This window comes from Ruegeria sp. YTSC199, from assembly GCF_059609725.1.
Genome location: NZ_JBXWMF010000031.1, coordinates 1 through 57,242, shown reverse-complemented (window position 1 = coordinate 57,242; position 57,242 = coordinate 1). Strand labels below are relative to the sequence as shown.

At 54.3% G+C, this 57,242-nt stretch carries 55 protein-coding genes and 1 pseudogene; 31 read left to right on the top strand and 25 right to left on the bottom strand.

Features of this window, described 5'->3' with window-relative positions; genetic code table 11:
• Positions 1-58: 58 nt before the first annotated feature.
• Complete coding sequence (locus AC2FEE_RS21860) at positions 59-1,510, bottom strand: FAD-binding oxidoreductase (RefSeq protein WP_496867481.1); 1,452 nt, start codon at positions 1,508-1,510, stop codon at positions 59-61.
• 564 nt (positions 1,511-2,074) lie between these two features.
• On the opposite strand from AC2FEE_RS21860, the gene dctP reads away from it, so the two are divergent.
• The 15 genes from dctP to AC2FEE_RS21785 all read left to right on the top strand — a co-directional run bounded on the left by dctP (position 2,075) and on the right by AC2FEE_RS21785 (position 17,140).
• Entirely contained in the window at positions 2,075-3,073 is a 999-nt protein-coding gene (gene dctP, locus AC2FEE_RS21855) for a TRAP transporter substrate-binding protein DctP (RefSeq protein ID WP_496867479.1), read from the top strand.
• A 71-nt stretch (positions 3,074-3,144) separates the two neighbouring features.
• The gene (locus AC2FEE_RS21850) at positions 3,145-3,723 is read left to right on the top strand and encodes a TRAP transporter small permease (RefSeq protein WP_496867478.1); all 579 of its coding nucleotides are present in this window, start codon (positions 3,145-3,147) and stop codon (positions 3,721-3,723) included.
• The gene (locus tag AC2FEE_RS21845; RefSeq protein WP_496867477.1) at positions 3,720-5,009 is read left to right on the top strand and encodes a TRAP transporter large permease; all 1,290 of its coding nucleotides are present in this window, start codon (positions 3,720-3,722) and stop codon (positions 5,007-5,009) included. The genes AC2FEE_RS21850 and AC2FEE_RS21845 overlap by 4 nt, the downstream gene beginning before the upstream one ends.
• 872 nt (positions 5,010-5,881) lie before the next feature.
• Complete coding sequence (locus tag AC2FEE_RS21840) at positions 5,882-7,003, top strand: M24 family metallopeptidase (RefSeq protein ID WP_480596676.1); 1,122 nt, start codon at positions 5,882-5,884, stop codon at positions 7,001-7,003.
• A 37-nt stretch (positions 7,004-7,040) separates the two neighbouring features.
• The gene (locus tag AC2FEE_RS21835) at positions 7,041-8,039 is read left to right on the top strand and encodes a TRAP transporter substrate-binding protein (protein ID WP_496867475.1); all 999 of its coding nucleotides are present in this window, start codon (positions 7,041-7,043) and stop codon (positions 8,037-8,039) included.
• 54 nt (positions 8,040-8,093) lie between these two features.
• Positions 8,094-8,588, top strand: a complete 495-nt coding sequence (locus AC2FEE_RS21830) for a TRAP transporter small permease (RefSeq protein WP_496867474.1) — start codon at positions 8,094-8,096, stop codon at positions 8,586-8,588.
• Positions 8,589-8,590: 2 nt separating this feature from the next.
• On the top strand, positions 8,591-9,901 hold the full coding sequence (locus AC2FEE_RS21825; protein ID WP_496867472.1) for a TRAP transporter large permease: 1,311 nt from the start codon (positions 8,591-8,593) through the stop codon (positions 9,899-9,901).
• A gap of 6 nt (positions 9,902-9,907) precedes the next feature.
• Complete coding sequence (locus AC2FEE_RS21820; protein ID WP_480596684.1) at positions 9,908-10,534, top strand: TetR/AcrR family transcriptional regulator; 627 nt, start codon at positions 9,908-9,910, stop codon at positions 10,532-10,534.
• A gap of 17 nt (positions 10,535-10,551) precedes the next feature.
• Positions 10,552-12,015 carry an aminotransferase class III-fold pyridoxal phosphate-dependent enzyme gene (locus AC2FEE_RS21815; RefSeq protein WP_496867470.1) on the top strand — a complete coding sequence of 488 codons (1,464 nt, stop codon included), beginning with the start codon at positions 10,552-10,554 and terminating at the stop codon, positions 12,013-12,015.
• A gap of 4 nt (positions 12,016-12,019) precedes the next feature.
• Positions 12,020-12,742, top strand: coding sequence for a haloacid dehalogenase type II (locus tag AC2FEE_RS21810; protein ID WP_496867468.1), 723 nt, complete (start codon positions 12,020-12,022; stop codon positions 12,740-12,742).
• Positions 12,743-12,760: 18 nt separating this feature from the next.
• The gene (locus AC2FEE_RS21805; RefSeq protein ID WP_496867467.1) at positions 12,761-13,252 is read left to right on the top strand and encodes an Lrp/AsnC family transcriptional regulator; all 492 of its coding nucleotides are present in this window, start codon (positions 12,761-12,763) and stop codon (positions 13,250-13,252) included.
• A 122-nt stretch (positions 13,253-13,374) separates the two neighbouring features.
• Positions 13,375-14,829: an NAD-dependent succinate-semialdehyde dehydrogenase gene (locus AC2FEE_RS21800; protein WP_480596692.1), complete on the top strand. Its 1,455-nt coding sequence runs from the start codon at positions 13,375-13,377 to the stop codon at positions 14,827-14,829.
• Positions 14,830-14,841: 12 nt separating this feature from the next.
• A complete protein-coding gene (locus tag AC2FEE_RS21795) occupies positions 14,842-15,906 on the top strand; it encodes a tartrate dehydrogenase (protein ID WP_496867465.1) in 1,065 nt (354 codons plus the stop codon).
• An 11-nt stretch (positions 15,907-15,917) separates the two neighbouring features.
• Positions 15,918-16,256: a tRNA-binding protein gene (locus tag AC2FEE_RS21790; RefSeq protein ID WP_480495990.1), complete on the top strand. Its 339-nt coding sequence runs from the start codon at positions 15,918-15,920 to the stop codon at positions 16,254-16,256.
• Complete coding sequence (locus tag AC2FEE_RS21785) at positions 16,256-17,140, top strand: DMT family transporter (RefSeq protein WP_496867463.1); 885 nt, start codon at positions 16,256-16,258, stop codon at positions 17,138-17,140. Before AC2FEE_RS21790 ends, AC2FEE_RS21785 begins: the two co-directional genes overlap by 1 nt.
• Before the next feature lie 355 nt (positions 17,141-17,495).
• Here AC2FEE_RS21785 and AC2FEE_RS21780 read toward each other — a convergent pair whose 3' ends face one another.
• Positions 17,496-18,410: a LysR family transcriptional regulator gene (locus AC2FEE_RS21780; protein WP_170689465.1), complete on the bottom strand. Its 915-nt coding sequence runs from the start codon at positions 18,408-18,410 to the stop codon at positions 17,496-17,498.
• A gap of 189 nt (positions 18,411-18,599) precedes the next feature.
• Here AC2FEE_RS21780 and AC2FEE_RS21775 point away from each other — a divergent pair, with 189 nt between their 5' ends.
• From AC2FEE_RS21775 to AC2FEE_RS21750, 6 genes are all read left to right on the top strand, one after another.
• Positions 18,600-19,220 (top strand): class I SAM-dependent DNA methyltransferase, encoded by a 621-nt coding sequence (locus AC2FEE_RS21775; RefSeq protein WP_496867462.1) that lies wholly within the window; start codon positions 18,600-18,602, stop codon positions 19,218-19,220.
• A 34-nt stretch (positions 19,221-19,254) separates the two neighbouring features.
• Positions 19,255-19,911: a DUF2306 domain-containing protein gene (locus tag AC2FEE_RS21770; protein WP_496867461.1), complete on the top strand. Its 657-nt coding sequence runs from the start codon at positions 19,255-19,257 to the stop codon at positions 19,909-19,911.
• Positions 19,912-19,973: 62 nt separating this feature from the next.
• The gene (locus AC2FEE_RS21765; RefSeq protein ID WP_496867460.1) at positions 19,974-20,393 is read left to right on the top strand and encodes a DUF6326 family protein; all 420 of its coding nucleotides are present in this window, start codon (positions 19,974-19,976) and stop codon (positions 20,391-20,393) included.
• A 50-nt stretch (positions 20,394-20,443) separates the two neighbouring features.
• The gene (locus tag AC2FEE_RS21760) at positions 20,444-21,100 is read left to right on the top strand and encodes a methyltransferase domain-containing protein (protein ID WP_496867458.1); all 657 of its coding nucleotides are present in this window, start codon (positions 20,444-20,446) and stop codon (positions 21,098-21,100) included.
• A 48-nt stretch (positions 21,101-21,148) separates the two neighbouring features.
• The gene (locus AC2FEE_RS21755; protein WP_496867457.1) at positions 21,149-21,520 is read left to right on the top strand and encodes a VOC family protein; all 372 of its coding nucleotides are present in this window, start codon (positions 21,149-21,151) and stop codon (positions 21,518-21,520) included.
• Positions 21,521-21,596: 76 nt separating this feature from the next.
• Positions 21,597-22,070 carry a GNAT family N-acetyltransferase gene (locus tag AC2FEE_RS21750; RefSeq protein WP_480887726.1) on the top strand — a complete coding sequence of 158 codons (474 nt, stop codon included), beginning with the start codon at positions 21,597-21,599 and terminating at the stop codon, positions 22,068-22,070.
• 195 nt (positions 22,071-22,265) lie between these two features.
• On the opposite strand, the gene AC2FEE_RS21745 is transcribed toward AC2FEE_RS21750, so the two are convergent.
• On the bottom strand, positions 22,266-23,159 hold the full coding sequence (locus AC2FEE_RS21745; RefSeq protein WP_480758468.1) for a LysR family transcriptional regulator: 894 nt from the start codon (positions 23,157-23,159) through the stop codon (positions 22,266-22,268).
• Between the two features lie 75 nt (positions 23,160-23,234).
• On the opposite strand from AC2FEE_RS21745, the gene AC2FEE_RS21740 reads away from it, so the two are divergent.
• Together AC2FEE_RS21740 and AC2FEE_RS21735 are read left to right on the top strand one after the other, a co-directional pair.
• Positions 23,235-24,149, top strand: a complete 915-nt coding sequence (locus tag AC2FEE_RS21740) for an NAD(P)-dependent oxidoreductase (RefSeq protein WP_480758470.1) — start codon at positions 23,235-23,237, stop codon at positions 24,147-24,149.
• Positions 24,150-24,261: 112 nt separating this feature from the next.
• Positions 24,262-24,891, top strand: a pseudogene (locus tag AC2FEE_RS21735) (tyrosine-type recombinase/integrase); the annotation flags it as partial.
• Between the two features lie 155 nt (positions 24,892-25,046).
• Here the strand turns inward: AC2FEE_RS21735 and AC2FEE_RS21730 are convergent.
• From AC2FEE_RS21730 to AC2FEE_RS21705, 6 genes are all read right to left on the bottom strand, one after another.
• A complete protein-coding gene (locus AC2FEE_RS21730; RefSeq protein WP_496867455.1) occupies positions 25,047-25,544 on the bottom strand; it encodes a GNAT family N-acetyltransferase in 498 nt (165 codons plus the stop codon).
• A gap of 429 nt (positions 25,545-25,973) precedes the next feature.
• Positions 25,974-26,318 (bottom strand): AAA family ATPase, encoded by a 345-nt coding sequence (locus tag AC2FEE_RS21725; RefSeq protein WP_496867487.1) that lies wholly within the window; start codon positions 26,316-26,318, stop codon positions 25,974-25,976.
• A gap of 283 nt (positions 26,319-26,601) precedes the next feature.
• Complete coding sequence (locus AC2FEE_RS21720) at positions 26,602-26,982, bottom strand: GFA family protein (protein WP_496867454.1); 381 nt, start codon at positions 26,980-26,982, stop codon at positions 26,602-26,604.
• Entirely contained in the window at positions 26,975-27,544 is a 570-nt protein-coding gene (locus AC2FEE_RS21715) for a DUF2087 domain-containing protein (protein WP_496867453.1), read from the bottom strand. Before AC2FEE_RS21715 ends, AC2FEE_RS21720 begins: the two co-directional genes overlap by 8 nt.
• A gap of 228 nt (positions 27,545-27,772) precedes the next feature.
• Positions 27,773-28,189, bottom strand: coding sequence for a VOC family protein (locus AC2FEE_RS21710; RefSeq protein ID WP_496867452.1), 417 nt, complete (start codon positions 28,187-28,189; stop codon positions 27,773-27,775).
• 71 nt (positions 28,190-28,260) lie between these two features.
• A complete protein-coding gene (locus AC2FEE_RS21705) occupies positions 28,261-29,511 on the bottom strand; it encodes an MFS transporter (RefSeq protein WP_496867450.1) in 1,251 nt (416 codons plus the stop codon).
• Positions 29,512-29,630: 119 nt separating this feature from the next.
• Here AC2FEE_RS21705 and AC2FEE_RS21700 point away from each other — a divergent pair, with 119 nt between their 5' ends.
• Entirely contained in the window at positions 29,631-30,395 is a 765-nt protein-coding gene (locus tag AC2FEE_RS21700) for an AraC family transcriptional regulator (protein ID WP_496867449.1), read from the top strand.
• Between the two features lie 186 nt (positions 30,396-30,581).
• Here AC2FEE_RS21700 and AC2FEE_RS21695 read toward each other — a convergent pair whose 3' ends face one another.
• The 13 genes from AC2FEE_RS21695 to AC2FEE_RS21635 form a co-directional block, all read right to left on the bottom strand.
• A complete protein-coding gene (locus tag AC2FEE_RS21695) occupies positions 30,582-32,642 on the bottom strand; it encodes an adenylate/guanylate cyclase domain-containing protein (protein WP_496867448.1) in 2,061 nt (686 codons plus the stop codon).
• 493 nt (positions 32,643-33,135) lie between these two features.
• A complete protein-coding gene (locus AC2FEE_RS21690) occupies positions 33,136-33,417 on the bottom strand; it encodes a hypothetical protein (protein WP_176865828.1) in 282 nt (93 codons plus the stop codon).
• Positions 33,418-33,536: 119 nt separating this feature from the next.
• Positions 33,537-33,749 (bottom strand): hypothetical protein, encoded by a 213-nt coding sequence (locus AC2FEE_RS21685; protein ID WP_298855321.1) that lies wholly within the window; start codon positions 33,747-33,749, stop codon positions 33,537-33,539.
• A gap of 49 nt (positions 33,750-33,798) precedes the next feature.
• Positions 33,799-34,920 carry an alanine/ornithine racemase family PLP-dependent enzyme gene (locus AC2FEE_RS21680; protein ID WP_496867446.1) on the bottom strand — a complete coding sequence of 374 codons (1,122 nt, stop codon included), beginning with the start codon at positions 34,918-34,920 and terminating at the stop codon, positions 33,799-33,801.
• Entirely contained in the window at positions 34,917-36,116 is a 1,200-nt protein-coding gene (locus tag AC2FEE_RS21675) for an N-acetyltransferase DgcN family protein (protein ID WP_496867444.1), read from the bottom strand. The genes AC2FEE_RS21680 and AC2FEE_RS21675 overlap by 4 nt, the downstream gene beginning before the upstream one ends.
• 83 nt (positions 36,117-36,199) lie before the next feature.
• Complete coding sequence (locus tag AC2FEE_RS21670; protein WP_496867443.1) at positions 36,200-37,039, bottom strand: hypothetical protein; 840 nt, start codon at positions 37,037-37,039, stop codon at positions 36,200-36,202.
• Positions 37,029-37,382, bottom strand: coding sequence for a hypothetical protein (locus AC2FEE_RS21665; RefSeq protein WP_496867442.1), 354 nt, complete (start codon positions 37,380-37,382; stop codon positions 37,029-37,031). Before AC2FEE_RS21665 ends, AC2FEE_RS21670 begins: the two co-directional genes overlap by 11 nt.
• 650 nt (positions 37,383-38,032) lie before the next feature.
• Complete coding sequence (locus tag AC2FEE_RS21660; protein WP_496777361.1) at positions 38,033-38,962, bottom strand: fatty acid desaturase; 930 nt, start codon at positions 38,960-38,962, stop codon at positions 38,033-38,035.
• A gap of 144 nt (positions 38,963-39,106) precedes the next feature.
• Complete coding sequence (locus AC2FEE_RS21655) at positions 39,107-39,313, bottom strand: cold-shock protein (protein WP_496770095.1); 207 nt, start codon at positions 39,311-39,313, stop codon at positions 39,107-39,109.
• 737 nt (positions 39,314-40,050) lie between these two features.
• Entirely contained in the window at positions 40,051-40,461 is a 411-nt protein-coding gene (locus AC2FEE_RS21650; RefSeq protein ID WP_496867441.1) for a hypothetical protein, read from the bottom strand.
• A gap of 76 nt (positions 40,462-40,537) precedes the next feature.
• Positions 40,538-40,675: a hypothetical protein gene (locus AC2FEE_RS21645; RefSeq protein ID WP_298855306.1), complete on the bottom strand. Its 138-nt coding sequence runs from the start codon at positions 40,673-40,675 to the stop codon at positions 40,538-40,540.
• 338 nt (positions 40,676-41,013) lie between these two features.
• Entirely contained in the window at positions 41,014-44,361 is a 3,348-nt protein-coding gene (locus tag AC2FEE_RS21640) for an ATP-binding protein (RefSeq protein ID WP_496867439.1), read from the bottom strand.
• Between the two features lie 376 nt (positions 44,362-44,737).
• Complete coding sequence (locus AC2FEE_RS21635) at positions 44,738-45,145, bottom strand: RidA family protein (RefSeq protein WP_170797363.1); 408 nt, start codon at positions 45,143-45,145, stop codon at positions 44,738-44,740.
• 56 nt (positions 45,146-45,201) lie between these two features.
• Here AC2FEE_RS21635 and AC2FEE_RS21630 point away from each other — a divergent pair, with 56 nt between their 5' ends.
• Entirely contained in the window at positions 45,202-46,161 is a 960-nt protein-coding gene (locus tag AC2FEE_RS21630) for a LysR family transcriptional regulator (RefSeq protein ID WP_496867438.1), read from the top strand.
• 234 nt (positions 46,162-46,395) lie between these two features.
• Here the strand turns inward: AC2FEE_RS21630 and AC2FEE_RS21625 are convergent, their stop codons facing one another.
• Entirely contained in the window at positions 46,396-47,307 is a 912-nt protein-coding gene (locus AC2FEE_RS21625) for a glutaminase (RefSeq protein ID WP_170797364.1), read from the bottom strand.
• Positions 47,308-47,366: 59 nt separating this feature from the next.
• Positions 47,367-48,305 carry a LysR family transcriptional regulator gene (locus tag AC2FEE_RS21620; RefSeq protein ID WP_170797366.1) on the bottom strand — a complete coding sequence of 313 codons (939 nt, stop codon included), beginning with the start codon at positions 48,303-48,305 and terminating at the stop codon, positions 47,367-47,369.
• A 419-nt stretch (positions 48,306-48,724) separates the two neighbouring features.
• Here AC2FEE_RS21620 and AC2FEE_RS21615 point away from each other — a divergent pair, with 419 nt between their 5' ends.
• From AC2FEE_RS21615 to AC2FEE_RS21595, 5 genes are all read left to right on the top strand, one after another.
• The gene (locus tag AC2FEE_RS21615) at positions 48,725-50,347 is read left to right on the top strand and encodes a peptide ABC transporter substrate-binding protein (protein WP_170797368.1); all 1,623 of its coding nucleotides are present in this window, start codon (positions 48,725-48,727) and stop codon (positions 50,345-50,347) included.
• Between the two features lie 88 nt (positions 50,348-50,435).
• Positions 50,436-51,359: an oligopeptide ABC transporter permease OppB gene (gene oppB, locus AC2FEE_RS21610; RefSeq protein ID WP_496867436.1), complete on the top strand. Its 924-nt coding sequence runs from the start codon at positions 50,436-50,438 to the stop codon at positions 51,357-51,359.
• Positions 51,360-51,371: 12 nt separating this feature from the next.
• Positions 51,372-52,289, top strand: coding sequence for an ABC transporter permease subunit (locus tag AC2FEE_RS21605; RefSeq protein ID WP_496867435.1), 918 nt, complete (start codon positions 51,372-51,374; stop codon positions 52,287-52,289).
• Positions 52,290-52,298: 9 nt separating this feature from the next.
• Complete coding sequence (locus AC2FEE_RS21600; protein WP_496867434.1) at positions 52,299-53,267, top strand: oligopeptide/dipeptide ABC transporter ATP-binding protein; 969 nt, start codon at positions 52,299-52,301, stop codon at positions 53,265-53,267.
• Positions 53,264-54,271 (top strand): ABC transporter ATP-binding protein, encoded by a 1,008-nt coding sequence (locus tag AC2FEE_RS21595; RefSeq protein WP_496867432.1) that lies wholly within the window; start codon positions 53,264-53,266, stop codon positions 54,269-54,271. Before AC2FEE_RS21600 ends, AC2FEE_RS21595 begins: the two co-directional genes overlap by 4 nt.
• A 440-nt stretch (positions 54,272-54,711) precedes the next feature.
• On the opposite strand, the gene AC2FEE_RS21590 is transcribed toward AC2FEE_RS21595, so the two are convergent.
• Complete coding sequence (locus AC2FEE_RS21590; protein ID WP_496867431.1) at positions 54,712-55,602, bottom strand: ankyrin repeat domain-containing protein; 891 nt, start codon at positions 55,600-55,602, stop codon at positions 54,712-54,714.
• Between the two features lie 536 nt (positions 55,603-56,138).
• On the opposite strand from AC2FEE_RS21590, the gene AC2FEE_RS21585 reads away from it, so the two are divergent.
• Entirely contained in the window at positions 56,139-57,086 is a 948-nt protein-coding gene (locus AC2FEE_RS21585) for a DMT family transporter (protein ID WP_496867430.1), read from the top strand.
• Positions 57,087-57,242 lie beyond the last annotated feature (156 nt).

The following is a 57,242-nucleotide window of genomic DNA, read 5'->3' as shown; positions in this document are numbered from 1 at the left end:
ACGCTTTCAGGTGTCAGCCCCACTCGGCATTCATGATTCTTGATTTATTTTGGAACGCCTATGAGCATTTTGCTACCCTCTCTCTTTGGTTTCCAGTGCGTGCAGAGATCACCTTTCCAGGATTCATGATTTCCCTCGGATCAATGGTGGCTTTGAGCGTTTTCATGAGATCGCGCTTGACTGGGTCCCCGTACACTTGATCGAGTGCCAACTTGTCTTGCCCCAGACCGTACTCCGCACTGAACGATCCATCGAGCTTTGCAACCAAATCGTAGATGCATGGAGAAATTTCGGTATGGATCTCTTCGAGAAAGGCAGAAGGATTGACTCCTTCTGGCGCAAGAACATTGAAATGTACGTTTCCGTCCCCGACGTGCCCATAAACGGAGAGGCGAGCACCTTGTCCAAAACGTTCAACGAGCGCCGCGCCAAGTTCTATGAACCTGGCCATATCCGAAATTCGAACTGAAATGTCGTGCTTGACTGAACCGCCGTTCAACACTTCGCCTTCTGGGATGTGTTCACGCAGATTCCAAAAGTCTTGCCTTTGTTGTTCGCTTGTCGCGATGACCCCGTCGACAATCAATTCGTCAGACATTCCATCTTCAAAAAACGCCTCGATGGCATGATCAAGGGAAAGCACCGGCGAAGAAGTCGAGGCTTCGATCAACACATAGTGTTTCGAGCTGCCAGACATAGGGCGGCGGAGTTCCGGTTTCATCGAAAGCAACAATTCGAGAGACTCTCCCGAGATGTATTCGAATGATGTAACGGCTTCGCCAGTGAATTGCTGAGCTTTTGCCAACAGAGGCATCAGGTCAACGATCCCGCTTATTGCCAAAAACCCAGTTACTCGGCTGATTGGGGGCAAAAACAGCCGCAAGGAAGCGGCGGTTATTATCCCAAGGGAGCCTTCGGCACCAATGAGAAGCTGATGCAATGCAAAGCCTCGATTGTCTTTTCGCAGCGGTGAAAGATTGCCTAGAATCTGACCGTCTGGCAGCACTGCCTCAAGCCCTAAGACTAAGTCACGAGCAATTCCATATCGAACAGCGGAAACGCCGCCTGCGTTTGTGGAGATGTTTCCGCCAATTTGGCACGACTGTTGTGAGCCGAGTGACAACGGAAACATTAGGTTCTCATGTTCTGCGGCGTCATGAATTTCAGAAAGGATGCAGCCTGCATCGACCGTGATTGAGAGGTTGTCGGCGTCAATCTCGCGCACTTTGTTCATGCGCTGAAGACTAATCAGAAGTTGTTGACCGCTGTCGTCAGGGGTACTGCCGCCGCAATAGCCTGTATTGCCGCCAACTGGGATCAGGGCAACACCGTGCATGTTGCAGAGCTTGACGACCTCGGCCACCTCTTCCGTTGAACGCGGGCGTAGCAAAGCTGGGCTGTTACCAGAGTACTTTTTTCTGAAGTCTGTCGTGTAACCGCCGATAATGTCCTGGTCTCGTACAACTATCTCCGCGGGTAATTCTGACAGTACAATTTCGTAGGATTTCATCGCGCGCCCCTTTTGAGTTTGGGGGCCATCCTAATGGGCACTTTTTACACGATATTTTGTTTTTGGGGCCAGAATGGGCATTCTGTGCGGTGTTGGCGGCTGCCAGGAAAATCAAACGGCGCGGCGGACAATGTACACCCTTCATCAGTTTCACGTAGCGCCTTCGAAGCACCGCGGACTTCTCTTGCACAGCGGCTACTTCTGTCGCTCGACTTCATTGAATCACCCAAACATCTTGCCACGACATATTGCGCCGCATGACCCATCTGATCCGACAGATTCTGCGGAAATCCTGCTGCCTTCGGCACAATCAACAGCAGCGATGCTTCTACCCTGTGAAAGGTCAAAGTGGATGGGAGGAACCTTTGGCACTGCATCGATTGTAACCACCAGCCAGACGTGCGTGAACGTCGAACTTTAGGTTGGCGTTCACGACGACGACCAGAAAACCAATCGACGTAGAACTTGTCATTGTCCGTTTGGGTTCGCCGCAGAGCTCGAATTTGGGCATGCGAGGGAGCTTTCCATCCACTCAAACCTTCAGAATGAGGAGATAAACTGAAGATGAAGAAGTTTCTGAGTTTCCTGGCAGCCGGTTCGGTCGCGATGCAGCTCGCTGTCCCCGCTTATGCAGCTGACATGCGCCTTAAGTTTGCTGGTGTATTTCCAGTGGATCATCAAGGTTCCAAGATGATGGAGCAAATCAAGACTGACATCGAGGCAGCTGATGTTGGCCTGAAAGTTTCGGTTTTTCCAGCCAACCAACTTGGTTCCGGCGAAGCGCTGTTCGAAGATGTTGCGCGCGGTAACATCGACTTTGCCACCGCGTTTCTCTACGCCGACACTGACCCTCGTCTCGAATTCTTGTCCATGCCATTTCTCGTGAGCAACTGGGACGAAATGGACGCGGTCATGAGGGACATGGACTCAGAGTTTAATACGTTGCTGCAGGAGATTCTGTCTGAGCACGGTGTTCGGTTGTTGGGGCAGAATCCAGAAGGTTTTGTAGGCATCGTCGCAACGGAAGAACCCGCCAACTGGAACAACTTCGGTGCGAAAGATATGAATATTCGTGTCTGGTCATCGAATGTTGTCAAGTCGATGGTTGAGACGCTGGGATATCAGGCAACCACAATGTCTTGGGGCGATATTTTCCCTGCAATCCAATCTGGTATCGTCGACGGCGCAATTTGCTGCACCAAAACAGCGACCTATTCGATATTCGCCCAAAGTGGTGTTGGAACGCATTTTGTTCAGTACAATTCGATCCCAGAAAACACCTCGTATTACGTGTCTGACAAGACCTGGGAAAAGCTGAATGACGATCAACGTGCTGTCGTGCAAGAAGCCTTTTCAAAGGCGTCCGACGACTTTTTCGCCTACAACCGCGAGAATGACGCGGTCTTCGAGCAAAAGCTGATCGACAGTGGCTACACGGTTCTGAAGCTGTCGCCCGAAGAGCAGCAAGAAATGGTCGAGAAAGTGCGCGCAGACATCTGGCCGATGCTGGAAGAAAGCGTCGGTAAAGAAAACATCGATCGTCTTCTTTCCAACCTGAACTAATCAATTCGCAACCATACGGGGCCGGCGCTTCAGCCGGCCCAAACATGTGGGTAAACAGCAAGGTAGGTCAGATGGCGCACATCACTGATATTTTGCCGCGAGGAATTCGAACTCCGCTTCAAGGCTCGTTGAGATTGATGCGCTGGGTCGTGGTCTTCTCAGGTCTTCTGATGTCGGTCACGTTCTTTGCAGTTGTAATCATTCGATATGGATTCAGCGGGGATTTGTTCGCGTACGAAGAGTGGCTTCTTACAATATGCTTCTGGGGTTTCTTTGCGGGCTCTGCATTAGCGTCAGAACGCGGGCACCACATCAACGCGGACATTCTTGGGATCATCATCAAGAGTCCAAAATTGCGCTGGTGGCGAAGGCTGATCGTTCTGACGATTGAGTTTCTCGTAACTGCGGCGATCCTTTATTGGGGTTACCTGATGCTCGCCGAAGAATTAGCTAAATTCCCAATCTGGAAGACCACACCAGCCCTGAAAATTCCATACTTCGCGTGGCGGCTCGCAATTTTCCTGGGCTTTCTCTTCATGACTATCTTCGCTGCTGCTTATCTCTACGCCCACATCAGGGGTGTGGAAATTGAAATTGACGATGACGGAGAGGCAGAGGAACTCAATAAAGAAGGGGAGGCGGGCAAATGATCATTGCAGGCAGCCTAATAATCATCTGCGGCATGTTGCTGCTTGGCGTAAGCGTGTATGTGGCATTCGGCGCCGTTCTTCTGTTTCTGGCGGCGATGGGTGGTCATGAAGTCGCTGGCTATCTTCCTTCCGGATCAACGAAACTGCGATCTCTTGTTCTACTTGCCATTCCGCTTTTCATGATTGCTGGTACGATCATGGAACGGGGGAGGATTGCCGCCCCGCTGGTCAGTCTGGCGGAGCTTTTCATCGGACACCTGAAGGGTGGTCTGAGCGCGGCAACAGTATTGGCCTGCGGAGTTTTTGGATCAATCTCTGGAGCGGCAAACGCCACGCTAACCTGCATCGGTAGTATCATGATGCCGCATCTGCGCCGGGCAAATTACCCCGAAGGGCAATCCGCTGCCCTTATTGTCTGCGCCAGCCCGTTGGGGCTTCTGATCCCACCAAGTGGAAATCACATTCTGTATGGCTGGGTAGCGCAGCAATCAGTTCTCAAGTGCTTTTTGTCAACAGTGATACCGGCGTTCATCCTGATCACCCTGCTCATCGTCGTGAATCAGTTCATGTTACGCAAACATGACGACATCGAGCTGCTCGAACGGCCACAAGACTTTGGTGTGGCATTTCGACAAAAAGCAACACTCGCTTTCCCGGCTCTGCTAATGCCTCTTATCATCCTTGGCGGTATATACGGTGGGATTATGACGCCAACCGAGGCCGCTGGCGTGGCGGTCGTTTATGCTATTCCAATCGCAATCTATGTCTACCGGGGCCTGAGCTGGCGGACGCTGGTTGACGCTCTTACAGACTCGGGCGTGATAATCGGAGTGGTCATGGTAATGATCTTCATGGTCCTGATAGTCGGCAAATTCCTGATCTTCGAAGACATCCCCAACATTGCAAAGGACCTGGTCTATTCCGTCTCCGAGAACCCAATCGTTATCTTGTTGATGGTCAACGTTGTCATGATCTTGATCGGAATGTTGATGGACGACATTAGTGGCCTTCTTTTGTCGACCCCAATCCTACTGCCCATTGTCCAGGGCGTAGGAATGGATCCGATCCACTTTGCGGCGGTGTTGGGTGTCAATTTGGGTATGGCGAACATCACGCCGCCGACTGCACCGCTGCTGTATCTTGGAGCCAAGATAACCAAGACGCCAGTTTCCAGCATGCTGCTGCCGACCTTGATCTTTATCATCTTTGCCTGGCTGCCGACCCTTGCACTGACAACGTTTGTTCCAGAGATCGCACTTTGGTTGCCGGAAATGCTTCTGGGATGATCCAGCAGTCGAACTCTTTAAATCCGAGTTTGAAATTCACAAAAAGCAGGGGGCGCACCAAATCTGGTGCGCCCCTTTTTTGGTTGCCATCTTTACATTCAAGACGCTTCTTCAACAGCGACACTAACCAATCGAACTTTGGGACGTATGGCTTCAAAGAACCATAACTCGCCGGGTGGATTCGCGAAAAAGGACCAAATGCCTAAATTTGCCGTCTTGAACGGCCTTAAGTGCCATTAGCAGAATTAACTGCCCGTGCGATCGGGTGCGACATAAAAATTTGTTTCGATCGGGCAGCGCAAAATATGCTGTTCCAAGGCATGTCCTACGGACATATCGGGAATGCCTGTTCGTAAGTTTATTAATTAAAAGCAATACTTTAAGTGATATTTGAGCTCAGAGACGAACGCTCGAGATTTCAATCTACAGGAGACTGCAAAATGACGAACGACCTCAAAAAAACTGCCGAACTTTTGGGCTTTATTGCAATTGGCCTTGCTTTCATTGGAGCCGTGGTAGTTGCATCGTTGGCATGATTTCTTCAAGCATGCTTGGATGCGTCACTCATCAGCAACATTTTGAATGAAAGCCGGCTTCGAACGCCGGCTTTCATTGTATTGGGGTTTTAGGCATCGGCATTTAGCGAGTGAGCGAGCACGCTGTGACGTGACTGCGGAAACGTGCTTCCGGCGAAGCACTACGGGGAGCAAAGACTCCTTGAGGAGCTACCGCTCAATGATCCAACACATAATGCCGAATGCCAGGAAAAAACGGAATTTGATGCGGATTTCAGGTCAATAAGAGCAGATAACGTCAAGCGAAACGGGTCTCAATAAAGAAACAGTCAGTCCTGATTGTAAATTGAGGAAGTCATGCCCGAACACCAAAATCGCTTTTCTGCCCTTGAAGAGAAAATCAAGGAAGCTGGCTTGGATGCATTTTTGCTTTCAACCAAAGACAGTATCTTCTACTTCACGGGCTTCCGTTATGAGCCTTTTGAACGCCCTTTTTTCATTGTAGTTCGCCCAGACGTCGAACCGGTTTTTCTAACGCCTCGAATCGAGGCGGAGAACATGGCGACGATTGCCGTGCCGCACCGGATCGTCGAGTATATTGATTACCCAGCCCCTGCAGGTGGCAGCTACATCGAAGCCTTACAGAGCGTTCTGCCTGTTGATGCAAACATCGGCGTCGAAATGTCGATCACGGGCGAGTTGCTGGTATCGCTCGCTGGTTGGTCACCGCAGGTTTTGCCACTCGTGGAACAGCTCCGAATGGTCAAGAGTCCCGCCGAGATCGCTGCGATCCGCTTGGCAGCAAAGTATTCAGACCGCGGTCTGATGCTTGCCATGGAAATTGCCCAACTTGGTAGCCGCATTTTTCAGACAGACCACGCGAACGCCCTGCTGCGAGATGAGATCATCCGACAAGAGGGGCATCTTGACCCCTATATCTCAAGCATTTGGCAGGGAATTTGGGCCGCGCCGTACAGTGCTCAACCCCACCGTTTTCCAGAGCCCCAGGACACGTTGATTGAAGGCCCAAATGTCGGTCTCTCCTTTTTACGTGTGAATGGGTATTCCGCAGAAACCGAACGGACATTCTTTGTTTCTTCTCCCAGCAAAGAAGATACCGAGGTTTTCAACACTATGGTCGAGGCCGGCCGCATCGGTTTTGCATCGCTGCGCCCAGGCACAAGTTGCCACGAAATCGACCACAAGGTGATGAGTTTTCTTCGCGCCGAAGGCTTTGGAAACAACCTGCTGCATCGTACTGGCCACGGGATCGGTATGGGGGGCCACGAGGGCCCCTGGGTGGCAGAAGGCAGCAACGACATCCTTCAAGAAAACATGGTGATCAGTATCGAGCCGGGCATCTATTGGCGCGGTCAGGGAGGGTTCCGTCATTCGGATACGGTTTTGATCACGGCTGATGGATACGAGCTGCTCACGGACATGCCACGAGACATCGCATCGATGACTCTGAGCGTCTGACCTTCGAATTCCAATCAAACCAACAAGGAGAATACCAATGAAACACATGCTTTTCGCAAGTGTAGCGGCACTTTCAATCAGCACTTCTGGCGCTACGGCAATTGCAGCTGATGTAACCCTGAATCTATCCAACGAGTATTCTGCCACTTCTATTCACGGTGTGGGAGACGCCCGATTTGCTGATCTGGTCGCCGAGAAGACCGGTGGGACGGTTGAAGTGGTTGTCCATTATGGTGGTGCCCTGGGTTACAAATCGGCCGATCATTTCGACGCGGTGGGTGAAGGTGCACTCGAGATTGCAGACACCTATGGTGGCGCCCTTGGTGGCATCGATCCGTTGTTTCTGATCTCATCGCTGCCATTCTTTGTGACCACGGTTGAAGAAGCCGAGTTGCTATACAAAGTGGCAGAGCCGGAGTTCAAAAAAGTATTCGAGGACAACAACCAAATCCTGCTCTATGCATCGCCTTGGCCACCTTCAGGCATCTGGGCCAGCGATGCTAAGGACTCCTCTGATGCATTGGCTGGTCTAAAAATCAGAACATATGACAAGAATGGAACGACCGCGCTGAACGAACTTGGGGCCGCTGCGGTGCGTCTTTCCTGGGCTGACGTAGTTCCCTCAATTTCCACCGGAGCTATCGATGCTGTCCTGACATCGGCCGAAGGCGGTGTGTCTGGCAGCTTCTGGGAACACTTCGATACATTCACCGAGATCTACAACTACGCGATCCCGCTGAACTTCGTTCATATATCGAAGGACACCTTTGATACTCTCAGCGAAGAGCAGCAAGTCGCCGTTCTTGAGGCTGCAGCCGAAACCCGGGAACTGAATTGGGCCGCAATCCCAGAGCGCCTGGCCACCACCTACGGTCAGCTGGCCGAAAACAACGTAGAAGTAGTTACTTCGAGCGATGATGCTTATCGCGCGGCCCTGCAGATTGCGGGGGAAGCGGCACTAACAGAATGGCTCGAAAGCACTGGTGACCGAGGCCAGGCCCTGATCGACGCCTTCAATGCGGCCAAAACCCAATAAAACAAAGCTGACTGCGGTTCTCCTTAGCACCGCAGTCGTTCCTTGGGAGGCACTATGCGATACTATATACGCACCATCGATGCCGCGTCCTACCTTGCTTTAATCTGCGCGGGCGCCATTCTTATCTACGCGGTTTCACACATTCTGCTCGAAACTGCTCTGCGGTCGATTTTCGACACCTCAACTCATGTGTTGGATGAATTTATTGGCTTCGCAGTCCTGTCGATCACATTTCTGTCCCTGTCCTGGACCTTGCGGGATGGAGGAATGATCCGCGTCAATATTCTCACTGACAGATTGCCCCGTCGCTCCCAGCAATGGTTGGAGTTTGTCGTTGCTCTGAGTGCCACCGGCATGGGTGCGTTCTTTTGCACGTTTCTCTGGCGCAATCTGGCAAAAAATTGGAAGCGCGGGGCAGTAAGTGAAAGCGTAGCTGAAGTGCCACTGTGGATTCCCGACCTGATCGTCTTTGTCGGCGCCTGTCTACTGGTTCTGCAACTGTCGACATTGGCCATTCGACCTTTCACTGAAAAATCTCAAGAGGGCTGACCATGGATCCCGTTACAACGGCAATTGCCGTATTCGCCTTGATGCTTGTTGTGCTGGCTTCCGGTATGTGGGTTTTTCTCGCTCTTGCCACTGCAGCTGCAATTTCTCTGTTTGCGTTTATGGGGTTCTCCCCAGACAAAATCGGTGCGATTGCCAGCCGGATCATAGTTCGTAGTGCTTCCTCGTGGGAGCTCGCCGCAGTACCGATGTTTATCTGGATGGGCGAAATAATGTTCCGCACGGATATCTCCGAGCGGCTCTACAAGGGCCTCTCACCTCTTGTTTCAAAAATACCCGGTGGGCTCCTGCACACCAATGTTCTCGGTTCTGCGCTTTTTGCCGCTGTATCCGGGTCCAGCGCTGCGACCACTGCGACTGTGGGTCGTATCACCACAAGTGAACTGAACCGTCGAGGCTATTCTCAAAGCCTTGCACTGGGTTCGCTTGCCGGAGCGGGCAGCCTTGGCCTCCTGATCCCGCCGTCAATCGTCTTGATCATCTATGGCGTGCTCGCAGAGGTCTCGATTGCGAAACTATTCATCGCAGGTGTGGTTCCAGGGATAATGATCGCAGCATTCTACGCAGCCTACCTTGCAGCAAGATGTGCTATTTCGCCTGGGCTGGCTCCCCATGACCCAATCGACCAAGAGGATGCGCGCTTCAGTGCGATCGCAAGTAACCTTGCTCCGGTTCTGGGTCTTATCCTTGTGGTTCTTGGATCGATCTACACCGGGTGGTCGACGCCATCCGAAGCAGCCGCGATCGGCGTCTTCGCGGCACTGTGCTTTGCGGCAATAAGTCGACAATTGTCTCGTTCGATGTTGGCTGAGTCACTTGTCAATGCACTGAAAACATCATGCATGGTCTGCGCCATTTTGATGTGCGCTGCATTCCTGTCGTCCGCGATCGGCTACATGCATATACCTCGCAATATTGCCGTTGCAATCGATGCACTGAGCCTCTCACCCTATGTGTTGATCGCATCGCTGGCGCTCTTCTACATTCTTCTCGGGTTCTTTCTTGATGGCATCTCGATCATCGTGATGAGCCTGCCGATCACATTGCCTGTGGTGATTGCGGCGGGGTTTGACCCAATATGGTACGGTATTTTTCTCGTGATCATGATAGAACTTGGCCAAATGACGCCACCGGTTGGGTTCAACCTATTCGTTATCCAAGGGTTCTCTGGAGTACCCATCCATAAGGTAGCCATTTATGCGATACCTTTCTTCCTGTTAATGTGTTTTGCGGTGCTGTTGATGGTTATTTTTCCACAAATTGCTCTTTGGCTTCCGGGATACTTGGCGGGATAAATTGAAATGGATCAGAGTGTTAAACCAAGAAGAACGCAGGCCGAAAGATCTGCAGCAACCCAAGCAAAAATCCTTGAAGCTGCGGAGTTCTTAATTGCGGAAAGAGGGCTGGCGCATATCTCCACGCAGGACATCGCCCATCATGCGAATGTCTCACGAGGAGCAATGTTACATCATTTCCCGTCGCGGGCGGTGCTCATTCAGGCGGTATATGCCACCATGCTAATGCGTGAAGCCGAAAAATTGCGTGCTTTCGCAAGAGCTCTGAAACCTGGCCAGAATAGACTAAAGGCACTGACTGAATACATTTGGCTAAGATATCAGAGTGGCATCTTTCAGGTGTCTTTAGACTATATTTCTGAGGCGCGGGTTGATGCTGTTGAACTTGCCTATGTTTCGACCGAGTCTCGAAAGTTCAACGAGGCGCTCAACGATGTATGGCATGTCGAACTTGAAGCGTTCGGTTGTGATGTGGACACGCGGCAGGCATTGATGAACGAGTTCATGTGCCTTGTGAGAGGTATGGCGTTCCAAAGTCAGTGGCGAGATGATCCGAACTACTTTCAGGAAATGCTGCAAAACTGGCTTGTCAGAGCACGATCTATTTTAATCCCACTAAACACAAAGGATTAACTGCAGCACAAAATGCTGTGATTTTGAAAATCTCAGCGGAAGATGCTAAACTTGGCTTCAAAACGCACTTTCCTTTGGGTGTCTTTCAGTACTCTGAATGCAAAGTTAAAACGGGAAAGAAGCCGATGCTCTCCAATTCACTCATCGAAAAAGATCGCGCCCATTACTTCCACCCTGTTGTTCCAATCCGGGAGCATGAGCACCGCGGAGTTACAGTCATGCAGTCGGGCAAGGGAGTGTTCCTGACCGACGCAGAAGGCAACGAACTGCTTGATGGCTTTGCCGGCCTCTGGTGCGTAAATGCAGGTTATGGTCATGAAAACGTGGTCCAGGCCGCGGCGGAACAAATGCTCCGTTTGCCTTATGCAACTGGGTACTTCCACTTTGGCAGCGAGCCTGCAATTGAACTGGCTGCCAAATTGGCGGAACTGTCGCCCGGCGATCTGGATCATGTTTTCTTCACTTTGGGTGGTTCGGACGCAGTCGACACCGTAATCCGCATGGTGCGCTACTACTTCAACGCGCGTGAGGAAGGCACGAAGAAACACTTTATCGCACTGGAAAAGGGATATCACGGCTCCTCTTCAAACGGCGCTGGCCTGACCGCTCTGCCCGTCTTCCAAGAAAAGTTCGACCTTCCAATGCAGTGGCAACACCACATCGCGTCGCCGTTCCCATATCGCAACGAGGCAACCACCGACGAAGAGATCATCGCTCAGGGAGTTGCAAACCTGAAAGCCAAAGTGGCTCAACTTGGCGCTGAAAATGTGGCCGCCTTCATCATGGAATTGGTGCAGGGTTCTGGTGGAGTGATCGTGCTGCCCGAAGGTTACGCTAAAGCGATGCAGGACACCTGCCGCAAACTGGGAATCCTGTTCATAGTAGATGAGGTTATCACAGGTTTCGGCCGGACCGGCCCCATGTTCGGGTGTGAACACGAAGGGCTGACGCCCGACTTCCTGACGACAGCCAAGGGCTTGACGTCCGGCTACGCTCCGATGGGTGCGGTATTCGTCTCGGATGCCGTCTATCAAACCATCGCTGATGCTGCTCCCGAAGGCGTGCCGTTCGGCCATGGCTTTACCTATTCCGGCCACCCTGTAAGTGCCGCTGTGGCACTTGAGGTCATCAAGCTTTATGAAGGCGGGCTGATTGAGAACTCGAAAAGGGTTGGGGCCTATTTTGAACAGCAGCTCAAGACCCTACTCGATCATCCCGTCGTAGGCGAAGTGCGCGCAAAAGGGCTCCTTGCAGGGATCGAAATCGTTTCAAACAAGGACTCCAAGGCCAAACCCGCCAAGGAAAAAAATGTCGCGCGACGCTTGGCTAAAGCTGGCTATGAAAACGGGGTGATTTTCCGTGCCTTTGCCGATGACGTCATCGGCCTTGCCCCGCCCATTTGTATCACCGAAGCCGAGGTAGACCTGTTAATCAGCCGCCTCCGCGCAACTCTGGACACCATTTTGGACGTAGAAGGATAAACTCATGAAACTGTCTGACTTCAAAGCTCTTACATTCGATGTCTATGGTACTTTGCTCGACTGGGAAACAGGCATGGTCACCGGGCTGAAACCCCTGACCGACCGGGTTAGCCGCAGCCTAACGCGCGATGATGTTCTTGAGGCGCATGCGTTTTATGAAAGTACAACGCAACGCTATACGCCGTCGAAGAAGTACTACGAGTTGTTGCCCGTGGTGTATCGCCGTCTGGCAGAGGAATGGGGCGTCGAAGTGACCTGGGAAGAATGCGAGGCCTACGGAAGGGCTGCACGCCATTGGCCAGCCTTTGACGATACCATCGAGGCCCTGACCTACCTGAAGAAGCACTTCAAGCTGGTGGTGCTGACTAACACTGACAACCTCACCTTCTCGGGTGCCAATACTCGCCTTGGTGTACATTTTGACGGCGTTTATACCGCAGAGGATGTAGGCAGCTACAAACCGTTCGACCGCAATTTCGATTACATGCTCGAAATGCTGAAACGGCAAGGGATCGAGAAGAACGAAATCCTGCATACAGCCGAAAGCATGTTTCACGACCATGCACCTGCCAACAATTACGAGCTGGCCAATTGCTGGATTTACCGCCGACACGATCAAGAAGGTTTCGGCGCCACCATGAACCCCGGTGAAATGCCGAAGTACGATTTCCGATTCAACAGCATGATGGACATGGCGAAGGCACATCAGGCAGAGTTGGCTGGCTAAGCAAAAGGAGGAAAGAATATGGTGGGGAACCCGAAGCTTGACCGGATCGACATCAATATTCTTTCCACTCTGCAGACGCAGGGCAACATCACCAATGTGAATTTGGCTGAGGCTGTGGGCTTGTCTCCCAGCCCCTGCCTCCAACGGGTGAAGCGGCTTGAAAAAGCGGGCTACATCCAAAATTACCGGGCCGTCATCAACCTCAAGAAACTTGGTGAACATGTAACGGTTTTCACTGAAGTCACGCTTGCAGACCATCGCCGAAAGGACTTCGTGAGGTTTGAGAACGAAATCCGCAAGCATGACAACGTAGTGGATTGCTACTTGCTGAGTGGCGGATACGATTACCTGTTGAAGTTTGTGGCACGCGGTGTGTCCCAGTACCAGGAGATCATGGAGGATCTGCTGGAACGGAACCTCGGCATCGACAAGTATTTCTCCTACATTGTGATCAAGCCGGTTGTCGAGAAGCACAGCGTGCCGATTCAGGATCTGGTCGACCGGGACTAAGGCCCGACAGAAAATGCCGAAGTTCTGACAAACAAAGCACAGAATGCTGGCCGACTGGCAAAATCAAGATTTCCGCCCGCATAAACTCGATAGGATTCTTCCAACTGCTGGAGTTGGAAATTATGAACCTTCAAGACATCTCTCTGTTTCGTCAGCAAAATCTGGTCGCGGGCGAATGGATCAACGCCGACAACGGTGCGACGATCGAAGTGGATAACCCCTCAACACTTTCTGTTGTTGGCACTGTACCAAATTGCGGTTTTGACGAAACGAACCGTGCTATCACAGCCGCTGAAGCCTGCTTCGCCACCTTTCGCAAGACCACTGCAGCACATCGTGGGGCGCTGTTGGAAAAGTGGTACGTCCTGATCATGGAAGCTCAAGACGACCTGGCCACGCTCATGACGCTCGAACAAGGAAAGCCATTTGCGGAATCCAAAGGTGAGATCGCTTATGCCGCGTCCTTCGTGAAGTGGTTCGCCGAAGAAGGCAAACGCGTCTACGGCGAGACAATTCCAAGCCCGGTCCAAGACCGTCGCATCATTGTGCAGAAGCAGGCCGTTGGCGTCTGTGCAATCATCACGCCCTGGAACTTTCCGGCCGCGATGATTACCCGAAAAATTGCACCGGCATTGGCGGCGGGTTGCCCGGTGGTCATTAAGCCTTCGGAGTTCACTCCTTTCACGGCTCTCGCATTGGGTGTGCTGGCTGAGCGGGCTGGCTTTCCCGCTGGCGCGGTCAACATCGTCACGGGTGACCCGGCAGGCGTCGGTGGCGCGCTGACCAGCAACCCTGCAGTGCGTAAGTTGTCCTTCACCGGATCCACGCGCGTGGGCAAACTGCTGATGGAACAATGTGCAGGCACCATGAAACGCCTCAGCCTTGAGTTGGGCGGCAACGCACCGTTCATCATTTTCGAAGATGCCGACTTGGATCTTGCCGTCGAAGGCGTCATGGCGTCGAAGTTCCGCAATGGAGGGCAGACCTGCGTTTGCGCCAATCGGATCTTTGTCCAGGCCGGCGTCTACGATGCCTTCGCTAATAAGCTGGCAGCCGTTGTAGGTAACATGAAGTTGGGCGATGGATTCCAGGACGGTGTCGAAATTGGTCCCATGATCAATGAAGCCGCGATTACCAAGATTAAGTCGCACCTGGATGATGCCGTGGCAAAGGGTGGCACCGTCATTGTCGGAGGTAAGCAGGAAGACGCGAGCACACGTTTCATCAGCCCGGCTGTTGTGACCGGTGTGACGACCAAGATGCTCATGGCTGACGAAGAGACGTTTGGTCCTGTCGCCCCGCTCTTCAAATTCGATACCGAAAGTGAAGTACTTGCTGCGGCCAATGCCACTCCTTACGGGCTGGCGGCCTATTTCTATACCAACGATTTAACCCGTACATTCCGTGTCAGCGAGGAGCTGGAAACCGGCATGATTGGTATCAATGTCGGCGGGTTTGCCACTGAAGTCGCGCCCTTCGGCGGCATCAAGGAAAGTGGTCTGGGTCGCGAGGGTGCCCACCACGGCATCGACGAATACCTTGAGGTTAAAACGCTGCACATCGGCGGCATCGCATAAGGAGGCTATCGCATGACCAAGACCTACCGCATTGCCGCAATTCCCGGAGACGGCATCGGAAGAGAAGTTCTGCCAGTCGGGCAGCGTGTAGTTAACACTGTTGCAGGTAAACTTGGCTTCAACGTGGAGTGGGCAGAATTTGACTGGTCCTGCGAGCGTTACCATGAAACCGGACGCATGATGCCGGAAAATGGTATTGAACAGATCAAATCGTTCGACAGCATCTATCTGGGCGCAGTTGGTTATCCTGGAGTGCCCGATCACGTCTCACTTTGGGGTTTGCTGATCCCATTGCGGAGAGAGCTGGATCAATATGCCAATGTGCGTCCTGTGCGGCTTTTGAAGGGGATCACCTCTCCACTCGCAAGCCGCGGGCCCGAGGACATCGATTTCATCGTCGTGAGGGAAAACGTCGAAGGGGAATACTCCGAGATTGGCGGGCGCGTCTATCAAGGCACCGAACACGAAGCTGCAATCCAGGAAAGCATCCTAACGCGTCGCGGTACAGACCGGATCATGGATTATGCCTTTGAACTGGCCAAGACGCGCAAACGCAAGCACGTGGCTTCAGCTACCAAATCCAACGGCATTATTCATACGATGCCTTTCTGGGACGAGCGTTTCGCGGCTGCTGCGCAACGCCACCCGGGCGTCGAAACTGCACAGTTCCACATTGACATTATGACAGCCCATTTCGTCCTGCATCCCGATTGGTTCGACGTGGTGGTCGCCTCGAACCTCTTTGGTGACATCCTCTCGGATCTCGGGCCCGCTGTCGCCGGGTCGATCGGCATCGCACCCTCGGCAAATATCAATCCGGAGGGCAAGTTCCCTTCGATGTTTGAGCCTGTCCACGGGTCCGCTCCCGATATCGCAGGCAAGGGCGTAGCTAACCCTGTTGCGGCTGTGTGGACCGCCGCCATGATGCTGGATCACTTGGGCGAAACAGAAGCCGCCGCAGAAATCGAACATGCAATCGAAACTTCGCTGGAACACCCGGATACCAAGACCCGCGACTTGGGCGGCACTGCTGATACCTCCGGGTCCGAAGCCGCCATTCTGGCAGCTCTTTCATAAGGAGAACAGACATGCAGAAAGCTGAGATCGTCTATGACGACTTCGCCAAAGTGGAAATGCGCCTTGGCAAGATCGTGGAGGTCAAAGATTTCCCCCGCGCCCGCAACCCGTCCTACAAGGTTTGCGTCGATTTCGGAGAGTTGGGGCAACGATGGTCGAGTGCTCAGATCAAGAATTACTCCGAAAGCGAGCTGATCGGTCGCCACGTGGTGTGCGTCGTTAACATGCCGCCCAGAAATATCGCTGGGTTCAAGTCGGAAATCCTGATCATGGGTGTTCCCAACGACGCCGGAGAAACCATCCTCTTGCAACCGTCTGCAGACGCAGTGCTCGGAAGTGAAGTCTTTTGATGTCAGCGAAGCATACAGCACTCGGCGCTTTGGCTATTCTGTTATGGGGCACTTTGGGGGCCCTCGGTGCCCTTTCAGCATCGTTGCCTCCCTATCTGGTTCTGACCTTCTGCTTCGCAATAGCGGCAGGTCTGGGGCTAATTATATGCGTCGTCACAGGGCGCGAGCCTGCGCGCATTTGGGATCGTCGTACGAGCCTGTTTGCTGGCCTTTTGGCTGCCTACCATCTTGCATACCTTGAAGCCTTTCACCACGCAGCGCCCATTCCAGTATCACTCATAAACTACCTTTGGCCTGCCTGTTTGATCATTCTTGGAAACTTATTCTTTCATCTGCGTAGTGGAACGTCGGGATATGTCGGAACCGCGCTTGGCTTTATCGGCGTTCTGATATTGATCGGCAAAGATGGTTTTGCACTCCAAATATCGGAAGCATTTGGCTATGGTCTTGCATTCCTTGGAGCCATTTTGTGGGCGTTGTTTTCTAACCTGAGACGTCACGATCAGTCTGACGCCATATCCGCAATGACGACAATCTGCTTGGTATCCTCATTGTTTTGCCTGCTTTGGTGGATAGCAAAAGGGATGAATATACCAACATTCAGCGCTTTGGATGTTTGGGTTATCCTTGCGCTCGGCTTGGGGCCAGCGGGTGGTGCTTTTTTCCTTTGGGACTTAGGGATGCGCCACGGCAACGCGGCTTTGCTTGGTGTTTTAGGTTACTCCGCGCCAGTAGTTTCCACCATTCTCATGCTGGCTCTGGGTTTGGGTCAACCGGGATGGGAAGTATTTGCAGCGATAGGATTGATAACTTTGGGCGGTATAGTGGTTCAAAGGGGTTCCAAAGGTGCCGAACCATACGAACCGGCAAAAACCGCAGAGTGACGAGAAAATGGAGCAACGACCAAGGTTACCACAAGACCAAATCCCAATACCAAGGAAGAGACTCAAGGCGCTATGTTTGGTTTTCTGCGTCTTAGTTTTGGCGTCCGTGAGTTTTGCTGTTTTTGTTTAACTTTTTCGAAGCTGATCGCTTCTCTGTTGGTATTCTCCGGCCCAAACCAGCCGTTCATCGCGAGATAAGTTGCCGCATTGCAGCTTCCCCAAAGCGGAAGTTGATCGATTGCGCAGCATTTCCAACATTAACGTACACTCATCGGACAAAACGAACTCGTGCAAGCGCAGCTTCAACTATTGCCACGCGACCTTACTTGCTCCGGGTTCGGCGCTTTTGCACCTGTTAATCGCCACCACTTCGGCGCTTCGCAACGTCTGACAGACCCCGGGCCAGCAGGTCGAATACGATCCGGATACGGCGGCTGGTCTGTAACTCCCGATGGGTGACCAGCCAGATTGGAAACTCAAGCGAAGGGAAATCCGGCAAGACCTTCTCTATGCCAGGTTCAGCCTCGCCCAACGTTTCGGGCTGCATAGAGACGCCGTAGCCCGCTTTCACCAATTCCCATGCGACGACACCACTCTCGCTCGACATCACGAAGCTCTCTGCACGAACGGGCACGCCCATGTTGTGCAGTGGGGCCATTAGCCGCTCGGGGTCGGCATTGCCGACGAAATCGAGTGCGGCCACATCGCGCGGTGTCCGTGGGCGGCTTGCACGATCGAGATAGTCGGTCGCGGCATAGAGAGTGGCGCGAAAGTCGCCCAAGTGCCGTGCGATCAGGTCCGGCTGATCTGGGCGGACGTGGCGTATCGCGATGTCCGCCTCGCGCTGCGTCAAATTCTGCATTTCACTCGACGCAAGAATGCGGACGCGGATGCCCGGCGCCATCTGTCTCAACGGCTTGAGCACGCCCGGCAGGATCGCTGCTGACAAGAGGTCCGTTCCCGTGACCGTGACCTCTCCGGTGACATCCTGAGATTTACCGTCGGCCACCATCGAGATGAGTGTCGCAGCCTCGCCCATCGTGCGCATGTGATCAATCAGGTCGCGCCCTGCTTCCGTCAAGGTAAGACCACGGACGCTGCGTTCTACCAACGTGACGCCAAGTGCCTCCTCCAACGCACCGATCTGCCGTCCTATCGTCGGCTGTGTTGTCTTCAGCACGCGCGCAGCACCGCTGAACGAGCCCTCCTCAGCCGTCGCGAGGAAGGCGCGCACCTGGTTCCAATCGAAGGAAACGGCCTGCCAGTTCATTCATGAGCGTATAGCAGGTGGACGAATTTAAGCAATCGACCTTTCATGAGCGCATGGATGATACAGGCTGCGAAACGAGATCGGCCCGGTCTCTGCAATCGAAAGCGACACAATGCATTCCGCAGTTTCTTACGACTGGCGCATCCGCGCCGCTTCAAACCTGAAGTGCAACACGCAAAGGAAACCGACATGACTGCCCAAGCCTTCTGGGACCGGCATGCGCCCAAGTACGCCAAGAAGCCTATTGCCGATGTCACCGCCTACGAAGAAAAGCTGGAATGCGTCACTGCGCTTCTTCGATCGACCGATCGCGTTCTTGAAATCGGCTGCGGCACAGGCGGCACGGCCAGGAAGATCGCGCCTGTCGTCGCTCATGTGACCGCAACCGACCTCTCTGCCGAGATGATCCGGATCGCCCGGTCACGATCAGGTGGCGATGCCGCGGGAAAACCAGAATTTCTTCAGGCGGAGGCGGCGCAATACATTCCTGGCCAACCGTTCGAGGTCATTTGCGCGTTCAGCCTGCTTCATCTGGTGGATGACATACCGACCGTGCTGGATTCAGCATTCCACCAAATGAAGCCCGGCGGTCACTTCATATCAAAGACGGTTTGCCTGAAGGACGCGCCGCGCTGGATGCGAGCCATGGTTCGTTTGCTCATGGCCGTGCGGATCGCGCCTAATGTGATCATCTTGAGTCGCGCTGAATTGACCCGGCACCTGATCCGGGCCGGGTTCGAAATCGAGCAGACGCGGTACTTCGGAAAGAACCGACTGAGCCCCTTTATCGTTGCCCGCAAGCCCGCCTGAGGCAGACCGACACCTTATTCTGAGAGACTGAAGCATGTACTTTATCAGCCGTCGCGAATGGGCGTTCCTTGCCCTCGTGTTCCTCTACTCTTTCATTCCGGCAGTCGTCGGGCTGGTCCGGATTCCGGAACTTTTCGGCGCTCCGGCGATCATACCGCCGAACCCGCGTGCGGTGATCGAGCCCCTCCCGATCACATTGCATATCCTCGGCAGTTCAGTTTTCTGCCTTGTGGGGGCTGTGCAATTCCTGCCGAGCCTGAGGCGCTACCGCCCGGCCCTGCACAGGACCCTCGGGCGGATTGTGGCGGCAGCGGGATGCATCAGCGCACTAACCGGGCTCTGGATGACCGTGTCCTACGCATTTCCCGACGCCCTGCAGGGACCAGTACTTTACGGGGCAAGGGTCACGCTCGGCCTCGCGATGGTCACCCTCATCGCATGGGCCATCGTCGCGATCCGGTCGCGAAACGTCGCTGCGCACCGCGCCGCGATGCTGCGCGCCTATGCCATCGGCCAAGGGGCCTCAACGCAGACTGCGCTCTTTCTGGTCGCAATGGCCCTCTTTGACACCGAACTGCAGGGGCTTTCGCGAGACCTCCTGATGGTTGGGGCGTGGGCCATCAACCTTGCGATTGCGGAACTCCTTATCCGCCGCGCCTTTGCGGCGCGCACATCCGGTGCCGTGATCTGAACCCGACCGTGCTCCCGGCCTGACACCGGCAAACTCCAGAAACACAGAAAGAAGGCACCAAAATGAGACGGCTCGATTCCCATATTCTTCTGTCGGCCCTGTGGCTGTTCATACTGCTCAACATCATCTTTCGCGACATTCACCAGTTTGTCCTCGCGTCCCATATCGAGATGCTGCTGACAGGCCATTACAACGGCATCGAGATCACCGAAGGGCTGATGCTTCTGGGCGGTTTCCTCGTCCAAGTGCCGATTGCGATGGTGCTCTTTTCGCTGCTGCTAACCCGCAGGATTGGTCGCCCTGTCACCTTTCTTGCAGCGATCGTCACAACCGGTACGCTCCTTTCCTCGGCCCCCACCGACATGGATGACACCTTCCACCTCGTCATCGAGATCGTGGCTCTAATGGCAATTCTCTGGACCGCATGGACGTGGCCTGAGCACGAACACACCGCGCCGCAATCCGACGCAAGTTCTTCGTAAAAAACGTGCGCGCACCGCGGACACGATGAATGAATAATAGGACCAAATAGATGTTGGAAGAAACGCCTTTAGACGATGCGGTTGATCTTTATGACAAGCTCGCACCTCGCTACGACATACTTCATCATCGCTGGCTGCGTCATGCAGGCGGCGAGGCGCAGGCCGCCCTGGAAGGCCTGGTGCGTGCACTTGCGACGCCGAATTCGAGGTTTTTGGATGCTGGCTGCGGCACCGGCAACCTGGCACGTAGATTGATTGCCGAGGGTATGCCGCCGAATATGATGACCCTTCTCGACCCTTCTGCGGCGATGCTTGCACAATGCGACGACATTCCTGTGCCAAAGATACAAGGATGGTTAGAGTCCCTGCCGTTTGAGGATGGCACCTTCGATCTTGTGACGTGTGCTTGGGCTTTGGAAACCGTCCCCGATCCCCATCTGGCTTTGAGTGAGCTTTGCAGGGTTGTTCGAGCCGGCGGCGCGCTTTGTCTCGCGTTCTGCGCGGATGAGCCTGCCCGTGGTCTTGCCGACAGCCTTATGCGGCAGGCGCTTTTGTTTCGCGGGACCGGCCGGTTTATGTCCCGCTCCCGATTGATGCAGGCAATCGAGCGTTTCGAAAATTTTGAAGTGCGGGCAATTCCGAGCCATGGCCCGGCCTCGACCCTGCTTGCAAGGCGGTCTGGCGCAGCAACCCAGGCGCCTTTGTAGCCGGGCTTAGAGTTGAAAATAACGCCCACAGAATTACGGAGATCAAGCATGATCGGATATGTTACCCTCGGAACCAATGACTTCGAGGCCGCGCTGAAATTCTACGACGCCTTGTTTTCGAGCGTGGGCGCAAACCGCCTTTGGAAACACGGCGATATGGCCGCATGGGGCCGCTCAAGGGCCGAGCCTGCGTTATGCCTTGCTTGTCCATTCAATGGGGCACCGGCAAGCGTTGGAAACGGGGTGATGGTCGCATTGAAAATGACCAACAGAAAAGCCGTCGATACGCTTCACGCCAAGTGCCTCGAACTTGGTGGAACAGATGAGGGACCCCCCGGCACACGCGGAGATCATGGTTTCTACGGAGGGTATTTCCGGGATCTGGATGGCAACAAACTGAATGCGTATGTCCCAGCGTGACAGCAGGCAAAGAGTTGGCTGTTGAAATATCGCGTCCAGCGGACAATGAGCGACGAGCACATCGAAAGACGCCGCAATGAGATCTGAAATAAAATTCGTCCGATTGTCGGAAATCGACCCAGCCGAAATCTTGGCGCACATGTCCGACCCTCGTGTCGCCGAGCATATGCCGCTTCTGAAATTCACTTGGAATGCCGAGACAGTGGCGCGGTTTGTCGCCAAAAAGGAAGAGTGTTGGCACCGTGACGGACTTGGACATTGGGCATTTTTGTCCGATGACCGATATGTCGGCTGGGGTGGATTTCAAAAAGAAGGAGCCGAGTGGGATTTCGGACTGGTCTTGCGGCCCGACACGTTTGGCCTCGGGCCGCGCATCTCGCGAAAGGCGATCGACTTTGCAATTTCCGATGAACGCATCCCGTATGTGACCTTCCTTTTACCACCGTCACGCACGAACCTGCGGGCACTCGACAGACTTGGTGCTTGGCGGGTTGGCGAAGTCGATTATGACGGGGCGACCTTCCTCAAATTTCAACTTGCGACAGAATGACAGAATTGTCCGATTTCTGGCACATCGCCAGCTTCAGAGTGTGTCGTAACTCGCGACCCAGACCGGACATTCATCGCAGCCATTGGCGCCGCGGTGCGGTATCCCAAGAGCGGACCTTCATTCATAGCGTAGCATTATCGGGTCGTTATCTTGCAAGATCAGATTCATTTAACTCTAGCCGGTGCTCTTTACCGCCTACAGCAAGTGGGCGGGCGTCCATCGGAAGAGGCTTTTCTCATATTCAGTGATTGATTTCGAAAGCCATTTCACGAACAGCTTTGCCGCTGGTCGAACCGGACCGGGCAGCGTGACAAGGTAATAGCCGATCTGCGGTATTGGATCATCAAACAGTGCCACGAGTTGTCCGGACTTCAACTCGTCAGAGACAAAGGCCGGTACCGTCGCTCCGATCCCGTCACCTCGGCGGATGCCATCCAGCAGCATGTTGCCCGGCATGCGGACAACTCTCCGGTCGGCGTCGGGCGGAATTCCGACCTTTTCCAACCACAGGTCAAACTCGACTGACGCTTGTTCCTGAAGAAGAGTGAAATCAAGCAATTCTGCCGGATTCGTGAGCACCCGGTTTCCGATTAGTTCGCGGGACGCGACGACCGTCAGACAGCCTGGTAGCAGCATCTGCGAGACAAGCCCATTCCAGCGACCCGTTCCGTATCGGATGGCCATATCAATTCCGCCCGGCTTGAGGTCGACAGCCTGGATCGTTGAATCGATCCTCAATTCGATATTGGGGAATTCGTCAATAAACGTCGACAGACGCGGCATGAGGAACGCGCTTGAAAACATCGGAGTCGCGCTGACCACCAACGGTCGAACCGCCTCCGCACTCGATACGCTCTCGGTCACGGAGGCCATTTCAGCGAAGGCTTCAAGCAGGCCAGCCGACAGGAATTCACCTTGCGATGTCAGAGAAATGCCGTGCCGGGTGCGGGTGATAAGCCGGGTGCCGAGATGTTGTTCGAGCCCGCGGATTTGCTGGCTGACTGCAGAATGGGTCACGTTCAGTGCCTCTGCCGCCCGGGTCAGATTTCGAAACTTGGCAGCGGCGGCGAAGGCTCTGAGAGATGTCAACGAGGGAAGCGTGCGCCAATCCATAAGTTAGATCATCTAACAATATAGAAAAATTTACAACTATGTGATCCCCCGATGCCGGCGCATGCTGGAGCAGGAATTTATTGGCGGGCACAGGAGACTAACATCATGAAACTTGCTGTATTGGGACTGGGAAACATGGGGGCAGCGCTGGCGCATTGCCTGCTCAAGGCAGGCCACGATGTCAGCGTTTGGAACCGCACGTCGGAAAAGGCAGAGGTTTTTGCTGAGGCTGGCGCCACGATCTGCTCTTCACCGGATGATGCCATTGCGGCGTCTGATTTTGTCATCATCTGTATCAAGAGCCACAAGGAAACTGTTGAACTGGTCAACGGGCTGAGTGTTTCGCTAAAGGGTAAGACCATCTGCGACATGAGCACGGGCGATACCTCGGATGCCGATAGACTGGTCGCAATCCTGGAGAAACAGGGGACTGGCTACATGCTGGGCATGATCAATGCCTACCCTTCCGGCATTGGCGGTGACGAAACCACAATCCTCACGGTGGGCAGTGCCGGAACCTGGGACTGTTATGGCAACATCATCAGTGAATTGGGTGGAAAGTCCGCCCATGTTGGAGAGAAACCAGCGGCACTTGCCGCGCTCTTTGCCGGCCTCTTCGCGGTTCGGCAGGGGTTCATGTTTGGAATGATCTACGGTGCACTTGTCTGCCAGAAAGCGGGCATCCCGATGCAGGTTTATGCAGACCAACTCCCTGCCACGATCAAATTGGTCAATGACTACCATGATCTCTTTGCCAGAACTGTTCCGACCGAAGACTACGACAATGCCGAAGCCTCGTTGAAAGTCTACGCATTGGCGCAAGAGGATGCGCTGAAGACTTTCCAGTCTGTAAATGCTCCAGCCGAGTTCATCCGGTTGATGCATGACCGCACCAAGTCGGCTTGGGACGATGGTTATGGTGACAGACAACTGACCTCACTGGTTCAGCATATGACGGATGCCTGATGTGATGGGGCTCTGAGCAGGCATTTGCCGCATCATTCGACCCCCATGATATTCTTTCCTGTCAACGTCGGGTTGTCGTTGTGGGAGGGCGTGGCGGATCGGAGGATCAATCATGGAAATACCAAACTTGCCTGCCATTCGTGCGCTCAGACCCGCCTGGAACAAAGGCCGCATTGTCGGCCAGAAACGTCCGCTCAAACCGAAGCATGTTTGGGCGATCCGCGTTCGACTTGAATTGGCGAAAAACCATCGGGACCTCGCGCTATTCAATCTGGCCATCGACAGCAAGTTGCGAGGCTGCGACCTGGTCAAAATGAAAGTTGTGGACGTCATGGCGACTGGTCAGATCAAAGAACGAGCATCCGTCCTTCAGAGCAAAACCAATAAGCCAGTTCGTTTCGAGATCATGGAGGGAACGCGGACATCGCTAGAACGCTGGATGGAAGATCCGCTGATGGTCGGGTCCGAATTTCTCTGGCCAGGACGGTTTCATGAGCGGCTTCACATCTCGACACGGCAATATGCACGGATTGTCAGGGATTGGGTTACGTCCATTGGACTAGAGGCTACTGCATACGGCACGCATTCGATGCGCCGGACGAAGGTCACCCAGATATACAAGAAAACCGGCAATTTGAGAGCAGTTCAGCTTCTACTTGGCCACACCAAGATGGACAGTACCGTCCAGTATCTGGGCGTCGAATTGGAAGATGCGCTAGCCATCGCAGAAGCCATCGAAATCAAAAGGGCTGGGCCGCCCGATAAGGGCGGCCCAAACCAGTCACTCGACAGGGCACTACGTTTCTGCGTTCGCAACCCGCATTGCTGCCATTCGCTGCAGGTGCGAAGTTGAGCGTATGACAAGTTAGAATTGTGCGGACAATGCGGATATTGGAGCTATCCCTGCTGCAAGTAGACAGCCATGGGGAGAATCAGACCCCAGGGAGTTTCTTCAGCGGGTCGCAATTCCTTGAAGCCCGCTTTTTTGTAGGCTGCAATGGCGCGAGCATTGTCGGGGTGCGGATCGGTAGCGACCACTGGAACACCCGCGTCAAAAAGCGCTTTCAGCCTTTGCACTATGAAGGCAGGCCCGTGCCCCTTCCCTATCATACTCGGTTCGCCAATAAATTGATCGATTCCACGCGAACCCTTTGGAAAATCGAAGAAATGATGGTTCTCCCATCCATGCACAGTGTAGTCCTGCATGTAGGCAAAGGGTTGACCGTTTGCCTCAACAACCCACCGCGCCACACGGCTGTCATTGAAGTCTTTGCTGTCGCCAGGTTCTTTAGAGTCCCACCATTCACGGACATGCGGTCGTGATTGCCAGTCCAACAGCTGATCAAGATCAGCCGCCGTCGCGCTACGGAAATTGTATTGGTCTGCCCTTTTCACATCGAAAGACTAGCGGCGATGGATTTCGGTGGCTATGGGTTAGGCCCAGACCTTCTCCGCTCAACGCGCAAATCTTCCGCTGAGTACGACGCTCGATAAGTTGCTCCATCAGCGATATCACTGCGGCGGATCCGAGCTGACGCCCGACAAACTGCCGAAGCAGAGCAGTCAAAGGCCACGTTCCGGATTTTCGCTGTTGGCGCATCGTTTACGGAGCAACGACAACACAGATACAGTGTGATGCGGACCACTGGTCTAAGCTGCACCGCACATGGTCAGAACGAATTCAACGCGTTGTCGCACTGATACCTTTGGCAGCTCTGTTCTCAAGTAGCCAAGGGTATCTAGTGCACGCGCAATACGATGATGCTCCTGAACTGCTGCGCAGAAATCGTGTCTGCGTTCACCATCCTGCGCGAAAAGCTCTTTTCATGGCGGGGCTACAAATACTTGCTTCGCATACTGCCGTTTTTTTCCCAGTGTTTCTGATAGGTCCTGGCCACCTGAACTCACTAAAGCAACTGCTGCATCGACCAACCCACGGTCAAAAAAGACCAAACCTTTTAACTCACGCGCCGCCTGGAGGTCGGTCCTTGCAACCTCAACGGCACGCAAGGCGAATGCGTGCATGTTCACCCATGGCAATGCGTGACCTGCCCGGGTCAATTCATCCGCAACGATCCGCCGACCAGGCTCTGGCACCGTAGCGTGCCCGCGCTCACCGAGGGCCTGAAGCAGCGTTGACTTTCCCCCACCAGAGCAGCCTGTCAGCAAAACGAACTTGTGTCTCAACTCTGTTTCCCATCCACAAATTGCTTGGTCATGGTCGAAGTTTGGGTTCTGGCTTTTGCAAGATCAGTCGTGGAATCTCTGACCGTTCGATTTTTGCTGCACCAGTCAACAAGCCCTTGAAGCCGATGCCGTTATTATTGACCCACCATGAGCAAAGGGACCGCCCAAGCAACTTGACGCAGCAAAGTAACACACGGCGACTTCAGAATTTCGCAACTCAGCAGCAGCGCGGCCTTCTGTTTCCCCAAACCAATTCTGTTTCGCGCTATCTCTCTTTTTGAGGAAGTTCATCTGCAATTTCATAGTAGTCCCCTTTCTCGGACACAAAGATATGCATCGCGAGAGATGTACCAGTCTGTTCATCGAACGTGCCCATGGCCACAGCCGTCCAGTCATGGTGGATCGGATCCCAGAACAGTGTTGATCCACAGGAACCGCAGAAGCCTCGCCGAACCTTTTCAGAAGATTGGTACCAGCGCACGGCATCCTTTCCTTCGACCCGAAGTGCCGTACGGGGAATGTCTATGGAGGCCTCGTAATGACCAGAATGCTTGCGACACTGTTGACAGTGGCACGCGGTGGGGCGTGGCAGGTCACCTTCGACGACAATCTTTACGGCGCCGCACAGGCAAGACCCTCTATGCATGTGCGACCTCCTCAACTCCTGGCGCACGGTTCCCGCGCCGCACATTTAGTGCTTGAATGAGAGCTTTCGCTTCGATTGGGGGCTCCTGTTCGACACGTCGGTAGTCAGTGCAATCATTGCGGCGCGAGAGAAGCCCGCAAGAGATCATCACGCGCCGCAGGGTGGCTGGATCTTCGAACACGTGTTCGGGATTCAGACGCTCGTTGACTTCCTGCTCCATCATCGACTGTGCCGGTGGAAGTCTTGCCCAGAGCGCCCAAAGAGCCAGCGTTTGCACGTTGCGTCTGGACGGCCAACGAACGAGACGACCATCGGCATCGAATTGATGCAAGGCGCGCTCTACGGCCCGCGCATCAACAGGCGGCGGTTTAGTTGCGCGGGCAAGTCTTTGGCCAGCGGCATTGACCGAGCGCATGTGTTGAACGTTTTGAAAACCTGCGGCACGCGCAGCCATATTCATAAGCACGAGGTGCGGTGGACTGGCATCACCTAGTTGCTTGGCGAGGGATCGCACAAACAAGGTCAAGTCGTCCGCGTGTAACGGCAGAGGGATTTTAGGCATGGGACTTCCACATCAAGCGCCGATGCTGGATCGTCGGTCGCTAACTTAACGAAGTGGCGCTCTCATCTATGTAAGTGAATGCTATGCCATTCGATCTATTTGGCAGGTTTAGCTCTCCCTGAGGAGCAGCGACGCCTCGGTGTCTGCCGACCGTGCAAAGGAGATAGCAAACGATGCGACCGAGACCAAGGCCATCGTTGTATTGCCCACCCAAACAGACAGATTCCGTCATCCGTCTCTTCCTGGTTCACTCTGATCGCCGGAGAATAGTGCGATTTTGTTGCCTTGAGGATCGCGCAGGTATCCGACGAAAAAGTTGGGACCGTAAGCATCTCTGAAGCCCGGCGCGCCATCATCTTTTCCTCCCGCCTCAAGTGCTGTGGCATGGAGATCACGAACTTGTTGCTGGCTGCGCGCCTCAAACGCGACCATCGTGCCATTTCCCGTTGAAGCGGGCTGGCCGTCAAAAGGAGATTTGACGTAGAACTCAGGCAGGTTTGGTGCCTGCCCGGGCTTTGTAGGAAGCGCGTAGCTCAGGTCACCATGATAGTGTTCTAACTGATACCCGAGATCTGGCAGAAACGCGGAGTAGAAGCGTTCCGCACGCTTCATGTCATCGGCACCGATTGTGATGTAGGCAATCATCATTATGCATCCTTGTGATTTGTTCCTATTCGTCGCTTGGCGCGTTTAGTCGCGGCGGTTTACGCGTTTGCTTAAAGGAACCAGTACCGCCGCGCATGTTCGACCTTAGTCTCTTCGATCGTCATGCGTTCTCCGCCAATCGGAGCAATTGACGTGGGACGACTGGGTCTAGCAGAAGCGCGCAAACTGCTGATGGCAAGAATGGCGGCGCCGCCAGCAAGAGCTGAAGCAAGGCAAAACATGGCATGCCAGGATATGCCAGCGGCAATCCCGGCTAGAACCGCTCCAAACGCACCTATGCCGTCCAGCAAGGTAAACGCGAAACCTAGCGTCGTACTTTCCTTGCGATCCGAGTGATCAACCGCGGCTGCCAGGATTGTCGCCCGTACAGCGTCCAGCGAAGCGACCCCAAAGGACATCATGGCTATCATGACCCAGAACGGAGGCTCGAACACCAGTACACCGATAGCCAGCGCAGCAAAGCCGTTTCCAGTTGCGAGTACCGGAAAACGGCCGAGATTGTCGGAAATCGATCCGACCAACGGCTGGGCGAGCGCCCCGGCCACAAGCATGGCCGCGAAGATGACCCCTATTTTCCCGGGTGCGAGTGCGTGAGCCGTCGCCAAGTAGAGCGGGATCATACTTAGCAGAGCGATCAATGCCATATTGTAGAGTGAGGCCATGGCAACGAGGCAGACCCCCTTTCGACTGCGCCAAACCTTCAGAAGCAGCACGAAATCCTTGTGAGTGATGCGCGAAGCTTCGGACAAAGGAACCGTCCGCGCGACCCATAAGAAGCACATGCCAACAAAGGCGGTTGGAAGCACCGAAAGCGCCAGAGCAACGCGCCAATCCACAGCCGATAAAAGCAACCCAATCGACAATGGCGCGAACACCTCCGCAAAAGACCCTCCAACCGCATGTATTCCCAAAGCGCGGGCGCGCGTTGTCTTGTTGGCGCCGGTCAGTACTCCGGTTGCAATCGGATGCCAGGCCGCGTTGCCCATCCCAGCGAGCGCCAGTAGGATTGCAAGGCTCCAAAATCCTGGCGCCTGTGCTGCGAGCGCATATCCCACGACGACCCAGAAAAAAGTGCTGACAAGAAGTCGGCCGCGGTTCGAAACCCAATCCGCGGCGAGGCCTGCTGGCACATAGGTTAATGCACCGCCGACGCTGAATAGCGTAAACAGTAGACCGATTTCAGCGGGTGAAAGGTCCATGGACAGTCCAGCCGCCGGGACAATCAACCATAGCGCTGCAATTGGCCAGTCGATGGCGAAGTGTCCTGCGGCGAACCAGGCCATCAGGGATCGTTCTGTCATGGTGGCTTACCTATTGAGTGCGAAACATCGGGCACAGTGCCCGACTGATTGGCAATTGATAGCGAAAGGTGATATGTCTGTCTGTCGACAGAGAGACGACTGTTATCGAGGATTCGTCATTGAAGGGCAGCAAGCCGACAACATCGTACCGACCACGCTATCTCGGGGAAACGATTGAGCCAGCGTCAGGTGAAAGCTACGACTGGCATTCCCACAATTTTGGTCAACTCATCTCCGCGGCCTCGGGTTCGATGTATATCGGAACCCCGGACCGGGTCCTGCTGCTCAGTCCCGCTATGGCGATCTGGATTCCCCCGGACAAAGAACATTGGATGCGCTATGGGGCGAACAACGTCATGCACTATGTCGATGTCAATCGCGAAGAGGCAGAGTGGCTTGGGCCAGATTGCCGGGTCGTGGCCATGACACCACTTCTGGATGCATTGTTTGTTGCGGCGATGCCAGAAGCCACAAGCATGCGAACCGTCAAGCACAACAAAGCACTGCACACTTTGCTTCGACATGAGCTACTCGCTGCGAAGGACGTGCCGCTCTCTCTAGTTTTGCCCAAAGATGCACGGCTTGTCGATGTCGCGCAGGATGCCCTCGAGGACCCAGGCGGCATTCGATCGGTCGATGCTTGGTTGTCAGATGTACCTGCGAGCCGAAAGACCATCGAACGATTGTTTATCGCAGAAACAGGCATGCCGCCCTCGAAGTGGTTGCGCCATGCGCGGGTCTTGCATGCGGTATCGCTGCTTGCGTCTGGCGACAACGTCACCTCAGTTGCCTTCGAGATGGGATACGAGTCCGCCAGCGCTTTCAGTTACATGTTCCGACAAACTCTTGGCGTTAGTCCGAGAGAGGTTTTGAGGAACCGGTAGGTTTTACCAAAACGGTCAGATGTTTGCTGCGGCCCTTACCGGTCATTCGGCGACCGCGTGGTGATGCTGCGGTCGCACCGACTTTCCGGAAATTCGCTGCGAGAGCGAAGTCCCCGGCGTGCTGAGCTCACACAAAACGACACTTGTCGGGCTTTCCCGAAGCCCCCTAACTTAAACGGATGTTACCTACTGGTTCTTATTGGTGCTTGTAACTGCACGCCAGCCTTCCTTTGGCGGCCTATCTAACAGGTCTTGGGCACGGGCCATCATGGCGATTGAGGCGGGGTCTCCGTTTCGCGCCTGGTCTGCGGCCGCGAATGCGGCAACGGCCTCTTCAAACCGCCCTGTCCGATAATGTGCGAGGCCCTGTTCATAAGCCTCTATCCAGGCAAATGATCCATCACGTCCATCCGCCATCACGATCAGTTCGTAGACCACCAGCTCTTCAACACGTCCAAACACGGTAACCGTATCCAACTCGCGGACCACAATTGCGTCAGCGGCCTGTCGCCTCGTTTCCGGCCCGACCAGGATCAGCGTTCCATAGTCTTTGTTGGCCCCTTCCAACCGACTGGCAACGTTCACGACATCACCGATCGCGGTGTAGTTCAACCGCTGCTCTGATCCGATATTTCCGACCAGAGCTTCGCCGCTGTTCACCCCGATCCTGACGCACAGGGGGTTGCCGGCCTCATCTTTAATTCCGGACGCGCCCACGGCAGCGACAAGGTCCAGCGCTGCGCGGCAGGCATTTTCAGCGTGGTTGGCATCTTTACGCGGCGCCCCCCAAAACGCCATCACGGCATCGCCAATAAACTTGTCGATCGTCCCACCGTTTTGAGTAATGGCCGCAGAGGCCGCGCTGAAAAAGGGCTCCATCAGTTGGACAATCTTTGGGCCAAGTTTTTCGGACAGCCCGGTGAAACCCGTTACATCGCAAAACAACACAGAGATCTGTTTCATTTCTCCGCCCGGCTGTATCTTGATGCCCTCAGCAACCAGCATACGCACGAGGTCGGTGGGCACGAATTTTCGGAAAGCGGACAAACCAGCGGCCATGCTCGCGGCTGCCGCAGAAAGATTGGCAAGCTCAGACAGTTTGGAGGGTCTGCGCTCAATGCGTTCGACGTCAAAGCGTTCGATTTTGCCAAGATCTTCGGCGATGCGTGCCAACGGATTTGCGACAATGCTTCGGATCAGCCAGATCGCCAACCCGGTTGCGACGACCACAACACCGATCAATACGTATATCAGGTTTATCAGCGTTTCATCGATGCCCGACAGAAACGCCGCTTCGGGTATGACCGTGGCAACGCGCCAGCCGTAAAACCCCAATGGCGTCAGCGCCACCGCATAAGGCACGCCGTCGATGACGACGCGTTTCGTCAACGTGCCCTGGGCATTCGCTTGGCGGTCTGCCAACAACCTTTCGCCTGAGATCATGGCAACTTCATAAAGCTTCCCTTCGCCCATGCGCGCTGGGGTAATCTCATCCGCTTCTGCATCAGGTACCGCAATAACTTTGCCGTCAGCGTTCAGAATAAATGCCGCGCCGAATTCGCCGGGCGCGAGCTTGGCGAGAAAACGTGACAAACGATCCGTTTCGATTGCAACGGCCAGAACACCTTGCCGCGTTCGGTTGACGTCTATCGGACCAGCAAAGGCGTAAACGGTTTTTTTACTATCCGGAAGGTCGCGCGTTTCGATCCACCCCGCAGAGCTGAGACCCATGAAGTTTTCAAACCAGGCATGTTCGCGCGGATCATAGGATGTTTCGGTAAAGGTCCGCTCCTCGAACTGAATGTCACCGGGGATAAAGATGTAGCGATCCTTCCGCAGCATTCGGTCGCGGATTCCCTTGTCGATTTCAATCATTTCAAGCCCGCCGTCACCTAGACGGTGCGACGCGAAAAAATTGCCATCGGGCCAGCCAAAGAACATCCATGAGATATTCGGCTGCGCCTGCAATTGCGACAGAAAAACAAACTCGCGCTTGTCGGCCTGTCGCGTCGCGATGACGTTCTGGACAAAGATCGTACGAACGGCTGCCCAGGCGGCTTCGGCCGACCTAAGCGTCACCCCCAGTTCGATACGGACTGTGTTCGCGATCTGGCCGTTGATTTCAGCTGCAAGCATGCGGCTATTGTCGCGTGCAGTCGTCCACCATAGGGAATGGACAATAAAGGTCGACACACCGATAGACACAGCCACCAGAATTGACACAGCGATGCCGACGCTAAGTCGCACTTAAATCTCCGCCAAATTGCTCATATTCTTCAGTATTGAATTGAAATTGTTAGGAGGGCACAACTTTCTTCGACCTATCCCAAAATCTCACGCAACTGTTAGGTAGCAGCAAAGGACTGTGTTGAAGCGGGCGCTTGAACATTGTCTACTGTAGCTGACCTTTGCGATTTTGCCAGACGCTGTGTGCAGATGAACGTGCGGCCCATAGCCGACCTTCGTCCTGTGGCGGCGATGCTGCAGCAGCAGCCCGCATACCAGACATTCGCCGCATGTGAGTGATCCACTCTCGCTCGAACTCACAGATCGCGGGACAAAATTAGCTTTCGCTGCGCTTGCACCAATGACCGTTTTTTCTGGTATTCATGGCCCAGTTTCTTTGCAAAACCCACGTCCAAAATGGTCTATTTTGCTGGCACCAAAAGATGTGTATCTGGTCGAGCTAGTACCGAATTCAAGGTGCAAATAGAGAGCTAAGCTGAAGCCAGCAAAATATCTAAAATTCGTCAAATTCCGGGACGTTGCCAAGCCGAATGAGGAAACTTGGCGACCCGACTTCGCCACTGTTCGGATCCTCACTGACCATGTAGGCATCGGCGCCAGCGCAATCGTCGGATTGCGCTTCTCTTTCTGCTCTGTTTTGTGCCTCCGCTGCCGTGGAGTATTCAAATTGCTTGCCAATTTTCAGGCTTCCTTGCCCTCCGCGTCCTGGCTTCTGTTCGACATATGTCTGGCAGATATAGTGAACTTTTTCTGAGCTCTCATCTGAGAGTGTCATGACAATATCCTTGAAGCGAGTACGGGCGCTACTGATGCATGAGATAAACAGTGCTCGCTAGCCACTTTGTTTGTGTTTCGCTCAATCAAGTCGCGTGGAGAGGAGGGCCAACGTTCTTGTCACCGATTTTTGACGGGCTTCGGCGGACTGGCTTCAGATGGTGTCTTCGCATCCCTTTCGAGCCGAGTTTTGCGAAGCCGAGCGTTCTTGATCTGTCTTTGCTCTGCTTCTTCGTTGACCATTTCCCGAACGACTCGCGTTGTTTTTTCCATCGGCGTTTCCGCCATGGGAACGTGTGCATTGAAGAGAGTTGCTTTTTTCGGCTTTGCCAATGGTTATTCTCCTATCCGTTTCCAACGGCGCATTTATCAGTTAAGTATTTCAAATTGATGCCAGGTGATTGCCTGGTCCTTGAGAGACACGCGCGTGTCGTGAAGGACTGCCACGGAGCAGTTTTGTCTGAACGTCAGGAGCAGACATAGCTTTCATCAACGCACTATAGTTCATTTGGAACCTCATTTCCGATCCTACGCTCTGTGTCGAATGGGATGTGCCGATGACAAGATGATCGCTTGTTGCACCGATGAGTCTGTTTCCAGGAGGCATCGAAAGCCCGAAAACGTCCGTATCTTGCTGACCAATGGCGAGAACTAATTGTGTGCTCTGTCCACTTTTTGGGACAAGATAAAGTCTTTTGAATACCGGGTCGCAGATGCTCTGAGGGTGAGTTGCAGGTTTGGACCCTGTTTCAATGACCTCGGCGACAAGCGTAAAGGCATCCGTATACATCCCGCCTATCTGATCTCCGGAAACCGGATCAACGCCCAGAAGTATTGCTTCCCCCAGCCTTAAATCGTTAATACGCCCAGCTGGGTGTCCACTGAAGGCCCAAGGAAGGTTGGCCGAGTTACCGCCAGATACCGTCTGAAGGAAGGGACCAAACTGTCCCTCTGTGTCATTCGCCAGGACAGACAAGGCGTCCATGTCTGCAGCATTCGGGGCAATTCCATTCAGACATGCGAAGTTCGCTCCGATGCCCTTCAGCGCGACACCGGGCATGTCCACCACTTGTTGTGCAAATGAGCCGAGGTCTTTTGGCATGATCCCTTCACGCAGATCGCCCATCTCAACCATCAGGATAATGCCGTGAATGCAGTCCTTCCGGATCGCGGCGGCGGCCAGAGCGGTAATCACGAGGATCTCTGTGTTGTAGCTTGCCTCACAGTACTGGACGACCTGATCGACCTGGCTCAGTGTTGGTGTACGGATCAAGGTGATCGGGCATGCCATGCCCGCATTGCGTAACTTCCGCACGTTGCTAAGACGCGCTTCTGCAAGTCCCACAGCGCCACCGTCCAGCATGGCCCGAGCGATGGTTGGATGCCCACACACTGCCTTGGTCACACCGGTGACACTGATGCCGCGTGTCTTGAGGCGCCCGACCACAGTCTGCGCATTGTGGCGTATCTTGCTCAGATGCACCTCAATGCGGGGGGTGCTCATATCGCAGCCACAGGCGTGGATTGATTCAACCCAGGATAGGCGGCGACAACCATTGCGAGCAAATGCGATGCCGGCCGGCTAAGTACATCCGTTACGGGTAACCCGAGTATTTTTGACTGTGCGGCGATAGTGTCGGTAATCTCGGCTTCAGACATCCCCTCATGATTGAGCGTGACGCCGATGACTTTTGTGTCAGCAAACGCTTCGATAAGGGCAATCTCACTTACAGGCTTGGGCATTGGCAGATTGGGAAAATCACAGCGATGCGCGCGCTTTGGAGCGTGTTGAAGGATCACCGCGTCCGGCTGGCTGCCCCGCAGGATAAAGGCGGATGTGCAGAACGCCGGATGACTCAACGCCCCTTGACCTTCGATCAATATGACATCGGGCTGTTCAGCCTCGGAAGCGTCAACAATCGCACCTTCAAGCTCGCCACAACAAAACTGCGGCGGCACGGCATCCATTGCCACGCCATATTTTGCGCCCTGCATCAAACCCGTCTGGCCCGTCCCAACAAGAACAGTCTTGATGCCCCTTGCGTTCAAGGCACGGGCCAAAACGGTCGCTGTTGTCCGCTTTCCAATGGCGCAATCGGTCCCAAGAACAGCTATGCGCAGCGCTTTCACACCAGCAATACTTCCATCGAACAGGCGCATATCCTTACTGGGTTTAGGTTTTCGAATATCCCGGATGGTGACTTTGCGTTCGGCCGCAAAAGACGCGATTTCAGGGTCATCGCTCAGATATTCATGCAATCCACTGACGATGTTCATACCAAGTGATATCGCGCCGAGAACAACGTCGCGATCTGTCGATGAGAGTCTCCCCGTAGATGGTGCCATCCCGTAAATGAATGTATCTGGGATGACGGCTTCATGGACGACAGCAGCGTCCAAACTTCTGAAGACCGGAATATGGTTAACCGTTCCGTCAAGAACCAGCCCGCTGTCTTCACCGTCGTAGTTGTTATCGATGACAGACTGAATCCTGTAGGCCTCTGAATGACGAACGAGGCCATTTGCAGTTTTGCCATCGATGTTGGCGAAGTTACCTTGGCAATAGACAATCGCAGTTGGCGGCAAGACGATCTGAGTGGCAGAGGTTGATCTTACGGGTTCATCGCTGGTCAATGGCGGCGCTTGTGCACCACTGACGGGACAACGGATAGTGTTTGCCGCGTTAAAGTCGGTTTTCATGACGTTTCCTTTATGTGGTCGACGCCGAAGGCAACGCTGACGTCACCATCGGGTAATGAAGTCGAGAATATCGTGCCGCGCGCTCAGTTATCGAGAACGCACAGACCTTTAGACAACTTGAAATTCTTGTTGCAGTCCCAGCGGTTTCCGGACCTGTCGAGATGGGCATTCGCAGGAAGGTCTATTACTTCACAGCTCACACCTGAGGCTGCGTATCCCCGCTCGCACTTCCATCCCGTGCCGTAAGTTGCATCGTCGAAGTAGGCATGTTCAGGGATCACAACAGGCGCGCATAATCCATCCTGTGCAAAGTATCCACGTTCGCATGTCCAGGGTCGGCCGTATCCTGATGAATTCAGATACGCGTTGGTCGGGACTACAATGGCAACGCAAAGGTCGTCCAATGCTTCAAACCCACGTTTGCATTCCCACGCGGGCCCATAGGTCGTAGCTGCCAGGTAGGCGTTTGCGGGCACGACAATTTCTTGACACGTGTCATCGATTTTTTGAAAACCGCGAGAGCAATGCCAGCGCTCACCTGATGGATCAAGAAATCCACCATCGGGTACAGTTACCGCAACACAGTCGGTATCATCGTTCTTGCGAAAACCATGAAGACATTCCCAACCAGAACCATAGGTGCGGTTGGTCGGATACGCATTTGCTGGCACTATGACAACGGCGCAGACGTCGCCACTCAGCCTGTACCCGGCGTTACATTTCCAACCTTCGCCGTAGCTCCTTGCAGTGGCATTTTCAGGCACAGGTTGCGATGTGGATTGAGCATATGCAGGCGTTGAAAACAGAAGCAGAGCACAGATTGGGAGCACAATCAGAGCCGCAATCATCTGAATGCCTGGTGACAGGTGCGCTCCCCAGATCGCCCGACAGAGTTGCGGCATTGCCTCTGAGTTATGATCCATCCAGCTCAAGCCCCGCGATACAGGCATCTGCAAGGTCGCGGCTTGGCGTTTCCGACCCCGGCAGCGTAGCCCAACCCGTATCCATCATAGCCTTGCGGCGACTGAAGCCAGAGGCCTCTTGGAGGGTTACGATTATTTCTTCGCGCCTGGGGTCAGCGGCTGACCTGTTCAGGCAAACCGGCACCATCGCGAGCGTCACTTCCTCGTTTGCATGGTCCTTCGCCAATTCTTGAGCGCCACCGCTGGTTGTCCACCCGCCCCAGGTAAAGCCAAGGATCGAGACCGCAATCGCACCACACAAAGCACCGTAGATGCCTGGTTTCGTCCATTCTGGAAATGTCATTTTGGATCCTCTGGCGGAGAAAGCGCCGCCGCGCTGTTTTGTTTCTTTTTCGCATTCTTATTCTCGCGCTAGGGTCCTTCCCAAGTCGCGATGACCGATAGGTCCAGTTCGGGCCTACCGGAAGCTTGTTTGATCAACGGTTGCGTTGTGGTTCTTTGGCAAACCACCGGTGCGTCTGATCACCACAACGGATCAACAACCGTCACAAGCGATGTGGTTGTGCGCGAAAACATCGGCAACCTTCCCAAACATCAGATCCAAGTAGAGGACGTGACAGCTGAATTTTCATGATGGAAGAACTTAGTTCACTCTAGCAGGCGATACGCCTAGGCCGCAGAAAACCAGAACTTTAGTGGACTTAACATAACCACTTGGCGACGGTATTACAACGTTCATGGGCCTAACGCTTATTCCAAGGCCCCGGATGCCGATGAAGGGAGTGGTTTCAATCTGGCATTCGCCTCGTGTATCGGCAAATTCGTGACCACTTATGTAGCCTCTTTAGCATGCCACTCTGAAGCCGACATTTGCTGCATCACAAAGAACAGGTAATAAAGGCTCTGACCGATCTCCACCGTCTAAAGGCCGTTCGAGCACTTAGTGAGGATACAATCGAAGCATACCTCGTGCGCGCCAGACTACATTGAAAGTTATGCAGTTTTGGCGTGCGATAACGCCTCAGAAAATGTCAGCAGGCGTTGACGGCTTTCGTCCCAAAGGTGCAGCCGCGCACAGTGCAGGCTTTCATAGAGCGTAATGCGCTGACAATCGGCGAGTTCACCGTGATCGCGCAGCACTTCATCAAGTCTGTAAAAAGGTATCCGGCTGGCCATGTGATGAACATGGTGCACACCTATATTCGCAGTGAACCAGCGTAGAGGACCAGGTAGGGCATAGTGAGAGCTGCCATAGAATGCTGCATGCTGTAGTTTCCACTGCTCTTCGTGTTCCCAGGTTGTGTGCTCGAATTGATGCTGGATGTAGAAAAGCCAGACACCAATTGAAGCAGCTAAAATCATAGTGGGGAGAAACACAAACAACAGTGCATCCACACCTCCGACCCAATAGACTCCACCCAAAACAGTAGCTATCACAACGTTTGTCGCCATTGCGCTTAGCCAATACTGCCAGCCAGCATGCATTAATCCGACGGGCAGCCGATATAGGATAAAAAACGTATAGATTGGGACGACGCCAAACATGAACAATGGGTGTCGAACCAAGCGATACAAGGCGCGTCCGATCCACTTGCGGTTCACATATTCGTCGACAGTCAAGGTCGGTAAGTCTCCGATACCGCGCCGATCCAGATTACCGGTTGAAGAATGGTGAATTGCATGGGTTTGGCGCCAGACATCATATGGTGTGAGCGCCAGAACACCCAGAAACCGGCCTGTCCAATTGCAAAGTACACGGCTTTTGAAAAACGCCCCATGACCGCAATCGTGCATGATTATGAACAAGCGGACCAGGAAGGCGGCATTCAATATTGCCAGCGAAGTGGAGATCCAGACGCTAATGGACAATGCATGCCAGGCAGCGACCCATAACACAACAAAAGGTATAACAGTGATTGTCAATTCGAAGACACTGCGTCCGGTGTTCGATGCGCGGTATTGCGCGAGAACTCTAGTCCAATCCTGAGGTTGCAACCTGGTGGCCCTCCGATCTCTCATCGGACTTAAATGTCCAAACGGGCACCCACAAGGGTGCCCATAAAACGTTTAGGCCAGCGCCAAGTTAGCGGCGTTATCGCGCCCGTCACGACCAGATTCCAAATCAAAAGTGACCTTCTGGCCATCTTGAAGTTCACTGATGCCGGACCGCTCAAGCGCCGAAATATGTACGAATACGTCGTTCTTGCCATTTTCCGGTTCAATGAAGCCGAAACCTTTGGTTGAGTTGAACCATTTCACGGTGCCATTTGCCATGGTGTAAGTCTCCTAATAACAGCCGCCCGCACTATTGCGACGGCTCGGCGTGGTCGGTCTGAATCGAAAGACTGAACGCCGATTTTGGGAGACAGCAGGTCGAAAAAGAAAAACGTTAGCCCAGTATAGATGGGCTGCTGGGGAGCATCAAACAAGCCTTGATCCCCCGAAGAGTTGCACGATCTTGAAAAGATTAAGCTAACCGATGGGCTGGTACGGAAAATCAGGGTGAAGAGGTCTTATACACCAATAACATCGCCTGAATTATGATCAAGCTTGGGCGGTTGCACTGTTGTCAGAAATTAACGACGCCGAGCTAACCCAGGTCTAACCGACACACCGTTTCGCCACGCGTTCAGTCCTTTGCAGCGCCGACAAATCCGCTCCCCAAACCCTTCGCTCCAGAATGGAGTTCTGCAACGAAGACACGGGCGTTCTTGCGGCACGTCATTTAGGGCGCGTTCCAAGATCGCTTCTGTATCGTTGTCGGGTTCTTTCATCAGTTTATAACCTTGGTTTCAGTTTGGGTCACTCAGTTACCCCTTAAGAAAGAGTTGAGAAAAAAGCTCTCCCGTTGCTTGGAGATTGTGCCGGAAATGCCAGGTTCAAACGAACGAGAGGGGCCGCCTGCAATTCGAGGAGCGATTAGCGGTACGGACAGGCTTTTCTTCATTCTCAGCTATTTGGACTGCGAGGGCGTCTTGGAAGTCGCCTCCGCATTTTGAGCGTTTGGCTCCTTAATCCGGTGATCCGCCGGGCGACTCTGAAATATCCGATCTCGAGTAAAGGTGTCGAAGTCGAGTCTCGGACACACCATCAGCTTCCATGATCAGTTGCACCATCGGATCGGCCAGAAGTTGATCAAGTAAAAACTTCGACAACTCTTTCTTGGTTAATTTGTCCCGTACACGTGCCCTGTCGAGATCAGCCAGAGAAACGGTCAAGGTTCGCGCTAACCCGGGATGGGTTTCACGGGGGTGCAGGTAAACCAATACCGAGGCTTTCCAGGCTTCTGGATCCAAATAGTCGGGCGGTGCAGAAAGCTCAGTTTCTATTTCGTACTCACCAGCCGGGAGCATTTCGTCAAAGCCCGGGAATGTGAACGGTCGGGAGAAGATTGCGGTGGTCTTACTGGTAATCTGGTCCATTTGCGTACGTCTCCTTAGCTGATACCGCTCGTTCGGAGACGTATTCAAGGACAAGTCACCCACTCCCGGCAGGGTCTTATGAACTTTGACGCTTGGGCTTTGGTTCTTCGGGGCCGACGTCAGGTTCCTCGGGAGCCAGTTCTTTTTTTGGCTTGTCCGCATGATTGGCCTTCAGCGCGGCATCCGCTCTGGTCGTCAGGTCTTTGAAAGACATGCTTTCGATCCTTTGATTGTCCGCAACACTTTCATGCCCAGGATGAGCGCTAAAACCAATTGCAGCTAAAACTAATATAGTGATTGAGGGCTCAATTTACTACGTAATGCCGCAGAATAAGACCTTTACTGAGGCCCGGACCAATTACGTTATAGCCCGACAGCGTACATTCATTTCGGGGATGGGCGATCATTGTTTGCAGCGATGTATTCCGGCAGAGCTTTCTCCCTACGGACTACCTTTGCAACATCGGGCGCAAACCATCACAGAGATACTTCCGGCTCTTGCAATCGATTTATGCGGGATGCGCCAATGGCTGTGTCGCCGTCACTGTGGAGTCAGGAGAACTCATCTAGAAGCCGTTTTGCCTCGGCAAGATCCGGGATGTCTTGCCCCTCGCTGAACCAGCCATAAATCGGAGCCAGCAACTCCTGAGCGGTGCTGATTTCACCCTCGTCTCGCATCAGGCGTGCAAGCCCAACCGAATTGCGTAGCTCCCACAGTTTGGCATTCTGCTTGCGGGCAATACCGAGTGCCTGGAGATACAATTTCCTGGCAACGATGTTTCCACCTAGACTGGCCCGTTCAGAGTCTCCGAGCATCCGTAAAATCTCGGCATTTGCCCACCGTTCTGAACCCTGATCGATCATACCAATGACTTTGTCCCGAGCTTCCGCCGCGTGCTCATACTGGTTTACCGCCAACAGATTGGCGACATGATGGGAATAGAGGTAAGGGACATAAACATGCGTGTTTGATTCTTCGCATCGAGCCATGCCTTCTTCCATCAGATCGATGGCTTCTTCCGGTTGGCCCCTTGACGGCAATACAGCCGCAAGAACCAGCATTGCGATCCCCTTCCACATCACTAACCCATGCTCTTCCGCCACCTGGATCGCCCGGCGGCTGAATTCTTCGGCCGTTTCGTGCTTGCCAAGCAGCCACGCCAGCATGCCGTAGTGGGTATAGGCGTAACCGATGGTGTTTGAATGACCCAGCTGTTCGGAATGCTCAGGAACTCCGATCATCTCTTCCCATGCCATGGTCGGGAAACCGCGAACGGCCAGACCAATCGCACGGTAACACCGAAGACCCAAATGAGGACTTTGACCGTACTGCCGCGTGAGATCCGACTCGCGTTCCGGGTCGTACAGTTCAAGCACTCGTTCGTAGTCTCCCTCTGCACTTTCAAAGGCACCGGTCATCGTTCGGCTGAGATAAAAGGACCGGGCAGACATGAACAAATGGTCTGGGTTTTGGTCACCCGTTGCCGCGTCGAACATTTCCTCGGCAATTTCGAGCGCGTTTGCCTGTTGGCCGCTGACGTGAGAAATGACCCAATTGCCATAGTAGATCGGGAACCGGTGTGGTGAATCGCCGATAGAATTGACCAGGCGGCGCGCCTCGGCAAAACCGTCAACCGTAATGGGATGTGCATAGCCGCGCCCAGCCATGTTTGTATGGTTGAGCCGCAGCAGTAGCTCTAATTCACGTTCTCTGTCGCACTCGCAGTCCTTTGCACCGCGCACCAGACGCAAGGCGCTCTCGAAGTGGTTTACGGCTTCGCGGTGGGCTGGGCGTGCAAACGCATCGTCGCCGGCCCGGGCCCAATACCGGATCGCCTTTTCCGTCTCGCCTGCCTGCTCGGCATGGTAGGCGAGGATCTCTGGCTGTGCGTCATCTTTTGCCTCAAGCGCCGAGAGCAGGTCGACATGAATTACCTGGCGACGTGATTTAAGAAGGCTCTCGTAGGCTGCATCACGCACCAGCGCATGCTTAAAAAGATAGCTAGCTTCTGGGGGTGTGCCACGACGGAACAACAGTTCCGCTTCTACTAGGCGATCCAGCGCCGCCGCGAGTTCACCATCCGAGTGGGAAGTGATAGCAGCAAGCGTTTGGTATTCGAAGGTCCTGCCGATCACAGATGCGATCTGAGCGATTTCCTTGACCGGATGCAAACGATCCAGGCGCGCCATCAAACTGTCGTGCAAAGTTGCCGGAATGGACAGTGCGCTGAGCGGTCCCGTCAGCACATAGGCACCGCCCTCTTCACGCAACGCGCCGGACTCCAGAACCACTTTGGCAACTTCTTCGACGAACAACGGCACACCGTCGGTTTTGGCCGCGATCTCGTCGAGAACTGGATCGGGCAGAGACTTGCCCCCTCCGACGCGCGCCACAATGTCGGCAACCTGCGAACGACCCAGTCGATTTAGCATTAGGCGGGTAACAACCGGATGACCGCCAAAGCCATGCTCGAACGTAGGGCGAGCGGTCATGAGAACCAAGATGCGCGAACTCGCGACCGAATTCAAAGCCAGCTCAACGAGTTCCAGCGTTGTTGGATCAATCCAGTGAGCATCTTCGATCACGAAGCAAACAGGCCGAGCCTCTGCTAAACCCACGAGCTGATCGATTAATGCCTGGAGCAGCCGTGAACGCAATTGTTCCGGGCTGAGGTCGGGCGCGCCGTAGCGTGTTTCCGCGTCAAGTGCCAACAACGGTGCAATCAACGGTGCGTGAGCAGTGGTGTTTGACGTGCCTTGCCCCAGCAACGCTTCGAGCTTGTCGAGTCTCGCGTCGTTGTCGTCTTGCGCAGCGAACCCGGCAGACAGGCGTAATTGCTGGATCGTTGGATAGAGGGCGCTATCGGTGTGGTAGGGCGAACACTGATAGCGGATTTTCGTGTGATCTTGGTCTCGAAACTCGTCGAACAGGGCTTGTGTAATACGCGATTTGCCAATCCCGGCCTCACCCGTCAGCAAGACCATCTGGCCTTCGCTTTTACTTGCTTGCTCCCATCGCTCCATCAGCAACGCCAGTTCTTGGTCCCGACCAACGATCTCTGACACGGTCGCCGACCCTCGCGCCGCAAATCGGCTCTCCAATGTCCGCTCACCGACCACCGAGTAGGCGGCGACAGGGGTACCCAGGCCCTTTATTTCTTGCTGGCCCAGGTCTTCGAGTTCAAACAGGCCACCCAGCAATCGACTTGTAGATTCGGCCACCACGATTTGACCCGGTCTCGCCAGCGCTTGAAGGCGCGCTGCAAGGTTCGGTGTGTCGCCCACCACTGCTTCTTCACGCGCCGACCCCTCGCCGACTAGATCGCCGACCACAACCAATCCGGTCGCGATACCCATCCTTGCTGCCAGCGGCGTTCCGTCCGGCGCGCTTAGACGATCAATGGCCTTAAGCAATGCCATGCCAGCACGAACCGCTCGCTCTGCCTCGTTTTCGTGTGCCCTTGGCCAACCGAAATAGGCAAGCGCACCGTCCCCCATGAACTTGGCCACGTGGCCGTCAAGGCGCGTGATCTCGCCAGCAACAGCATTCTGGAAACCCCGGATCACTTCACGCATTTCCTCGGGGTCGAGCCCTGCTGAAAGGGATGTTGAGCCGACCAAATCCACGAACATCACGGTCAGCTGACGTCGCTCTGCAGATTGATCGGACGTGGGAACCGGGTGGCCGCTATCATCCACGGACGTTTCAGGGCTCTGTTGTACCAACGTAACGGCATTCGCCAGCAAACGACGACGGGGGCCAAGTGGCATGCCTAGGTCTTTTAAATCCTGCTCTGTGACGTGGGGAAGATCCAGAAGGGCGACCTCGTTTTCCGCCAGCAAATCGGCATATTTTCCAAGTTCAAGCCGCTCCAGCCACTGTTTGAGATCTTCCACCATTCGAGTCCCCCTATGGTCATCCTACCAGATAGCAAGCATTAGGCGAGGCTTTGCCGATTACGGCTCGACCGACTTTCGCCGGGACTTGCTCGACGCGTAACAGACAAAAGTTTCAGCCGACATTTCCACTTGGCGAGCACTTCATGCTGCAGTCACATTGCTATTGTGATCGCTATTGGCTCTTTTGGGCGTCTGATGCAGCGTAGCATGGCCCCTGCCCTTCAAACTTGTGAACCTCGAACACGGCCCATTCCTGCCGTTAACCAAGACAACTCTTTTCTGCAGTCGCAGCCCGCTTAGCGGACATTGGCAGCACCTGTGCTTCCTTCACTCCGATAGGCGAGGGCGTTATTGACTTGCCTATCGTTGGCGGATGTCAGTGGTCCACTTGCACCACCATCTCCACCTCGATCTGAAGCTCAGGCCCCGCAAGAGCGGTTACTCCAATGCCGGTCAGGCTCGGCATTGCGCCGTTTAGAAAGCGCAGGATGGCGCCCATCGCGATCTCTTGTGTCTCGTCCCGCAGGTCAGTCATGTAGACGCGCATCTGGATGATGTCGTCGGGCATCGCCTGTAGCGCATCGAGCGCTCCTTGCAGGTTCTCGATGACGATAGCAGTCTGCTCGGCTAACGATGTGGGCGTTGGTGTCCCATCGGGCCGCCAAGCCACCTGACCAGATACAAAAGCAAGTGCACCGGGATGCGCGATGGAGATTTGCGAATACCCGACCTCGCTCGCATCCGGTAACATCGGAGGGTTCATACGATCAATTGCTGTGGACATGTCTTTCTCCATTTGTGGACGGTCTTGGCGAAAGACGTAGGCTTTATAGGTGACGAATGGAGATCGCTTCAGATGCGAACTTCATGCTACAAAATGTCATGATTGGATCGAAAGTGAATGACATCCTCCTGTTTCTTACGGTCGTCGAAACCGGGAGCTTCGTGGCCGCCGGAAAGATGTTTGGGCTGTCACGATCCACGGCCGGAAAGGCTATCGCGCGACTGGAGGATGGATACGGTGCCCGGCTCTTGAACCGAAACACGCGCACAATGGGCCTGACCGAAGAAGGCAAGCGCCTTTATGTACACGGGCTAGCTATTCGTGAAGCAATCGAAGCCACCGACGATAGCATCGCCAGTGATAGCGGCGTGCCGCGCGGCGTCTTGAGAATAACGGCTCCGGACGCGCTTGGCCGAATCCTCTTGCTGCCCACGGTACGGCGGTATCTGGACGCCTGGCCCGACACTCAGATCGAGATGTCGCTCTCTGATCGGGTCGACAACATCATCGAAAAGGGGTTTGACCTTGCTATCCGGATCGGTATGAGCTCTCCCGATCAAGGGTTCATTGCGCGTACGCTTCTCCGGGATGAAGCAGTCTTATGTGCCGCGCCGGCCTACTTTAACGAGCGCGAAAGACCGGTGAATGTTGAACAGCTTACGCGCCACGATCTGCTTCAGTTCGCAAGCCGGAATGAACGGCAGGGTTGGCATCTGCAAGAAGATGACGGCACTTGGGTTCGCGCTCAGGGGCAAGTCCGCCTCCGTCTCGACAGTGCGGAGGCCCTGCGCGCGTCGGCGTTAGAAGGCCTTGGCATCGCATTATTGCCTCAGCTTCTGGTTGCCACCGATATCGCAGAGGGACGTCTTGAGAAGGTCTTGCCCCACCTCGACCACGGTCAGCTTCCGATCCTGGCACTTTACCCACACAAGCGTCTGCTGGAGCCACGTGTGCGGCGCTTCATTGACATGCTGAGTGAAGATCTCCAGAAGCTTCGTTCTAGCAGTGGGAGTTAATCCAACTTTCTACCGTTCGTTGCTAAAAAAGGCGTCGGAATAGCAATTCGCGCAATCTAACAAAAGTGGTCCATCCGCGGTGCTGTGTTTCAGTCCCTCCGTCCAGTCGCGCTGATGGTTCACCCCGGTTGGATCGACATTTCCGCCTATAGTCTGCCCGAGGGCAAGAGTGTCACTCCGGGGTATTAACCCCCGAGTTCAAGACCCTGAAAATACCTACAAACCATGCAAGACTCAGAAAACCGACCACCCCGTTTCTTGACTCAAATAGGTAGCTGCCCGTGTACCAGCATTTGAATTGCCATAGAGATTCAATCCCGGCGACCAAATGCCAATGGAAGCGACGTTGGGTGCAATAACGAGTATTCCGCCACCTACGCCACTTTTTCCCGGCAAACCAACACGATAAGCAAAGTCGCCGGACCCATCGTAGTGACCGCAAGTCATCATCAACGCGTTGACACGTCGCGCGTGATTTGGGGACATCACTCTTGGCGAACCCTTTAAACCGGCAAGAACACGTCCAGCCCGCGCAAGTTGGACTGTTGTCATTTCAATAGCGCATTGATGGAAATATGTTCCGAGAACCAGATCGGGCGGGTTTATGAGATTTCCATAAGAAGCCAGGTAATGAGCAAGCGCCTTGTTTCTGGCCCCTGTCGCTTGTTCGGACCTGGCCACGGCGCTGTTGATATGAATGTCATCATCCTCGGCCATTGCTCGCAAAAGATTCAGAATTTCTGCCAAAGCAAATTTGGGTTCACGGCCAGACAATAAAGCGTCTGTTGTGACAATAGCGCCCGCATTCACAAACGGGTTTCTGGGATGGCCTTTGTCGCTTTCCAAAAGAACGATCGAATCGAAAGCAGTACCTGAGGGTTCGCGATCGACCCGTGCCCACAACTGGTCGCCGATCCGTCCCAAGGTAGCAATAAGTGCAAAGACTTTGGAGATGCTTTGAATCGAGAACCGTCGATTGGCCAGCCCCGCAGAATACGTCGCCCCGTCTGCCATGCAGATACTAATTGCAAAGTGGGCGGGGTCAATTTCAGCAAGATCCGGGATGTACTGCGCAGGCTGTCCCCAATCCGCTTCGTGGTAAATTCGATCTGATATACGTGTCAGCAGCGCCTGTAAGTCGAGCATCAGCCAATCCTAATTTTAGCAGTGACGTTTGTTGTCCAGCACACCGGGGCCGGCCGGCCTTACAGCTTCTCTGCGCCGCCTACAAAGATCGGCAGATCGTGACGGGCTGCGAATTCAGATGTGGCTTTGCGAAACGCTCGTTTTAGGTCGACATACATAGACACATTTGCGTTTTCTGTCGGCATCACAAATTCCATCTCAATGGTAACCCGCGGCTCAAACCTGCGCGCAACAATGCCATGCGGCGTAAATAACGGCAGGGAAAACGGCTCTGCAATATTGACGTTGCGCTTGTTGGCAAGCAATGCATACCGCATAACCGATGACTGACACCAAATCCGCTTGGATATGCTGCCGGACACTTCGCCAATTAGCCGTGTCTCATCATCATTGGGCAGAAACATCGTTTCGCTTTCAAACCCCACATGGCTATGTCCGCTGAGATCTGTGTTTCTGATCACCTTTTGCGTGGCCAATTCATGATCCTTGTGCACAGCGAACACATAATCGGCAACCGCGAACGCCTCGGTGTGGATCCCTTCTATGTGACCAACCTTATGGGTTACGGCAAAATCGAGCTTCCTTTCGTGGAATGCTTCCACTGTTTCCTTGGCATGCTGATCGTAGATGTCGACGAATGCATTCGGATAGTCCCGGTGAAACGATTCAAGGACTGCCGGCATTACAGCGGCACCGATTGTTGGCAAACAAGCGAGACGAACCCTTTCTTCGATCCCTGCGCGGATTTCAGCTGCAGCACGTTGTAACGACTCGGCACTATCGTACACACCCTCAGCAATCCTAAAAAATGCCATCCCCTGCGTTGTCGGCTTAACGCCACGGCCCACGCGTGTAAAAAGCTCGAACCCCACATTCCGGGAGAGTTCGGTAACAAGTCGACTTACGCCCGACTGTGTTAACCCCATGTGTTCCGCGGCGGCCGCCAATGTCCCGGTTCGCACCACGAGCAGAAAGGCCTGAAGTTGCCTAAATGTCATTGTCCCACTTTCTTCGAGGAATGATCAAGCATGGCGTGGCCAACCGTTCGCTCTGGGTCTCTTGAGATTAGGAAAGCGATTCCTGATCGAATTTGGCAGGGCGTCGATAATGGTCAGAATACGACGCACCACATCGATTCACAAGTTGATGACGCGTTCCTGAGCGACAGCTGTCAAGAATCGATCCACACCATATCATAGCTCAACCTATTGGAAAATATGTGATAAATTCACAAAGCTGACCTTAGGTCAACCATCTTGATGATTCAGCAAGAATCGAAGCAGGAAATGTTTGCTACCAAAACAACCACGTTGAACCACAAGGCACAGCGACGCAAACAAAGAGACCCGCCAATCAACCGCTCGGGTGATGTTGCGCACCATATTTGCTGATGCCGTTGTCCAGACACGGAGCAAACATGACCTCGAAACGCGCACTCGCACTGTCCTCCGTTATTAGCATCTCGTTGCTTGCAACGCCTTTGATCGCGGATGTCCATCCAGTTACAAATGAAAAGCTGGCAGAAGAACAAGTATTCACTTACCGCGTCGGCGATGAATTTGCCTCGATTGACCCGCAACTGGCGGAAGATGTCCAGGGAGGTGAGTTCATTCGGGACCTTTTCGAAGGGCTGATGAACCAAGACGCCGATGGCAATTTGGTGCCGGGTGTCGCCACTCACTTTGAAGCGAACGCTGACAACACCGTCTACACCTTTCAATTGCGTGACAACGCAAAATGGTCGGACGGCAAACCTGTGACCGCCCATGATTTTGAGTATTCATGGAAGCGACTTGCCGATCCGAACACGGCCTCTCCCTATTCTTGGTTCGCTAAGGAAATGGGACTGAAGAATGTCAAAGCTGTTATGGCCGGAGATATGGATCCGTCCGAACTTGGTGTGAAAGCCTTGGATGACCACACGCTGGAAGTTCAGCTGGAAAACAGCATGGGGCACTTTCCGCTGATGACGACGAGCGAACCCACATTTCCGTCGCCAAAATGGGCGATCGATGCGCATGGGTCTGACTGGACCAAGCCCGGGAACATTGTATCAAACGGTGCTTATGTTCTGACCGAACATGTGCCACAGGAAAAATCCGTACGCGAACGAAATCCGCTTTACTGGAACGACGAGAACACGATTTTGGAACGGGTCGAAGCTCTTGTCATCAGTGACGACAATGGTGCCCTGACGCGCTACCTAGCCGGTGAGTTGGATCGCACAGAGGTGCCCACCGGGCAATACAATGCCCTAAGCCAAAAACACCCAGACGACGCGGTCAGCTTTCCGCGTCTTTGTGCTTACTACTACTTCATCAATATGACGGAAAACACGCACCCCGCTCTGCTGGACCCGCGTGTTCGCGAGGCGCTTTACCTCGCCATTGACCGAGAGGTAATTACCAACGCGATCCTGCAGGGTGGCGAGTTTCCGGCCTATACGTTCACGCCCGAGGCGACTGCGAACTTCGTCAGCCCAGACACCCCGGCCCGTGGTATGACGCAAGCGGAAAGAGACGCACGCGCATCGGCTTTACTGGCCGAGGCTGGCTACACTGGCCAAGAGATTGAGCTGGATCTTCTTTACAATACCAGCGAGGCACACAAGAAGATTGCGATTATCGCGTCCCAGATGTGGAAACAGAAGCTGGGAGTCGATACCGTCCTACAAAACATGGAATGGAAGACCTTCCTCGAAGCGCGTTCGAACCAGCAGTTCGACATAGGCCGCGCCGGATGGTGCGGGCCATATAACCTGGCATCATCCTTCCTTGACTTGATGAGCAGCACGCATGCTTATAACGACGCCGGCTATGCCAATGCCGAGGTTGACGCGCTGCTGGAAAAAGCCAAGACCAGCCCCGATCCGTCTGCAAGTTTTACACGTATCGAAGAAATCCTGGCCACCGACTTCCCGATCATTCCGATCTATCACTACGCAGGCGTTTACATGATGAACGACGATCTTCGGAACTGGCCGGTTGGGAATGTCGAGCAGAAATGGTACTCGCGCGAGCTCTATTTCGCAGCTGACTGACTAAGCGGCACCGGACCGCACACCAGTCTCTGGGCCGGCACGTCATCCCGAATTCGCCCCAAACATTTCCTTTCCACGGGAGGTCCCTATGACCGAGTTCATCATCAGACGTCTGCTATCCGCGATCCCTACGCTGCTGGTTCTGATCATCTTCTCCTTTCTGCTGATGCATTCAGCACCTGGCGGCCCGTTTTCTTCTGACCGACCCCTGCCCCCTGAAGTGTTGGCCAATATCGAGGCCAAATATCATCTGGACGATCCCCTGCCCTTGCAAATTTGGAATTACGTAGTGGGTATCGTCACTCAGTTCGATTTCGGTCCCTCCTTTCAATACAAAGATCGGACGGTGAACGAGATCATTGCTCAGGGTTTTCCGGTGACGTTGACTTATGGGTCGATCGCATTTGTGGTTGCCGTTGTGTTTGGGTGCGCCTTGGGCATCACGGCTGCGCTGAACCAGAACTCGTGGCTGGACTACTTTGCCGTGGGTATCTCTATCGGCGCGCAGGTGCTGCCAAACTTTGTCATGGCGCCGATCCTGGTGCTGATCTTTACGCTATGGCTGGGATGGCTGCCCGGCGGCGGATGGAACGGTGGGCAATGGCCTTACCTGGTCATGCCGGTGATCGCATTGTCGACCAGTTTCATGGCGTCGATTGCGCGGATCATGCGGTCGTCGCTGTTGGAAGTGATGCACAGCAACTTTGTCCGCACCGCGCGCGCTAAGGGCTTGCCGGCACGGGCAATTCTGTTTCGACACGCCTTGAAACCGGCGATGTTGCCGGTGATTTCCTACCTCGGGCCGACCTTCGTGATCATGATCACCGGTTCTGTCGTGATCGATCTCTATTTCACGACCGGCGGTATTGGACAGGCCTTTGTGAACTCGGCGCTGAACCGGGATTATTCGGTGATGATGGGGATCACAATCCTGATCGGCTGCCTGACCATCCTGTTTAACCTGATCGTGGACATTCTCTACGCCTGGATTGACCCCAAGATCAAACTATGAGGAGGCCGCACCATGTCTGACACTGTAATTGCAGCTCCTGAGGGCCACGTGGAAACACCGACCAAAGGGCGCTCCCTCTGGCAAGACGCGCGCCGCCGGTTCTTGCAGAACCGGGCCGCTGTGATCAGCCTGTTCGTGCTGGGCCTTGTATGTGTTGTTGCCGTTCTTGGCCCGCTTCTGGCCGCGTGGAACAACGAAGAGGTGGACTGGAGCGTCTTGGGCGACATCGCCACGTTGGGCGCGCCGTCGCTGGAAAACGGCCACTATTTCGGCGTCGATGAACTGGGCCGGGACCTATATGCGCGCGTCGTTCAGGGAACTCAGGTCTCACTCATGGTCGGGATCGTCGGCTCTTTGATCGCCGTCACATTCGGAACGCTTTACGGCGCGACCGCCGGATATGTTGGCGGGCGTACCGACAACATCATGATGCGGCTTGTCGACATTCTGATGTCGATCCCTTACATGTTCGTGCTGATCCTTCTGCTGGTCGTCTTTGGCCGCTCGATGTGGTTGCTGTTCGTGGGTGTCGGCTTGATTTCCTGGCTGGAAATGTCACGGATCGTGCGCGGCCAGACATTGGCCTTGAAATCCAAGGAATATGTCGAGGCGGCGCTGGCCATTGGGGTCAAACACCATGTGATTGTCATCCGGCACATCATCCCGAACCTGCTGGGTGTGATCGTGATCTACGCCACACTGCTGGTGCCACAGATGATCCTGACCGAGAGCTTCATCTCGTTCCTTGGCCTTGGCGTTCAGGAACCCAATACAAGCTGGGGAGCGCTGATCTCGGAAGGTGCCTCGACCCTGCAATACGGCACCTACTGGCAGCTCTTCTTCCCGCTCGCTTTCTTTATTGTGACGCTCTTTTGCTTCTTTTTCATCGGTGACGGCCTGCGCGATGCGCTGGACCCCAAAGACAGGTAGGGACCCTTCATGAGCTTGCTGGAAGTCAAAAACCTCTCTGTAGAGTTCGACACGCCCGACGGACCGGTACGTGCCGTGCAGGACGTCAGCTTTTCGCTCGGAGAACAGAAGACGCTGGCCGTTGTCGGCGAAAGCGGATCAGGGAAAAGCCAGACGGCATTTTCGATCATGGGGCTACTCGCCAAGAACGGGCGCGTGACCGGTTCGGTCAAATTCGACGGTACCGAGATCCTGAATGCGTCGGAAAAAGTGATGAACACCTACCGCGCTGCGCAGATTGCGATGATCTTCCAGGATCCAATGACCTCGCTGAACCCGTTCGTCCGAGTGTCCAAACAGATGGCTGAGGTACTGATGCTACACAAAGGGCTCAGTAAAACAGATGCTATCAAAGACAGCACCAGAATGCTGGACGCCGTGAAAATCCCCGATCCGGCAAGACGTGTACACATGTACCCGCACGAGTTTTCCGGTGGTATGAGACAGAGGGTGATGATCGCGATGTCCTTGCTATGCCATCCCAGGCTGGTGATCGCCGACGAGCCGACAACTGCTCTGGACGTAACAGTTCAGGCGCAAATCATGGATCTGCTCAGCGACCTGCAAAACGATTTTGGCATGAGTATCGTGTTGATTACCCACGACCTTGGCGTTGTTAAGGGATCATGCGAGAACACGCTGGTGCTCTATGGCGGGCGCGTCATGGAAACCGGCCCGACGAGCGAACTTTTTGCCGATCCCACCCATCCCTATACCCGTGGTTTGTTGCACGCAGTGCCCCGGTTGGAGTCAAATGACGCCAAGCTGGCCACCATCCCCGGAAACCCGCCCAACATGCAAAATCCGCCCAAAGGCTGCACTTTCTCTCCGCGCTGCGAATACGCCAATGACCGCTGCATCGCCGAAAAGCCCACGCTGGAGCATTTCGCGGCGGGTCGCAGCCGCACTTGTCATCTATCCCAGGAGGAGCTCGCATGACCAGCCCCGAAACACTGCTGTCGGTCGATGACGTCAAGGTCTATTTCAAGTACGGCGGAACCGGCCTCGCGAAGAGACAGGAACAAAAGTATATCAAGGCCGTTGACGGGATCAGCTTCGACATCAGACGCGGCGAAACGCTGGGTATTGTCGGCGAAAGCGGTTGCGGCAAGTCCACCCTCGCCCGCGCTGTCATAAGGATGGTACCTGCGCATTCCGGGCGGGTGTTGTGGATGGGGCAGGATTTGTTGGAATTGGATAGCAACGCCATGCGCGACCAGCGCAAGGACCTGCAGATGATCTTTCAGGATCCTCTAGCATCGCTGAATCCGCGCATGACTTTAGGTCAGATCATCGCCGAACCGTTAAGGACACATTTCCCCCAGATGCCCCGAACCGAGATCCGCTCGAAAGTGGCTGCCATGATGGCGCGGGTTGGCCTGTTGCCCAGCATGGTCAACCGCTATCCGCACGAGTTTTCCGGTGGCCAGTGTCAGCGGATCGGGATTGCGAGGGCACTGATACTAGAGCCCAAGCTGATCATTTGTGACGAGCCGGTTTCTGCGCTGGACGTGTCGATTCAGGCGCAGGTGATCAATCTGCTCATGGATCTGCAGAAGGAGATGGACCTCTCCCTAATGTTCATCGCCCATGACCTGAGCGTTGTAAAACACATCTCCACACGCGTGATGGTTCTGTATCTGGGTAATGTCGTAGAACTGGCCAAAAGCGACACCATATATCGGCACCCGTCGCACCCGTATACCCGTGCTTTGATTGCCGCTGTGCCGGATCTGGACAAACCGGCTCCAGCGGACCGGGCGTCAATGATGGTCGAGGGAGAATTACCGTCACCGCTATCGCCTCCGTCCGGGTGCCCGTTTCGCACGCGATGTCCTATGGCCCAAGACATCTGCAGTGTTGAGAAGCCGAAGCTTGAAACGTCCGCCGATGGTCACGGTGTCGCGTGTCATTTCCCTAATGCTGCGCAGCACGATAACTGAATTAGTCAATGAAAATCCCTCAAACCGGTTGAATTAGAACCATTCTGCTGTTCGTTTGAGAAACCTTTCTAACACCACGATTGGGCCGCAATGCAGATACTCAGAAGCGTGGGCTCTTCACAGTCGTTAGATCCAACGCAGCTTGATTGCCGGACAGGGCGCACTCCTGCAGCAGGAACGGCCCTTTCCGGACATTGAGCACTCAGGCAAGATTCTGCGGTAGCAGCCCGCATTGCGGTCATTCGCTGCAAGCGCATAATTTAACTGCTAACGAATTCGCACATCGCGGGCGAAGCACCATTTCGCTGCATTTGCACCGATGGTCGCTTTCAGATGTACCATCGGTAGCAATGCACTTGCTGCAGAAGCCGAGCGGACTACAGTCGCAACGTCCAACCACTACCTTTGTGCACGAGGCTGTCAATGTGCACGCGAACGCGCTAAGGAGCGGCTTTGCGCAAAAACGCAATGAGCCCGATCCGCTCTTCCCGTGTCATTTCCGGTGCGCGGAGCATCTCTGTCCCCGGTACAACCCCTGTCGGATCAGACAGGAATGCATTGAGCGCTTCTACGTCCCAAACACCGTCCAGTTGGCTCATAGCGCTGGAATATGTGTAGTCTTCCCTTCCGGCTCGCGCCGTGCCGAAAACACCGACCAAAGTCGGACCAACATGCGGACCTGTCGCGGGTTTGCCTTCCTCGGTCTCATGACAGGTATTGCAACCGTGCAGCGCCCGTTGCCCGGCTTCGATATTGGCGTTTTCAAGTTCAATCAGTGTGATCGGCTCAGGCAAATTCGGGGTCGCGCCGTTGTCGCGCAGAAATTCAACCATTTCCTGCTTGCCGGACATAGCTGCGGCGTGAATGGCCGGACGCCCCTTGTTGTTCCGGAAATTCACGTCCGCTCCATGCTCTAACAACAGCTCTGCAGCTTCAAACGCCGCGCGGGCGGCGGCTTCGTGGATCGGTGACTGATCGAAATCACCTGCCATTAAGTCCGGATCGGTGCCATTTTCAAGCAGCAGCCGAACGACGTCGGCGTCATTGGCGCGCGCGGCGGCGTGGATCGGACTGCCGAATGTGTAGCTGGTGTCGGCATCAGCGCCGTGCTCCAACAGCACCTTGACCACCTCGACGTGTCCGCGTTGAGCGGCAAAGAATAGTGGGCGGCTGAGCGCTTTGGGGTCGTCAAAATTCGTTCCGAGAACGTCGACAACGGCTTGCAGATCGCCTTCTCTCGCAGCCGCAATCAAGTCGGGGTTCGCAGATGCGTCGTTCGCCCAGATGAACAAACCCAACAAAATTCCTGATAACGTCATTGCTCTGGCCATCGTCGTCCTCTTCGCCGGTATGCGCAGCACTTTACACCAAAAAAGGTCTCATAACGAAATTCCAGAATTCTTCGGCCGTTAGGTTTGACCAAGTTCAGCTCGATAAGCTGCCTTTCCTCAAACCGGCAGCATTGGTCGAAATGGGCTGAGGCTGTGTGAAAACTCTCACCGTCCGGAGAAATAGGCCGAAAACACCCTTTGTGTGCGTTCTCTCGCGCTTCTTTGAGAGCTTTTGCACAGGTACTGAAAACGAGTTCGACGAGAGAGATCATGGGCCGGCGTTTTCAACAGCCTCGGGGCTCACGGCGGACCTCGGAGACAGCACAGCATCGGGACCTGCCCATGCCCTATCGATGCCAAGGATCGGCCCTTAGCTGCCCTTGACCCGGCCACCTGATGCGGCTGTGCGGCCCGTCAGAGGAGACATTCGCCGCGAGCGCTGTATCCAATTCAACCCGAACTCGTGGATTGCGGGACTTTTGCCTGTCGTCGTATTGAGAACAGACACGCATTTGGCGACATATCTTAATGAAACGATGACCTCTGCTGAACCCATACCTCAATCTCCGGATCGCACCCTTGTTGGCGTTGCGCTGATGCTGGGGTTTTGCCTAACCGCTCCTTTGCTGGATGTGTCTGCGAAACTCGCGTCGACCAGTGTGCCGGTTGGGCAGATTACGGCTGCGCGGTTTGTGGTGCAACGCGCGTTGATGGCGCCTTTCATCTGGATAATGGGACTGTCGTTGCGCGTGGCGAAAGGTCAGGTGATGGTGCTGGTTTTCCGCTCATTGCTGCTGGTGTTCGCAACATTTTGCTTCATTGCCGCGATCCGGGTGATGCCCCTTGCCGATGCGCTGGCAATCGTGTTCGTGGCCCCGTTCATCGTCTTGTTGGTCGGCAAGTTCTATTTTGGTGAAGATGTCGGCCCGCGTCGCGTCGGCGCGGCGCTTGTGGGGTTTGTCGGGGTGATGTTCGTCATCCAGCCCAGTTTCGCAGCTTTCGGCGCGGTTGCCATTATTCCGCTTGGAACAGCAGTTGCCTTCGCTTTCTACATTCTTGTGACCCGGGGATTGTCGCGCCGGGTGCACCCAGTGACCCTGCAATTCCACACCGGCCTGATCGCCAGCCTGTTTTGCATTCCAGCTCTAATTGTTGCGCAAGGTTCCGGCTCTGATTTGTTTGATCCCGTTTGGCCGACAGATATCGCGTTGTTGTGGCTTTTGGGCGCTGGCTTCTTCGCGACGGTGAGCCACATGATGATGACCTATGCGCTGTCTTTTGCGCCTTCCGTCACGCTGGCACCGCTGCAGTATTTTGAGCTGCCGGTCGCGACCTTGTTCGGCTATCTTGTCTTCAATGACTTCCCGAACACGCTTAGCCTGCTTGGCATTGCGATCATCATCAGTGCGGGGCTGTATATGATACATCGCGAAAGGGTGGCGGCCAGACAGTTGGTCACCGTACGTGCCGTACCTCCAATCTAAGGCTACACGCCCCGGCCCGATCCGGACATACAAAGTGCAATCAGATGCTGCGTTGTAGCTGATCAAGAGCCGACGTTCGTACTAATCTCAGGTTCTGGTCAACCTTAACTTCGGCCAATCCACCAAATCGTGCTCGAGATTTCTCGTCTATTTAGT

What these genes read in the sequence shown, in the direction of transcription:
- AC2FEE_RS21860 (WP_496867481.1), bottom strand. Translation starts at nt 1,510, where the DNA reads ATGAAATCCTACGAAATTGTACTGTCAGAATTACCCGCGGAGATAGTT.
- dctP (WP_496867479.1), top strand. Translation starts at nt 2,075, where the DNA reads ATGAAGAAGTTTCTGAGTTTCCTGGCAGCCGGTTCGGTCGCGATGCAG.
- AC2FEE_RS21850 (WP_496867478.1), top strand. Translation starts at nt 3,145, where the DNA reads ATGGCGCACATCACTGATATTTTGCCGCGAGGAATTCGAACTCCGCTT.
- AC2FEE_RS21845 (WP_496867477.1), top strand. Translation starts at nt 3,720, where the DNA reads ATGATCATTGCAGGCAGCCTAATAATCATCTGCGGCATGTTGCTGCTT.
- AC2FEE_RS21840 (WP_480596676.1), top strand. Translation starts at nt 5,882, where the DNA reads ATGCCCGAACACCAAAATCGCTTTTCTGCCCTTGAAGAGAAAATCAAG.
- AC2FEE_RS21835 (WP_496867475.1), top strand. Translation starts at nt 7,041, where the DNA reads ATGAAACACATGCTTTTCGCAAGTGTAGCGGCACTTTCAATCAGCACT.
- AC2FEE_RS21830 (WP_496867474.1), top strand. Translation starts at nt 8,094, where the DNA reads ATGCGATACTATATACGCACCATCGATGCCGCGTCCTACCTTGCTTTA.
- AC2FEE_RS21825 (WP_496867472.1), top strand. Translation starts at nt 8,591, where the DNA reads ATGGATCCCGTTACAACGGCAATTGCCGTATTCGCCTTGATGCTTGTT.
- AC2FEE_RS21820 (WP_480596684.1), top strand. Translation starts at nt 9,908, where the DNA reads ATGGATCAGAGTGTTAAACCAAGAAGAACGCAGGCCGAAAGATCTGCA.
- AC2FEE_RS21810 (WP_496867468.1), top strand. Translation starts at nt 12,020, where the DNA reads ATGAAACTGTCTGACTTCAAAGCTCTTACATTCGATGTCTATGGTACT.
- AC2FEE_RS21805 (WP_496867467.1), top strand. Translation starts at nt 12,761, where the DNA reads ATGGTGGGGAACCCGAAGCTTGACCGGATCGACATCAATATTCTTTCC.
- AC2FEE_RS21800 (WP_480596692.1), top strand. Translation starts at nt 13,375, where the DNA reads ATGAACCTTCAAGACATCTCTCTGTTTCGTCAGCAAAATCTGGTCGCG.
- AC2FEE_RS21795 (WP_496867465.1), top strand. Translation starts at nt 14,842, where the DNA reads ATGACCAAGACCTACCGCATTGCCGCAATTCCCGGAGACGGCATCGGA.
- AC2FEE_RS21790 (WP_480495990.1), top strand. Translation starts at nt 15,918, where the DNA reads ATGCAGAAAGCTGAGATCGTCTATGACGACTTCGCCAAAGTGGAAATG.
- AC2FEE_RS21785 (WP_496867463.1), top strand. Translation starts at nt 16,256, where the DNA reads ATGTCAGCGAAGCATACAGCACTCGGCGCTTTGGCTATTCTGTTATGG.
- AC2FEE_RS21780 (WP_170689465.1), bottom strand. Translation starts at nt 18,410, where the DNA reads ATGAACTGGCAGGCCGTTTCCTTCGATTGGAACCAGGTGCGCGCCTTC.
- AC2FEE_RS21775 (WP_496867462.1), top strand. Translation starts at nt 18,600, where the DNA reads ATGACTGCCCAAGCCTTCTGGGACCGGCATGCGCCCAAGTACGCCAAG.
- AC2FEE_RS21770 (WP_496867461.1), top strand. Translation starts at nt 19,255, where the DNA reads ATGTACTTTATCAGCCGTCGCGAATGGGCGTTCCTTGCCCTCGTGTTC.
- AC2FEE_RS21765 (WP_496867460.1), top strand. Translation starts at nt 19,974, where the DNA reads ATGAGACGGCTCGATTCCCATATTCTTCTGTCGGCCCTGTGGCTGTTC.
- AC2FEE_RS21760 (WP_496867458.1), top strand. Translation starts at nt 20,444, where the DNA reads ATGTTGGAAGAAACGCCTTTAGACGATGCGGTTGATCTTTATGACAAG.
- AC2FEE_RS21755 (WP_496867457.1), top strand. Translation starts at nt 21,149, where the DNA reads ATGATCGGATATGTTACCCTCGGAACCAATGACTTCGAGGCCGCGCTG.
- AC2FEE_RS21750 (WP_480887726.1), top strand. Translation starts at nt 21,597, where the DNA reads ATGAGATCTGAAATAAAATTCGTCCGATTGTCGGAAATCGACCCAGCC.
- AC2FEE_RS21740 (WP_480758470.1), top strand. Translation starts at nt 23,235, where the DNA reads ATGCCGGCGCATGCTGGAGCAGGAATTTATTGGCGGGCACAGGAGACT.
- AC2FEE_RS21720 (WP_496867454.1), bottom strand. Translation starts at nt 26,982, where the DNA reads ATGCATAGAGGGTCTTGCCTGTGCGGCGCCGTAAAGATTGTCGTCGAA.
- AC2FEE_RS21715 (WP_496867453.1), bottom strand. Translation starts at nt 27,544, where the DNA reads ATGCCTAAAATCCCTCTGCCGTTACACGCGGACGACTTGACCTTGTTT.
- AC2FEE_RS21710 (WP_496867452.1), bottom strand. Translation starts at nt 28,189, where the DNA reads ATGATTGCCTACATCACAATCGGTGCCGATGACATGAAGCGTGCGGAA.
- AC2FEE_RS21705 (WP_496867450.1), bottom strand. Translation starts at nt 29,511, where the DNA reads ATGACAGAACGATCCCTGATGGCCTGGTTCGCCGCAGGACACTTCGCC.
- AC2FEE_RS21690 (WP_176865828.1), bottom strand. Translation starts at nt 33,417, where the DNA reads ATGACACTCTCAGATGAGAGCTCAGAAAAAGTTCACTATATCTGCCAG.
- AC2FEE_RS21680 (WP_496867446.1), bottom strand. Translation starts at nt 34,920, where the DNA reads ATGAGCACCCCCCGCATTGAGGTGCATCTGAGCAAGATACGCCACAAT.
- AC2FEE_RS21675 (WP_496867444.1), bottom strand. Translation starts at nt 36,116, where the DNA reads ATGAAAACCGACTTTAACGCGGCAAACACTATCCGTTGTCCCGTCAGT.
- AC2FEE_RS21670 (WP_496867443.1), bottom strand. Translation starts at nt 37,039, where the DNA reads ATGGATCATAACTCAGAGGCAATGCCGCAACTCTGTCGGGCGATCTGG.
- AC2FEE_RS21665 (WP_496867442.1), bottom strand. Translation starts at nt 37,382, where the DNA reads ATGACATTTCCAGAATGGACGAAACCAGGCATCTACGGTGCTTTGTGT.
- AC2FEE_RS21655 (WP_496770095.1), bottom strand. Translation starts at nt 39,313, where the DNA reads ATGGCAAATGGCACCGTGAAATGGTTCAACTCAACCAAAGGTTTCGGC.
- AC2FEE_RS21650 (WP_496867441.1), bottom strand. Translation starts at nt 40,461, where the DNA reads ATGGACCAGATTACCAGTAAGACCACCGCAATCTTCTCCCGACCGTTC.
- AC2FEE_RS21645 (WP_298855306.1), bottom strand. Translation starts at nt 40,675, where the DNA reads ATGTCTTTCAAAGACCTGACGACCAGAGCGGATGCCGCGCTGAAGGCC.
- AC2FEE_RS21640 (WP_496867439.1), bottom strand. Translation starts at nt 44,361, where the DNA reads ATGGTGGAAGATCTCAAACAGTGGCTGGAGCGGCTTGAACTTGGAAAA.
- AC2FEE_RS21635 (WP_170797363.1), bottom strand. Translation starts at nt 45,145, where the DNA reads ATGTCCACAGCAATTGATCGTATGAACCCTCCGATGTTACCGGATGCG.
- AC2FEE_RS21630 (WP_496867438.1), top strand. Translation starts at nt 45,202, where the DNA reads ATGGAGATCGCTTCAGATGCGAACTTCATGCTACAAAATGTCATGATT.
- AC2FEE_RS21625 (WP_170797364.1), bottom strand. Translation starts at nt 47,307, where the DNA reads ATGCTCGACTTACAGGCGCTGCTGACACGTATATCAGATCGAATTTAC.
- AC2FEE_RS21620 (WP_170797366.1), bottom strand. Translation starts at nt 48,305, where the DNA reads ATGACATTTAGGCAACTTCAGGCCTTTCTGCTCGTGGTGCGAACCGGG.
- AC2FEE_RS21615 (WP_170797368.1), top strand. Translation starts at nt 48,725, where the DNA reads ATGACCTCGAAACGCGCACTCGCACTGTCCTCCGTTATTAGCATCTCG.
- oppB (WP_496867436.1), top strand. Translation starts at nt 50,436, where the DNA reads ATGACCGAGTTCATCATCAGACGTCTGCTATCCGCGATCCCTACGCTG.
- AC2FEE_RS21605 (WP_496867435.1), top strand. Translation starts at nt 51,372, where the DNA reads ATGTCTGACACTGTAATTGCAGCTCCTGAGGGCCACGTGGAAACACCG.
- AC2FEE_RS21600 (WP_496867434.1), top strand. Translation starts at nt 52,299, where the DNA reads ATGAGCTTGCTGGAAGTCAAAAACCTCTCTGTAGAGTTCGACACGCCC.
- AC2FEE_RS21595 (WP_496867432.1), top strand. Translation starts at nt 53,264, where the DNA reads ATGACCAGCCCCGAAACACTGCTGTCGGTCGATGACGTCAAGGTCTAT.
- AC2FEE_RS21590 (WP_496867431.1), bottom strand. Translation starts at nt 55,602, where the DNA reads ATGGCCAGAGCAATGACGTTATCAGGAATTTTGTTGGGTTTGTTCATC.
- AC2FEE_RS21585 (WP_496867430.1), top strand. Translation starts at nt 56,139, where the DNA reads ATGACCTCTGCTGAACCCATACCTCAATCTCCGGATCGCACCCTTGTT.